General features: G+C 61.2%; 43 protein-coding genes and 1 pseudogene. 24 read left to right on the top strand and 20 right to left on the bottom strand.

Going from position 1 to position 43,729, the window contains the following annotated elements:
* The 3 genes from H7995_RS28335 to H7995_RS25125 all read left to right on the top strand — a co-directional run.
* Nucleotides 1-331: hypothetical protein (locus H7995_RS28335; RefSeq protein WP_206684743.1), on the top strand; the 331-nt coding region annotated here is incomplete at its 5' end.
* Nucleotides 332-339: 8 nt separating this feature from the next.
* Nucleotides 340-540, top strand: a complete 201-nt coding sequence (locus H7995_RS25130; RefSeq protein WP_166592724.1) for a hypothetical protein — start codon at nucleotides 340-342, stop codon at nucleotides 538-540.
* Nucleotides 541-907: 367 nt separating this feature from the next.
* Entirely contained in the window at nucleotides 908-2,383 is a 1,476-nt protein-coding gene (locus tag H7995_RS25125; protein ID WP_166592725.1) for an inorganic phosphate transporter, read from the top strand.
* A 206-nt stretch (nucleotides 2,384-2,589) separates the two neighbouring features.
* Here H7995_RS25125 and ccoM read toward each other — a convergent pair whose 3' ends face one another.
* The 3 genes from ccoM to H7995_RS25115 form a co-directional block, all read right to left on the bottom strand.
* Nucleotides 2,590-2,706: a cytochrome c oxidase subunit CcoM gene (gene ccoM / locus H7995_RS28670; protein WP_280516537.1), complete on the bottom strand. Its 117-nt coding sequence runs from the start codon at nucleotides 2,704-2,706 to the stop codon at nucleotides 2,590-2,592.
* Between the two features lie 144 nt (nucleotides 2,707-2,850).
* Nucleotides 2,851-3,012 carry a hypothetical protein gene (locus H7995_RS25120; protein ID WP_007906621.1) on the bottom strand — a complete coding sequence of 54 codons (162 nt, stop codon included), beginning with the start codon at nucleotides 3,010-3,012 and terminating at the stop codon, nucleotides 2,851-2,853.
* Between the two features lie 139 nt (nucleotides 3,013-3,151).
* On the bottom strand, nucleotides 3,152-3,493 hold the full coding sequence (locus tag H7995_RS25115; RefSeq protein WP_166592648.1) for an aspartate-semialdehyde dehydrogenase: 342 nt from the start codon (nucleotides 3,491-3,493) through the stop codon (nucleotides 3,152-3,154).
* A gap of 206 nt (nucleotides 3,494-3,699) precedes the next feature.
* Between H7995_RS25115 and rapA the strand changes: the two genes are divergently transcribed.
* Entirely contained in the window at nucleotides 3,700-6,546 is a 2,847-nt protein-coding gene (gene rapA / locus H7995_RS25110) for an RNA polymerase-associated protein RapA (protein WP_166592647.1), read from the top strand.
* Nucleotides 6,547-6,634: 88 nt separating this feature from the next.
* On the opposite strand, the gene H7995_RS25105 is transcribed toward rapA, so the two are convergent.
* Nucleotides 6,635-7,987: a spinster family MFS transporter gene (locus H7995_RS25105; RefSeq protein WP_166592646.1), complete on the bottom strand. Its 1,353-nt coding sequence runs from the start codon at nucleotides 7,985-7,987 to the stop codon at nucleotides 6,635-6,637.
* Nucleotides 7,988-8,276: 289 nt separating this feature from the next.
* Here H7995_RS25105 and H7995_RS25100 point away from each other — a divergent pair, with 289 nt between their 5' ends.
* Nucleotides 8,277-10,562, top strand: a complete 2,286-nt coding sequence (locus tag H7995_RS25100; protein ID WP_182343725.1) for a putative bifunctional diguanylate cyclase/phosphodiesterase — start codon at nucleotides 8,277-8,279, stop codon at nucleotides 10,560-10,562.
* On the opposite strand, the gene H7995_RS25095 is transcribed toward H7995_RS25100, so the two are convergent.
* On the bottom strand, nucleotides 10,453-11,346 hold the full coding sequence (locus H7995_RS25095) for an NAD(P)-dependent oxidoreductase (RefSeq protein ID WP_185819079.1): 894 nt from the start codon (nucleotides 11,344-11,346) through the stop codon (nucleotides 10,453-10,455). The two genes, H7995_RS25100 and H7995_RS25095, sit on opposite strands and share 110 nt — an antisense overlap.
* 281 nt (nucleotides 11,347-11,627) lie before the next feature.
* Nucleotides 11,628-11,933 carry a DUF2288 domain-containing protein gene (locus H7995_RS25090; RefSeq protein ID WP_166592643.1) on the bottom strand — a complete coding sequence of 102 codons (306 nt, stop codon included), beginning with the start codon at nucleotides 11,931-11,933 and terminating at the stop codon, nucleotides 11,628-11,630.
* Between the two features lie 346 nt (nucleotides 11,934-12,279).
* Here H7995_RS25090 and H7995_RS25085 point away from each other — a divergent pair, with 346 nt between their 5' ends.
* From H7995_RS25085 to H7995_RS25065, 5 genes are all read left to right on the top strand, one after another.
* Nucleotides 12,280-13,407 (top strand): branched-chain amino acid ABC transporter substrate-binding protein, encoded by a 1,128-nt coding sequence (locus tag H7995_RS25085; protein WP_182343723.1) that lies wholly within the window; start codon nucleotides 12,280-12,282, stop codon nucleotides 13,405-13,407.
* Nucleotides 13,408-13,638: 231 nt separating this feature from the next.
* Nucleotides 13,639-14,562: a high-affinity branched-chain amino acid ABC transporter permease LivH gene (livH, locus tag H7995_RS25080; protein WP_166592641.1), complete on the top strand. Its 924-nt coding sequence runs from the start codon at nucleotides 13,639-13,641 to the stop codon at nucleotides 14,560-14,562.
* Nucleotides 14,559-15,815 carry a high-affinity branched-chain amino acid ABC transporter permease LivM gene (locus tag H7995_RS25075; RefSeq protein ID WP_095166986.1) on the top strand — a complete coding sequence of 419 codons (1,257 nt, stop codon included), beginning with the start codon at nucleotides 14,559-14,561 and terminating at the stop codon, nucleotides 15,813-15,815. The genes livH and H7995_RS25075 overlap by 4 nt, the downstream gene beginning before the upstream one ends.
* Nucleotides 15,812-16,579 carry a high-affinity branched-chain amino acid ABC transporter ATP-binding protein LivG gene (gene livG, locus H7995_RS25070; RefSeq protein WP_095166984.1) on the top strand — a complete coding sequence of 256 codons (768 nt, stop codon included), beginning with the start codon at nucleotides 15,812-15,814 and terminating at the stop codon, nucleotides 16,577-16,579. The genes H7995_RS25075 and livG overlap by 4 nt, the downstream gene beginning before the upstream one ends.
* Nucleotides 16,580-17,281, top strand: coding sequence for an ABC transporter ATP-binding protein (locus H7995_RS25065; RefSeq protein WP_027621148.1), 702 nt, complete (start codon nucleotides 16,580-16,582; stop codon nucleotides 17,279-17,281). It abuts the gene before it with no gap.
* Between the two features lie 59 nt (nucleotides 17,282-17,340).
* Here the strand turns inward: H7995_RS25065 and H7995_RS25060 are convergent, their stop codons facing one another.
* Nucleotides 17,341-18,249, bottom strand: a complete 909-nt coding sequence (locus tag H7995_RS25060; protein WP_182343721.1) for a LysR family transcriptional regulator — start codon at nucleotides 18,247-18,249, stop codon at nucleotides 17,341-17,343.
* Nucleotides 18,250-18,353: 104 nt separating this feature from the next.
* On the opposite strand from H7995_RS25060, the gene H7995_RS25055 reads away from it, so the two are divergent.
* A complete protein-coding gene (locus H7995_RS25055; RefSeq protein ID WP_166592639.1) occupies nucleotides 18,354-18,953 on the top strand; it encodes a short chain dehydrogenase in 600 nt (199 codons plus the stop codon).
* A gap of 10 nt (nucleotides 18,954-18,963) precedes the next feature.
* On the opposite strand, the gene H7995_RS25050 is transcribed toward H7995_RS25055, so the two are convergent.
* On the bottom strand, nucleotides 18,964-19,311 hold the full coding sequence (locus H7995_RS25050) for a SecDF P1 head subdomain-containing protein (RefSeq protein WP_166592638.1): 348 nt from the start codon (nucleotides 19,309-19,311) through the stop codon (nucleotides 18,964-18,966).
* Nucleotides 19,312-19,493: 182 nt separating this feature from the next.
* Between H7995_RS25050 and H7995_RS25045 the strand changes: the two genes are divergently transcribed.
* On the top strand, nucleotides 19,494-20,168 hold the full coding sequence (locus H7995_RS25045; protein ID WP_166592637.1) for a hypothetical protein: 675 nt from the start codon (nucleotides 19,494-19,496) through the stop codon (nucleotides 20,166-20,168).
* 106 nt (nucleotides 20,169-20,274) lie between these two features.
* Nucleotides 20,275-21,888: an NAD(P)/FAD-dependent oxidoreductase gene (locus H7995_RS25040; protein WP_166592636.1), complete on the top strand. Its 1,614-nt coding sequence runs from the start codon at nucleotides 20,275-20,277 to the stop codon at nucleotides 21,886-21,888.
* A 61-nt stretch (nucleotides 21,889-21,949) separates the two neighbouring features.
* Here the strand turns inward: H7995_RS25040 and H7995_RS25035 are convergent, their stop codons facing one another.
* Nucleotides 21,950-23,044 (bottom strand): PLP-dependent cysteine synthase family protein, encoded by a 1,095-nt coding sequence (locus tag H7995_RS25035; protein ID WP_166592635.1) that lies wholly within the window; start codon nucleotides 23,042-23,044, stop codon nucleotides 21,950-21,952.
* A 251-nt stretch (nucleotides 23,045-23,295) separates the two neighbouring features.
* On the opposite strand from H7995_RS25035, the gene nhaA reads away from it, so the two are divergent.
* Complete coding sequence (gene nhaA / locus H7995_RS25030) at nucleotides 23,296-24,483, top strand: Na+/H+ antiporter NhaA (protein WP_166592634.1); 1,188 nt, start codon at nucleotides 23,296-23,298, stop codon at nucleotides 24,481-24,483.
* A 74-nt stretch (nucleotides 24,484-24,557) separates the two neighbouring features.
* On the opposite strand, the gene H7995_RS25025 is transcribed toward nhaA, so the two are convergent.
* Nucleotides 24,558-25,022 (bottom strand): outer membrane lipoprotein, encoded by a 465-nt coding sequence (locus H7995_RS25025; RefSeq protein ID WP_095166966.1) that lies wholly within the window; start codon nucleotides 25,020-25,022, stop codon nucleotides 24,558-24,560.
* A 167-nt stretch (nucleotides 25,023-25,189) separates the two neighbouring features.
* On the opposite strand from H7995_RS25025, the gene H7995_RS25020 reads away from it, so the two are divergent.
* Complete coding sequence (locus tag H7995_RS25020) at nucleotides 25,190-25,426, top strand: hypothetical protein (RefSeq protein ID WP_166592633.1); 237 nt, start codon at nucleotides 25,190-25,192, stop codon at nucleotides 25,424-25,426.
* 5 nt (nucleotides 25,427-25,431) lie between these two features.
* On the opposite strand, the gene pdxH is transcribed toward H7995_RS25020, so the two are convergent.
* The 5 genes from pdxH to dinG form a co-directional block, all read right to left on the bottom strand.
* Complete coding sequence (gene pdxH, locus H7995_RS25015) at nucleotides 25,432-26,079, bottom strand: pyridoxamine 5'-phosphate oxidase (protein WP_182343720.1); 648 nt, start codon at nucleotides 26,077-26,079, stop codon at nucleotides 25,432-25,434.
* Nucleotides 26,080-26,103: 24 nt separating this feature from the next.
* Nucleotides 26,104-27,246, bottom strand: coding sequence for an OmpA family protein (locus H7995_RS25010; protein WP_182343718.1), 1,143 nt, complete (start codon nucleotides 27,244-27,246; stop codon nucleotides 26,104-26,106).
* Nucleotides 27,247-27,385: 139 nt separating this feature from the next.
* Nucleotides 27,386-28,531 carry a serine hydrolase gene (locus H7995_RS25005; protein WP_185819078.1) on the bottom strand — a complete coding sequence of 382 codons (1,146 nt, stop codon included), beginning with the start codon at nucleotides 28,529-28,531 and terminating at the stop codon, nucleotides 27,386-27,388.
* Between the two features lie 114 nt (nucleotides 28,532-28,645).
* On the bottom strand, nucleotides 28,646-31,042 hold the full coding sequence (locus tag H7995_RS25000; protein ID WP_182343716.1) for a beta-galactosidase: 2,397 nt from the start codon (nucleotides 31,040-31,042) through the stop codon (nucleotides 28,646-28,648).
* A gap of 82 nt (nucleotides 31,043-31,124) precedes the next feature.
* Nucleotides 31,125-33,269, bottom strand: coding sequence for an ATP-dependent DNA helicase DinG (gene dinG, locus H7995_RS24995; RefSeq protein ID WP_166592628.1), 2,145 nt, complete (start codon nucleotides 33,267-33,269; stop codon nucleotides 31,125-31,127).
* 99 nt (nucleotides 33,270-33,368) lie between these two features.
* Here dinG and H7995_RS24990 point away from each other — a divergent pair, with 99 nt between their 5' ends.
* On the top strand, nucleotides 33,369-33,833 hold the full coding sequence (locus tag H7995_RS24990) for a CopD family protein (protein WP_185819077.1): 465 nt from the start codon (nucleotides 33,369-33,371) through the stop codon (nucleotides 33,831-33,833).
* A 133-nt stretch (nucleotides 33,834-33,966) separates the two neighbouring features.
* On the opposite strand, the gene H7995_RS24985 is transcribed toward H7995_RS24990, so the two are convergent.
* From H7995_RS24985 to H7995_RS24970, 4 genes are all read right to left on the bottom strand, one after another.
* Nucleotides 33,967-34,725 carry a collagen-like protein gene (locus H7995_RS24985; RefSeq protein WP_182343714.1) on the bottom strand — a complete coding sequence of 253 codons (759 nt, stop codon included), beginning with the start codon at nucleotides 34,723-34,725 and terminating at the stop codon, nucleotides 33,967-33,969.
* Nucleotides 34,718-34,996, bottom strand: coding sequence for a DUF1145 domain-containing protein (locus H7995_RS24980; RefSeq protein WP_166593119.1), 279 nt, complete (start codon nucleotides 34,994-34,996; stop codon nucleotides 34,718-34,720). Before H7995_RS24980 ends, H7995_RS24985 begins: the two co-directional genes overlap by 8 nt.
* Before the next feature lie 140 nt (nucleotides 34,997-35,136).
* A complete protein-coding gene (locus tag H7995_RS24975; protein ID WP_166593118.1) occupies nucleotides 35,137-35,853 on the bottom strand; it encodes a PA1041 family peptidoglycan-binding anchor lipoprotein in 717 nt (238 codons plus the stop codon).
* A gap of 90 nt (nucleotides 35,854-35,943) precedes the next feature.
* Nucleotides 35,944-36,633 (bottom strand): PA1041 family peptidoglycan-binding anchor lipoprotein, encoded by a 690-nt coding sequence (locus H7995_RS24970; RefSeq protein ID WP_166593117.1) that lies wholly within the window; start codon nucleotides 36,631-36,633, stop codon nucleotides 35,944-35,946.
* A 190-nt stretch (nucleotides 36,634-36,823) separates the two neighbouring features.
* Here H7995_RS24970 and H7995_RS24965 point away from each other — a divergent pair, with 190 nt between their 5' ends.
* From H7995_RS24965 to H7995_RS24950, 4 genes are read left to right on the top strand one after another with little or no spacing between them, the layout of a single operon-like run.
* On the top strand, nucleotides 36,824-37,321 hold the full coding sequence (locus H7995_RS24965; RefSeq protein WP_166593116.1) for a DUF6231 family protein: 498 nt from the start codon (nucleotides 36,824-36,826) through the stop codon (nucleotides 37,319-37,321).
* A gap of 4 nt (nucleotides 37,322-37,325) precedes the next feature.
* A complete protein-coding gene (locus tag H7995_RS24960) occupies nucleotides 37,326-37,799 on the top strand; it encodes a YchJ family protein (RefSeq protein WP_166593115.1) in 474 nt (157 codons plus the stop codon).
* A 38-nt stretch (nucleotides 37,800-37,837) separates the two neighbouring features.
* Entirely contained in the window at nucleotides 37,838-38,323 is a 486-nt protein-coding gene (locus H7995_RS24955) for an LEA/WHy family protein (RefSeq protein ID WP_185819076.1), read from the top strand.
* Between the two features lie 5 nt (nucleotides 38,324-38,328).
* Entirely contained in the window at nucleotides 38,329-38,538 is a 210-nt protein-coding gene (locus H7995_RS24950) for an SEC-C metal-binding domain-containing protein (RefSeq protein WP_064676164.1), read from the top strand.
* Between the two features lie 49 nt (nucleotides 38,539-38,587).
* Here the strand turns inward: H7995_RS24950 and H7995_RS24945 are convergent, their stop codons facing one another.
* On the bottom strand, nucleotides 38,588-39,154 hold the full coding sequence (locus tag H7995_RS24945; RefSeq protein ID WP_166593113.1) for a cysteine hydrolase family protein: 567 nt from the start codon (nucleotides 39,152-39,154) through the stop codon (nucleotides 38,588-38,590).
* Between the two features lie 185 nt (nucleotides 39,155-39,339).
* Between H7995_RS24945 and H7995_RS24940 the strand changes: the two genes are divergently transcribed.
* The 4 genes and pseudogenes from H7995_RS24940 to H7995_RS24925 form a co-directional block, all read left to right on the top strand.
* The gene (locus H7995_RS24940; protein ID WP_166593112.1) at nucleotides 39,340-41,790 is read left to right on the top strand and encodes a penicillin acylase family protein; all 2,451 of its coding nucleotides are present in this window, start codon (nucleotides 39,340-39,342) and stop codon (nucleotides 41,788-41,790) included.
* Between the two features lie 240 nt (nucleotides 41,791-42,030).
* Entirely contained in the window at nucleotides 42,031-42,813 is a 783-nt protein-coding gene (locus H7995_RS24935) for a transporter substrate-binding domain-containing protein (protein ID WP_166593111.1), read from the top strand.
* Nucleotides 42,814-42,871: 58 nt separating this feature from the next.
* Nucleotides 42,872-43,600: an ABC transporter permease gene (locus H7995_RS24930; RefSeq protein WP_182343708.1), complete on the top strand. Its 729-nt coding sequence runs from the start codon at nucleotides 42,872-42,874 to the stop codon at nucleotides 43,598-43,600.
* A pseudogene (locus tag H7995_RS24925) lies at nucleotides 43,597-43,729 on the top strand (amino acid ABC transporter permease); the annotation flags it as partial. The gene H7995_RS24930 and the pseudogene H7995_RS24925, both read left to right, overlap by 4 nt.

The following is a 43,729-nucleotide window of genomic DNA, read 5'->3' as shown; positions in this document are numbered from 1 at the left end:
CTCGATTGAACGCTATAATGGCCACAGTGATGCCCTCCGTATCTCCTCGACAACGGATCCAATCACCCAGGCAGCGCAAGGCTTTGGCCCCGCTGCCTGCTGGCAAGCGCTAGACACGCATCTCGAATGCCCGGCCCATGCGCTTGCAGGAAACAAGAAGACTGATGCTACATCAGTGATTCTTCTCTGGTGCTGTGGCCGCCTGCAACAACGGTGCTGTCAGCGCAGTGCGCTCATGACTCAAGCAGCCTGTGGCTACTTGCATGATGACGCCAGCGATCAACAGACCCCGTGTAGTGCGTTTCACCAGAGTTTATTTCAACTTAATTAGGTAACACTGTGACGAAAGACGAACTGCGCGCCGAACTTGAGCGCCAGGAACAACGTTACAAGGAAGTGTACGGTGGTGAAGTCACCACCTACGCCGCCCAACCCGAACCGGAACGCAAACCGTGGCGTAAGCGCGCCAGCGTTCAGGACCAGGCCTTCAGCCAAGAGCTGCAAAAGATGGAAAAAGACCTTAAGGCCGAAGAGCCCTAGGGCCAAGGCTTGAGTGATCCCCAGAACCTGCCCTTTGCCCGGGGGCAGGTTGCGCTGTGATAGCGCTTGCTGACGGCAGCTGCGCGCCACCGCTGCCTCCAGGACGAGGTCATTAGCTGTAAATCTGACCCCTATCTCAGAAATTTCATACAGCCCTACCCCTCGTTTGCCGAAGGGACGAAAAGCCCTGTTTCCGGCACCGCACCCAATAAAATCAATGGGTTAAAAAACCTACGCCCAGACTGCGGCTTAGGGTCTTGTTACAAACTAAATGAATGAAACATGTAGCCGATCGGCACCTGATGCATCGATTAACCATCTTTTCTGGCATAATCGCGCCCCCTTATGACCGGGTCAGAAAACCTTCATGATCGATTTATTCAGCGGACTAGATGCTTGGGTGCTTGTGAGCCTCTTGCTCGCCCTGGCCTTTGTCCTCGCCTTCGAGTTCATCAACGGCTTTCATGACACCGCTAACGCGGTAGCCACTGTTATCTACACCAAGGCGATGCCGCCCCACCTGGCGGTGTTCTTCTCCGGTGTATTCAACTTCCTTGGCGTGTTGCTGGGCGGTGTGGGTGTGGCATATGCCATTGTCCATTTGCTGCCAGTAGAACTGTTGATTAATGTGAACACCGGCCACGGGCTGGCAATGGTGTTCTCGCTGCTCGCGGCGGCCATCACCTGGAACCTGGGCACCTGGTACTTCGGTATCCCAGCCTCCAGCTCCCATACCCTGATCGGTTCGATCCTCGGTGTCGGCCTGGCGAACGCCCTGATCAACGATATTCCACTGGTTGACGGCGTTAACTGGCAGAAGGCTATCGACATCGGCGCCTCGCTGGTGCTCTCGCCGATGGCCGGCTTCGCGGTGGCCGCCCTAGTACTGCTTGGCCTCAAATGGTGGCGCCCGCTGTCCAAGATGCACAAGACCCCGGACCAGCGTCGCAAGATCGATGACAAGAAGCACCCGCCGTTCTGGAACCGTCTGGTCCTGGTGATCTCGGCGATGGCAGTGAGCTTCGTGCACGGCTCCAACGATGGCCAGAAAGGCATCGGCCTGATCATGCTGGTGTTGATCGGTATCGTCCCGGCACAGTTCGTCCTCGACCTGAACAGCACCACTTACCAGATCGAGCGGACTCGCGATGCGACCTTGCACCTGAGCCAGTTCTATCAGCGTAACGAAGCCACCCTGGGCGAGTTCCTGGCCCTGGGCAAAAGCGTGAAGGAAGACCTGCCGGAGAAATTCCGTTGCAACCCGCAACAGACCGAACCGACCATCAGCGCGCTGCTGGGCACCCTCAAGGGGGTAGCCGACTACCACTCGCTGCCGCATGAAAGCCGCATCGAAGTACGTCGCTACCTGCTCTGCCTGGACGACACCGCGAAGAAAGTCGGCAAGCTGCCTGGCCTGGACGCCCGTGAAAAGGCCGACCTCGACAAGCTGCGCAAAGACCTGACGGCCACCACTGAATACGCACCATTCTGGGTGATCCTGGCCGTTGCCCTGGCGCTCGGCCTGGGCACCATGGTGGGCTGGAAACGTGTGGTACTGACCATCGGTGAGAAGATCGGCAAACAAGGCATGACCTACGCACAGGGCATGTCGGCTCAGATCACCGCTGCGTGCATGATCGGCATGGCGAACATCTTCAGCCTGCCGGTATCGACCACCCACGTTCTGTCCTCGGGTGTCGCCGGTACCATGGTTGCCAATAAAAGCGGCCTGCAAGGCGGAACCGTGAGGACCATCCTGCTGGCCTGGGTCCTGACCCTGCCAGCCACAGTCGCCCTCTCCGCCGGCCTGTTCTGGCTGGCCTCCAAGGCCCTGGGTAACTGATTCACAGCGGCACAAAAAAAGGCGCGCCCTCCTGGAGGTCGCGCCTTTTTTAGTGGGAAAAATCCATCGAAGCTACGTAGGGGGCGGAACCATTAGCCGCAACAACCACAGCAACGGATATGCCCCCGCCCCAAAAAATCCAAGCCAAAAAAAAGGGCAACCGAAGTTGCCCAAAATGCCTTGCGTGCTCGTGCTCCCAGAAAGACCTAAGGCTTCTTGCGCTTATGCGAGTCTTTCCAGATAAAAAATCCAAACCCAGCGAAAAACAGAATCATGAGGCTGACAGTCAGCACTCCGGCGATCACCACATTGTCGAAAAACATGACTAGCCTCCCGTGCTTGCTTCGTTGCGATGGGTCTAAGTTAACCAATCAGGCACAGGAGAAAATTGACCGGGATCAATGTCGCCCACGACAGGGCGTAAAGGAGGGGAAATAACTGACCTGCATCAACAGATGCAGGGGGGTTCAACGCTTTTTCGGCTTGTTCTTCGGCTTTTTCTTCGCTTTACCCAGCGGCATGGCCTGCTCGAATGCCTGGCGCACTTCGTTCAGGCGCTTTTCATTGAGGTCATGCACACGCTTGGCGCGCTCGGTGTTGAGATCGATCAGCTTGTCGTCTTGGCTCATGGCGTGGCTTACGTCTTCCAGTTCAATACAGGCGCGGCACAGCGACCCACGTCACCCTGCCCGCTCAAGGTTGAGCAATAATGCGGCCTCTGGCCAACGAAGACCAGTCACCGGCGACACCACAAAGGCGGCTCGCCGTTCAAACCTCGATATCGACCCACAACCCCTGGCGCGGCTGATCGTCCATCACCGCCACCACGGGCACAGTGTTATCGGCATTCAACTCGTCGCCCGGCACCGCCAGGGGCGCTTGCGGATCGTCGTCAGCTTCGCGGCGGCGTTTATCGCGGGCCATCTGACGCCGCTGCTGTTCGCGCAGCCCCATCGCCGCTTCCTCGGGATCGCGCTGCTGCAGGTCGATCGTGCTGTCGCTGGAGCTGGGCTGCACCGGCGCCACCGGCATAATGTCCGGGCGCGGCCGGACCGGGTCCTGCTGGGAGGTAATCGGCACAGCGCTCAAGGGGAGCATGGGTGGCAGCATGATAAGGGTCTCCTGTCGGCAGGCTGTCGGCTGTTTGACCAGTGACTTGAGCCATCGGTCGTAAACTTGTGAGCCAGTTGACACTCCCAATCGCCAATCGGCTCGATGCGCTACCGTAAGACTAGTAGTTTTTATGAGAGTCCTTTGGCTCTGAAGGCAGCGATCCGTTAAGATAGTCGGCTTTTTCAAGGCGGGAGTCAGGCAGCATGGCGCAGCAGTATCAACCGGGGCAACGCTGGATTAGTGACAGCGAAGCAGAGCTAGGTTTAGGCACCGTTCTGGCACAGGACGGTCGCTTGCTGACCGTGCTCTACCCGGCCACTGGCGACACCCGCCAGTATGCGCTACGGAGTGCGCCCCTCACCCGCGTGAGGTTTTCGCCGGGCGACACCATTACGCACTTCGAAGGCTGGAAAATGACCGTGCGCGAAGTCGACGACGTCGACGGCCTGCTGGTCTACCACGGGCTCAACGCAGAGAACGAGTCGGTCACCCTGCCGGAAACCCAGCTGTCGAACTTCATCCAGTTCCGCCTGGCCAGCGACCGTTTGTTCGCCGGCCAGATCGACCCGCTGGCCTGGTTCTCGCTGCGTTACCACACGCTGGAGCACACCAGCCGTCAATTGCAGTCCTCGCTCTGGGGCCTGGGTGGCGTGCGCGCACAACCGATCGCTCACCAGTTGCACATTGCCCGTGAAGTGGCCGACCGAATCGCGCCGCGGGTTCTGCTGGCGGACGAAGTGGGCTTGGGTAAAACCATCGAAGCTGGCCTGGTGATCCATCGCCAACTGCTCTCCGGTCGTGCCAACCGCGTGCTGATCCTGGTGCCGGAAAACCTCCAGCATCAATGGCTGGTGGAAATGCGCCGGCGCTTCAACCTGCAGGTTGCGCTGTTCGACGAAGAGCGCTTTATCGAAAGCGATGCCAGTAACCCGTTCGAAGACACCCAGCTCGCGCTGGTAGCCCTGGAGTGGCTGGTCGACGACGAGAAAGCCCAGGACGCCCTGTTCGCTGCGGGCTGGGACCTGCTGGTGGTCGACGAAGCTCACCACCTGGTGTGGCACGAAGACCAGATCAGCCCCGAGTACTCGCTGGTCGAGCAACTCGCCGAGACCATTCCCGGCGTCCTGCTGCTGACCGCCACCCCGGAACAACTGGGCCAGGACAGCCACTTCGCCCGTCTGCGCCTGCTTGATCCGAACCGTTTCCATGACCTCAAGGCCTTCCGCGCCGAGAGCGAGAACTATCGCCCGGTAGCCGAAGCCGTTCAGGAACTGATGGACCAGGGCCGGTTGTCCCCTGCCGCCCACAAGACCATCCAGGGCTTCCTCGGCGACGAGGGCGAAGCCCTGCTGACCGCGGTCAACGATGGCGACATCGAAGCCAGCGCCCGCCTGGTCCGCGAATTGCTGGATCGCCACGGCACTGGCCGCGTGTTGTTCCGCAACACCCGCGCCGCCGTGCAGGGTTTCCCTGAGCGCAAGCTGCACCCATACCCGCTGCCGTGCCCGGACGAATACCTCGAACTGCCGCTGGGCGATCACGCCGAGCTGTACCCGGAAGTCAGCTTCCAGGCCCAGCCGGACGCCGACGAAGACCAGCGCTGGTGGAAGTTCGACCCACGCGTGGAATGGCTGATCGACCAGCTCAAGATGCTCAAGCGCACCAAGGTCCTGGTGATCTGTGCCCACGCCGAAACCGCGATGGACCTGGAAGACGCCCTGCGCGTGCGCTCCGGCATCCCGGCCACGGTGTTCCATGAAGGCATGAACATCCTTGAGCGTGACCGCGCAGCGGCCTACTTTGCTGATGAAGAGTTCGGCGCCCAGGTACTGATCTGCTCGGAAATCGGCAGTGAAGGTCGCAACTTCCAGTTCTCCCACCACCTGGTGCTGTTCGACCTGCCGTCCCACCCGGACCTGCTGGAACAGCGCATCGGCCGTCTGGACCGGATCGGCCAGAAGCATGTCATCGAGCTGCACGTGCCGTACCTGGAAACCAGCCCGCAAGAGCGCCTGTTCCAGTGGTACCACGAAGCGCTGAACGCGTTCCTCAACACCTGCCCGACCGGCAACGCCCTGCAGCACCAGTTCGGCCCACGCCTGCTGCCGTTGCTGGAAGAAGCCGATGACGGCGAGTGGCAAGCGCTGATCGACGAAGCCCGCGGCACCCGCGAAGCCCTGGAAGCCGAGCTGCACAGCGGTCGCGACCGCTTGTTGGAACTCAACTCCGGCGGGGCTGGCGAAGGCGATGCCCTGGTGGAAGCAATCCTTGAGCAGGACGATCAGTTCGCCCTGCCGATCTACATGGAAACCCTGTTCGACGCCTTCGGCATCGACAGCGAAGACCATTCGGAAAACGCCCTGATCCTCAAGCCGAGCGAAAAAATGCTCGACGCCAGCTTCCCGCTGGGCGACGACGAAGGCGTGACCATTACCTACGATCGCAACCAGGCGCTGTCCCGTGAGGACATGCAGTTCATCACCTGGGAGCACCCGATGGTCCAGGGTGGCATGGACCTGGTGCTGTCCGGCTCGATGGGCAACACCGCGGTCGCGCTGATCAAGAACAAGGCGCTCAAGCCCGGTACCGTGTTGCTGGAACTGCTCTACGTCAGCGAAGTGGTCGCCCCACGCTCGCTGCAACTGGGCCGCTACCTGCCGCCGGCAGCCCTGCGCTGCCTGCTGGACACCAACGGCAACGACCTGTCGAGCCGGGTGTCGTTCGAGACCCTCAACGACCAGCTCGAAAGCGTGCCCCGCGCCAGCGCCAACAAGTTCATCCAGGCCCAGCGTGATCAACTGACACCGCGCATCAACGCCGGCGAAGAGAAGATCACCCCGCGCCACGCTGAACGAGTAGCCGAAGCTCAACGCCGCCTGGCAGCCGACACCGATGAAGAACTGGCGCGCCTGACCGCCCTGCAAGCCGTCAACCCGACGGTACGTGACAGCGAACTGGTTGCCCTGCGCCACCAGCGCGAGCAAGGCCTGGCTATGCTCGACAAAGCCGCGCTGCGCCTGGAAGCGATCCGGGTGCTGGTGGCGGGTTAATCCCCCACCTGACACTGCAATAAAAAAGGCCCGCAGCGATGCGGGCCTTTTGCTTTTCTGCGGGAGCTGCTGCCCCCCATGATTGCTCTTAACCTGCCGACACCACACCCACCCCAGGCTCAACCACCGTCCCCATTCCCTCCTTCATGCGCTTGGCATCGCGGACAAAACAGCGCGCCGCCAGGAACAGGAACACCATGGTCAGCAACAGCGCGACCGGAATCAGGTACATGGCATCGTGCAGGCCGACGGCCTTGAACGCCTCGGTCATCTGCTCGGCACCCGCCGCCTGCATCGCCGTGTGTGCGAAGTGATCGGACAGCCCGCCGACCACCACCGGCCCCAGGCCGCCCCCCAACAGATACAGCCCGGCGAAGAACAGCGCCATGGCCGTCGCCCGCAGGCGAGGTTCCACCACGTCCTGGATCGCCGTGTACACGCAGGTGTAGAAGTTGTAGGCAAACAGCCAGCCCAGGCTGAACACCGCCACAAACACCCCGATTTCAATTCGCCCGGCATGCAACGCCCACGCTGTGCACAGGGTCGAGATAATCAGGCTGAAGCCCGCGAACAACAGCCGACCATTGGCCACCCGCTGGTGAATCTTGTCGGCCACCCAACCGCCCAGCGTCAAGCCAAACAACCCGGTCACCCCGACGATCACCCCGGTGGCCACTGCTGCATCCTGCAGTGGCAACAGGAAATAACGCTGCAGCATGGGCACCAGGAACGAGTTGCAGGCATAGGTGGCGAAGTTGAAGCACAGGCCGGCCATCACCAACCAGAGAAAGGTCGGAATCGCCAGGACCCGGCGAATCGGCCGGTCGACCCGCTCCTGGGATATCTGCACGGCTTCCGCCGCACCACGCTTGGGCTCTTTAATGAAGAACATGAAGACCGCCAGGATCAACCCTGGCACTGCCGCGATGAAAAAGGGTGCGCGCCAGCTATCGAAGGCCTTGACCATGGCGCCGATGGTGAAGAACGCCAGCAGCAGGCCCAGGGGCAGGCCGAGCATGAAGATGCCCATCGCCCGCGCCCGACGATGGGCAGGAAACAGATCACCGATCAACGAGTTGGCGGCCGGGGCATAACTGGCCTCACCGATGCCCACCCCCATGCGCACGATCAGGAAACTCCAGAAACTGCCCACCAGCCCGTTGACTGCCGTCAGCCCGCTCCACACTGCCAGCCCCCAGCCCATCAACTTGCTGCGCGAACCCGTGTCAGCCATCCGCCCCAGCGGCAGTCCGGCAATCGCATAAACGATGGTGAACGCCGTTCCGATGATCCCCAGCTGAAAGTCGCTCAAGTGCCACTCCATGCGGATCGGCTCGATGATGATCGCCGGAATGGTGCGGTCGAAGAAGTTGAACAAATTGGCCAGGAACAGCAGGAACAGAATGCGCCAGGCATTCGCCGCTTGGGTCGAGTTCTGCATGGGTCCGTCTCTTTTACTTATTGTTATGGGCGCGGTACTGCCAACCCGGAACCTGCAATCTAGTCAGGCTCCTGTGTGCTGTCTGTCATTATTCGTCAGGCTGATGTCGGCTTATCGAACGCCACGGACCCCGACTCTTAGATATATCCCTAAACGCTATATAGGTTATTCCAAAATAATAAGAGGCAATGCGCCACCACCGCTTTCACTCCGCTACTGGCTTCTATACTTCCACCATTCGCCAGTGTTCATGGCGCCTGCGAGACGTTTTTCACAGACGGGGCATGCGATGGCCTGGCTAGGATGGCATTTGAGCAGCGAACTGCCCGCAAGCGGCGGTCAGGTCATACTCAACTGTAGCCACGACCCGGTGCTGGTGCTGCTGGCCTACCTGGTCGCCTGCGCAGCCAGTTTTGCCACGCTGGACATAGCCGAGCGGGTCGGCTACGCCGAAGACCCACGTTCCCAAAGGCGTTGGCGCTGGGTCGGAGCCGGCTGCCTGGCCGGCGGGATCTGGGCCATGCATTTCATCGGCATGCTGGCGTTCCAGGCGCCGATTCCCCTCCACTACGACTTGTCGATTACCCTGCTTTCGCTGCTGATTGCCTTTGTCGCCGCCTTCCTGGCCATGGACACCCTGAGCCATGCCGAGCCGCGTCCCTGGCAGTACGTCAGCGCCTCGATCGGTGTCGGAATAGGTATCGCCACCATGCATTACGTGGGCATGGCCGCCATGAGCTCCAGCGCCCACACCTACTTCGCGCCAGGACCGTTCGCCGTATCGGTCATCATCGCCATTCTCGCCAGCGCCGTCGCCTTGCTGCTCTCCCACTGCCTGCGCACTGGCAGTGGGATGTTGCACCAACTGCTCAAGTACGCGACCAGCCTGCTGCTGGGGGGCGGGATTGTCAGCATGCACCTCACCGGCATGTGGGCGATGACGCTGGTGCTACCGGAGGGCGTGCCGGCCTCGCTCTCGGAGCCCAACAACCCGCTGCAACTGGGCGTGACCATCACCGTGATCACCTTGCTGGTGATCGGCAGCAGCGTCAGCGCAGCGCTGGCGGACCGCAAGCTGCAACACAAGGAGCGCGACCTGTGCCGGGTCAATGCCCTGCTCTGCCAACTGGACCAGGCCCGGCAGTCGTTGCAGCAGGTGGCGCATTACGACCCCCTGACCAACCTGATCAACCGTCGCGGCTTCAACCAGATCTTTGCCGAGAAGCTCGCAGAGAAAACCGCCCAGGGCGGCAAGCTGGCGATCATGTTCCTGGATATCGACCACTTCAAGCGCATCAACGATAGCCTTGGCCATGATGCCGGGGACAACCTGTTGAGGGTGATTGCCGGGCATATCAAAAGCTCGATCCGCAGCCATGACGACGTGGTCGCACGGTTTGGCGGCGATGAGTTCTGCGTGCTGGTCAATCTGCTGGACCGCGACGAGGCCCAGCAAGTGGCTGAGCGCATCATGCAGAAAATGAAAGCACCGATCGAGCTGGCCGGGCGGCGCATGGTCATGACCACCAGTATTGGCATCAGCGTGTTCCCCGAAGATGGCCAGCACTGCGAAGAACTGCTCAAGCATGCCGACCTGGCGCTGTACCAGGCCAAGGCCAATGGCCGTAACGGCCTGCACTTTTTCAACGAACAATTGAAAACCCAGGCAACGGTGGCCCTGCAACTCGAAGAAGAACTGCGCAACGCTCTGCGCGACAACAGCGGGTTGCTGCTGTATTACCAGCCGATCTACGACCTGCGGACCGGCCAGGTGACCAAGCTGGAGGCCCTGATCCGCTGGCAGCATCCGACCCACGGCGTGCTGGCACCAGACCGTTTCATCGCCATTGCCGAGGCCAACGGCCTGATTGCCGAACTCGACAATTGGGTGCTGCGCAAAGCCTGTGCAGACCTCGCAGAACTGTCCCAACAAGGCTGCGACTCACTGAAAATCGCGGTCAACTGCTCCCCGCTCAACCTGGCGCGCCCGGAGTTGGCCGACGAAATCGAACAGGCCTTGCGCTCGGCCGGGGTAGCGGCACAGCGACTGGAGTTGGAGGTCACTGAAAACGCGCTGATGGGCAACCTCACCAACACCCTGGTGCTGCTCAAGCAAATCCGTGCCCTTGGGGTGTCCCTGTCCATCGATGACTTTGGCACCGGCTACTCCTCCCTCGCCTACCTCAAGCGCCTGCCCTTGAACACACTGAAGATCGACCGTTCATTCATCCAGGACATCCCGGATTCAACGCAAGACATGGAAATCGTCCAGGCCATTATTGTCATGGCCCACACCCTGCAGTTGCAGGTGGTCACCGAGGGCGTCGAAACCTTCGAGCAGTACCGTTTCCTCGAACGTCTTGGCTGCGATTTCATCCAGGGTTACCTGATGAGCTGCCCGGTGCCGCTGGCTGAGCTGCGGCCGACGCTCAATGAGCTCAACCAGCGCCATCTCTCACACCCGGTCAGCCCTTTGTCGCTGGTGCGCGATACAGATGAATCAAGGTTGCCGGGTCCTTTTCCAGGAAGCCCTGGCCACCGTGCAAGCGCATCAATTGTGCGGCCAGGCCACTGATCGGCGTTGCCGAACCCTGTTCGCGAGAAAACTGCACCGCGCCGTCCAGGTCCTTGAGCAGGGTCCGCACGTGCCATTTCACCGGTTCAAAGCAGCTCGCAGCCATCTGCGGAGCCAGAATCTGCAGCGGCTTGGAGTCGGCAAAACCACCGCTCAAGGCGTCCGCCAGCCGGCTCGCGTCCACACCGGAACGCTCGGCCAGCGCCACCACTTCGGCAATCACCAGGGCGTTGCAGGCCACGATCATCTGATTGCAGGCCTTGGTCACCTGCCCGGCCCCCACCGCGCCCATGTGCGTGACTCGCTGGCCGAGGTTGAGCAGCACTGGGCGAACCCGCTCCAGATCAGTTGCCTCCCCTCCGACCATGATCGCCAGGCTCCCGGCCTCGGCACCGGGCACGCCACCGGACACCGGCGCATCGAGCCAGCCCATGGCGCAGTCGCTGGCCAGTTGCGCAGCCATGTGCCGGGTGGCAGTCGGTTCCAGGCTGGAAAAATCCACCAGCAACTGGCCGGCTCTGGCGCCACTGGCCACGCCTGCCGGACCAAACACCACCTCGCGCACCACCTCGGTATTGGCCAGGCACAACATCACCAGGTCAGCGTGATCACAGAGTTCAGCCGGGCTTGCCACCTGCCTAGCGCCCGCCTCGACCAGGGCCGCGCACTTTTCAGGATGACGATTCCACACCGTCAGCGGATAACCCGCGGCCAGCAGGCGGCGACACATCGGCAAGCCCATCAAGCCGATGCCGGCGAACGCAAGTGAAGGTAACGATGCCATTGATCTGCCTCTGCACGATTGAAAGTCTGCGAATAATCGCTGATTCACCGAGACTTGGGAAAGCCGCTCGCACCATCGGCCTGAGCGGTCGAACAAGGGTCCATCAGGTACATCCAGAAACAATTGAGCAGCCATTTGGCTGCTCAATAAACTGTTCCCATTACGCGAACGTCACCCTCGATCAGGCCTGGCTGTGGCCTTTCTCTACGGCAACGTGCCATCACGCTACTCCGCTACACACTTTACGTCGCGCAGCCTTCGCACCAAACGGGTGCGCCGTATTAAACAGACGCCCTTTCCTGGATCAGAATCCAGGGTGAAACCACCACGGCCCACAGCTCTGGATCACGCTCGAAAAGATCCAGCGCCCGCGTTTCAGACAGCTTCGCGAGTTCGTCGGCGGCCAGCCAGGCAGCCACTTTCTCGCCTTCGTCCTGCGCCACCGCCTCGGCAGCAGCGATCAAATCCAGACCAGGATCGACCCACAATAGGGCGCCCTTGGCAAAGAACGGTTCCAGTTCCTTCCAGGTAATAGATGCAGTTTCACCAAGCAGCTTGGCATAGAGGGTGCTAGGTTCTTGAGTCATGGGTCCTGTCCGCAAATGAAATCGACGCAATCATAACGTTGGTGCCTTGACAGAAAAACCCGGATTCAAATGCGTCATCGAACGAAAAGCACCGGAACGCCAGGCAATGCTGCTGATTCAGCTATAAGCCGGCCAAAGCCATGGCGCCATTCTGTCTTTTTCTTTCAATTAAGCGACACCACCAGGATTTGCCCCCAGCAGCCAGCTTTTCAAGCGAACAACCGGCGCTCTACACTGTACCGGTACAGTTGCCAGGGGCATTTCCGCAGAAGACTTAGGTCATCTACCGGTTCTGCGCCTCAGGCCGCCAGGACTATAAAAATTACAACAGTAAGAGTGGAGCACTATGAATAAGGCTACTAAGCAGATTTCCAAACTGTTTGCCGCTATGGTTCTGGCCGGGGTTGCCAGCCATTCGTTCGCAGCTGACACCATCAAGATCGGCATTGCCGGCCCTAAAACCGGCCCTGTAGCCCAATACGGCGACATGCAGTTCAGTGGCGCCAAAATGGCCATCGAACAAATCAACGCCAAAGGCGGCGTCAACGGCAAGAAACTCGAAGCGGTTGAATACGACGACGCCTGTGATCCGAAACAAGCCGTGGCCGTTGCCAACAAAGTCGTCATCGACGGCATCAAGTTCGTGGTCGGTCACCTGTGCTCCAGCTCCACTCAACCGGCTTCGGATATCTACGAAGACGAAGGCGTGATCATGATCACCCCGGCTGCCACCAGCCCGGACATCACCGCCCGTGGTTACAAAATGGTCTTCCGTACCATCGGCCTGGACAGCGCCCAGGGCCCTGCCGCCGGTAACTACATTGCCGACCACGTCAAACCGAAAATCGTTGCCGTACTGCACGACAAACAGCAATACGGTGAAGGCATCGCCACCGCCGTCAAGCAAACCCTCGAGAAGAAAGGCGTCAAGGTTGCCGTGTTCGAAGGCATCAACGCCGGCGACAAAGACTTCTCCTCGATGATCGCCAAGCTCAAGCAAGCCAACGTCGACTTCGTCTACTACGGCGGCTACCACCCAGAGCTGGGCCTGATCCTGCGTCAATCCCAGGAAAAAGGCCTGAAAGCCAAGTTCATGGGTCCGGAAGGCGTGGGTAACGATTCCATCTCGCAGATCGCCAAGGACGCTTCCGAAGGCCTGCTGGTCACCCTGCCGAAATCCTTCGACCAGGATCCGGCCAACGTTGCCCTGGCTGATGCCTTCAAGGCCAAGAAAGAAGACCCGAGCGGCCCGTTCGTGTTCCCGGCCTACTCGGCTGTTGAAGTCATCGCCGGCGGCATCACTGCAGCCAAGAGCGAAGACTCGGCCAAGGTGGCAGAAGCCATCCACGCCGGGACTTTCAAAACCCCGACTGGCGACCTGAGCTTCGACGCCAAGGGCGACCTGAAAGACTTCAAGTTCGTGGTTTACGAGTGGCACTTCGGCAAACCTAAAACCGAAGCTTCGCCTCAGTAAGGCCTTGCCTGACTGACTGCCAACAAAGCCCACGGCGTGCCGTGGGCTTTGTTTTACGAATGTATGGGCCGCGCCTGCGTGATCCGCAAGCCTCCCCACCTGAAAATCTCAAAACCGTCATCAGCGGTTCGCTGGCAAACCTCACGCCCGAAGTGGATGCAGATCCTCGGGGCTTGAGCGGGAAAATGACTCCACCAGTGAAATGCGTATCAGGTTTTTAGGAGCGTTGTAATGCCTGAGATCTATCACTTTTTCCAACAGCTGGTTAACGGTCTGACCGTTGGCAGCACGTATGCCCTGATCGCCATCGGCTATACGATGGTTTACGGCATCATTGGAATGATCAACTTCGCCCACGGCGAGGTCTACATGATCGGCTCCTACGTGGCGTTCATCGCCATTGCCGGACTGGCCATGATGGGACTCGATAGCGTCCCGTTGTTGATGACCGCAGCCTTCATCGCGAGCATCGTCGTAACCAGTGCCTATGGCTACAGCATCGAACGGATCGCCTACCGCCCATTGCGTGGCAGTAATCGCCTGATTCCGCTGATTTCCGCCATTGGCATGTCGATCTTCCTGCAGAACACGGTTCTGCTGTCGCAAGACTCCAAGGACAAATCCATTCCCAACCTGATCCCGGGCAACATCTCCTTCGGGCCAGGCGGGGCATCGGAAGTTCTGATTTCCTACATGCAAATCGTGGTGTTCGTGGTGACGCTCGTGGCCATGCTTGGCCTGACGATGTTCATCTCCCGTTCGCGCCTGGGTCGTGCCTGCCGCGCCTGCGCCGAAGACATCAAGATGGCCAACCTGCTGGGTATCAACACCAACAACATCATTGCCCTGACCTTCATCATCGGTGCTGCCCTGGCGGCGGTCGCGGCCGTTCTGCTGAGCATGCAATACGGTGTGATCAACCCGAACGCCGGCTTCCTGGTCGGGCTCAAGGCCTTCACCGCTGCGGTACTGGGCGGCATCGGCAGTATTCCGGGCGCCATGCTTGGCGGTCTGGTACTGGGTGTGGCTGAAGCATTCGGTGCTGACATCTTCGGCGACCAGTACAAGGACGTCGTGGCATTCGGCTTGTTGGTTCTGGTGCTGTTGTTCCGTCCGACCGGCATTCTGGGCCGTCCGGAGGTTGAGAAAGTATGACTAGGAATCTTAAATCGGCGCTGTTCAGCGCCTTGCTGGTGTGGGCCGTGGCCTACCCGGTATTGGGTCTGAAGCTGACCATCGTCGGCATCAACCTGGAAGTCCACAACACCAGCCCGGCCATCCTGGCGACCATCGCCCTGTGTTCGGTCCTGATGTTCTTGCGGGTCCTGTTCAGCCACCAAATCAGCGCGGCGTGGAAATCCTCGCCAAACATGCCGCTGATCCCGGCCAAGGCCAGCAACTTCCTGACCCTGCCCACCACTCAGCGCTGGATCATCCTGGCCCTGATCGTCGGCGCTCTGGTCTGGCCGTTCTTCGGCTCGCGTGGGGCGGTGGATATCGCCACCCTGATCCTGATCTACGTGATGCTCGGCCTGGGCCTGAACATCGTGGTCGGCCTGGCCGGCCTGCTCGACCTGGGTTACGTCGGCTTCTATGCCGTCGGCGCCTACAGTTATGCGCTGCTGTCGCATTACTACGGCCTGAGCTTCTGGATCTGCCTGCCTATCGCCGGGTTGATGGCGGCCACCTTCGGCTTCCTGCTCGGTTTCCCGGTACTGCGCTTGCGCGGTGACTACCTGGCGATCGTGACCCTGGGTTTTGGCGAGATCATCCGCCTGTTCCTGCGTAACCTGACCGACCTCACCGGGGGTCCGAACGGCATCAGCAACATCGAGAAGCCAACGTTCTTCGGCCTGACCTTCGAACGCAAGGCCGCCGAAGGGCTGCAGACGTTCCACGAGTACTTCGGCCTGCCGTACAACTCGATCAACAAGGTGATCTTCCTCTACCTGGTTGCCCTGTTGCTGGCCCTCGGTGCACTGTTCGTGATCAACCGCTTGCTGCGCATGCCGATCGGCCGTGCCTGGGAAGCCCTGCGTGAAGACGAAATCGCCTGCCGTGCCCTGGGTCTCAACCCCACGGTCATCAAGCTGTCGGCCTTTACCCTGGGTGCCAGCTTCGCCGGTTTCGCCGGGAGCTTCTTTGCTGCCCGTCAGGGCCTGGTCACACCGGAGTCCTTCACCTTCATCGAGTCGGCGATCATCCTCGCCATCGTCGTATTGGGTGGCATGGGCTCGCAACTGGGGGTGATTCTTGCCGCCGTGGTGATGATCCTGCTGCCGGAAATGATGCGTGAGTTCAGCGAGTACCGCATGTTGATGTTCGGCGCCTTGATGGTGCTGATGATGATCTGGCGTCCTCAAGGCCTGCTGCCCATGCAACGTCCTCACATGGAGCTGCGAAAATGAGCCGTGAGATCCTCAAAGTCGAAAATCTGAGCATGCGCTTCGGCGGCTTGCTGGCGGTCAACGGCGTGGCCCTGACCGTCAAGGAAAAACAGGTCGTGGCCCTCATCGGTCCCAACGGCGCTGGCAAGACCACCGTGTTCAACTGCCTCACCGGTTTCTACAAACCCAGTGGCGGCAGCATCCTGCTGGATGGCGAGCCGATCGAAGGCCTGCCCGGCCACAAGATCGCGCTCAAGGGCGTGGTACGGACCTTCCAGAACGTGCGGTTGTTCAAGGACATGACCGCGGTCGAGAACCTCTTGATCGCCCAGCACCGTCACCTGAACACCAACTTCCTGGCCGGCCTGTTCAAGACCCCGTCGTTCCGCAAAAGCGAGCGCGAGGCCATGGAGTTTGCCGAGTACTGGCTGGAAAAGGTCAACCTCAAGGAGTTCGCCAACCGTACCGCCGGCACCCTGGCCTACGGTCAGCAACGGCGCCTGGAAATCGCCCGATGCATGATGACCCGTCCGCGGATCCTCATGCTCGACGAACCGGCGGCCGGCCTGAACCCCAAGGAAACCGAAGACCTCAAGGCGCTGATCAGCGTCCTGCGTGAAGAGCACAACGTCACGGTGTTGCTGATCGAGCACGACATGAAGCTGGTCATGAGCATTTCCGACCACATCGTCGTGATCAACCAGGGCACACCGCTGGCCGATGGCACGCCGGAACAGATCCGTGACAATCCTGAAGTGATCAAAGCCTACCTGGGGGAAGCGTAAATGCTGCAATTCGAAAACGTTTCCACCTTCTACGGCAAGATCCAGGCCCTGCACAGCGTCAACGTGGAAATCCGCCAGGGCGAAATCGTCACCCTGATCGGCGCCAACGGTGCCGGCAAGTCGACCCTGCTGATGACCCTCTGCGGCTCGCCGCAGGCTCACAGTGGCAGCATCCGCTACATGGGTGAAGAACTGGTCGGCCAGACCTCGGCGCAGATCATGCGCAAGAGCATTGCCGTGGTGCCGGAAGGTCGTCGGGTGTTTTCCCGCCTGACAGTGGAAGAGAACCTCGCCATGGGTGGTTTCTTCACCGACAAGGGCGATTACCAGGAGCAAATGGACAAAGTCCTAGGGCTTTTCCCACGCCTCAAGGAGCGCTTTGCCCAGCGCGGCGGCACCATGTCGGGTGGCGAGCAGCAAATGCTCGCCATCGGCCGGGCGCTGATGAGCAAACCCAAGCTACTGCTGCTCGACGAGCCGTCGCTGGGTCTGGCCCCGATCATCATCCAGCAGATCTTCGACATCATCGAACAGCTGCGCAAGGATGGTGTGACGGTGTTCCTGGTGGAGCAGAACGCCAACCAGGCCTTGAAAATCGCCGACCGCGCCTACGTTCTGGAGAACGGCCGGGTGGTGATGCAAGGCACGGGTGAAGCCCTGCTGACCGACCCCAAGGTGCGCGAAGCGTATCTGGGCGGCTAAGCCCTGGCAGTCAAGAAAAACGGCCTTCGGGCCGTTTTTTTTGTGCGCCCGGAAACTGCTTACAGCCGGTCCAGCGCCTCCCCACTGCGTTTGAACCAGCCGATCAGGTAGTCGGCCAGGACCTGGGTGCGTCTGGGCAAGCCGCCTTGATACGGGTGCACCAGGTACATCGGCATGCTGCGGGTCTGGTAGTCACGCAGCAACCAGCGCAAACGGCCGTCAGCCAATTCCGCCTGCAACAGGTAAGACGGCAGGCGCGCAATGCCAGCGCCGGCCAATGCGGCTTTTTTCAACAGGTTGTAGTGGTTGCTGGCGAACGGCCCGGATACCCGGACCCGCAGCAATTCGTGCTGCTGGTGATACAGCCATTCTTCGCGGCCGCTGTAGTGGCTGTTGAGCAGGCAGCGGTGCTCGGCCAGCGCCTGGGGGGCCAGGGGTTCACCGAACTGTTCGAGATAGGCCGGGCTGGCGCAGGTCATTTCGTGCCAGGCCAGCAGCGGCCTGGCCACCAGTCGCTCGTCGTTGGCGACCTCGGAGCGGATCGCCAGGTCGAAGCCGTCACGAGACAGGTCGCGGTAGCTGTTATTGAGTTCCAGCTCGATCTGCACCTGGGGATACTGGCGGGAAAACTCCAGCAGCAAGCCATCAAAAAACGTCTCCCCCAACGAGACAGGTACGGTGATCCGCACTGGGCCGGCCATGTCGTCCTTCAGGCGTGCCAGCGCCTGGCGTGCGCGCTCAACCTGCACCACCAGTGCCTGGGCCTGGGGCAACAAGGCCGCACCCGCCGCGGTCAGACTCAGCCGGCGCGTGGTGCGCTGCAGCAACACCACGCCGAATCGAGCTTCCAACTGGCTGATGCGCTTGGACAGCTGGCCCTTGCTGCAGCCCAGGCGCTGCGCTGCCAACGTAAAGCTAGCGGCTTCAATCAGCACGGCGAACGCCGCCAGGTCATCCATTTCGCTCATGGATTGTTTCCATTAGAAAACCAAAGGTTGCCTATTAGCACGCTTATCCGAAGAAAAAACCACTCTAGACTGAAACCTCGTTCACCCCTTGAGGAAACAGTACGATGAAAATTCTATTGATTGGCGCCAGCGGCACCGTGGGTTCGGCAGTCGACAAGGAGCTGTCGGCGCGTCACGAGATCATTCGCATCGGCCGCACCCGTGGCGATTTCCAGGTCGACATCAGCGACAGCGCCTCGATTCGCGCGCTGTTCGGCAAAACCGGAAAGTTCGATGCACTGGTCTGCGCCGCTGGCAACGTGACCTTCGCGCCCCTGGCCGAGATGGACGCGCAGAGTTTTGCCCTGGGCCTGCAAGACAAACTGATGGGCCAGGTCAATCTGCTGCTGATCGGCCGTGAGTTTGCCAATGACGGCGCTTCGTTCACCTTCACCAGCGGCGTCCTCAGTCACGACCCGATCCGCAGCGGCGCATCGGCGGCATTGGTCAACGGTGCCCTGGACAGTTTCGTGCGGGCCGCCGCCATCGAACTGCCCCGTGGCATGCGCGTCAATTCGGTGAGCCCCACCGTGCTGGTGGAGGCCATGGGCAGCTACGCTCCCTACTTCCGCGGCTACAAACCGGTGGCCGGGGCCGATGTCGGGCTGGCCTATGCCAAGAGCGTGGAAGGCTTGCAGACCGGGCAGACGTTCCACGTCGGTTGACCGCGACGGGTCACTCCAGGAGGCTCGGTAGCAACTCCCGGGCAATGGCGCGCGACATTGTGACCCGAAACTGCGCCCCCAGTACTGACTGTACGGTGGCCGTGCTGATCGGCTGGCCATTGATCAACAGGGTCAACGGCTGTCCGATCGATTGCGTACTGACCTTGCGCATACGCTCCGTGGCCTCGGGGGAAAGTGTGACACTCAAGACTACGATCTCGGGGTTGGGGGAGTCGATGTCCTTCAACACCAGCTCCGTTTTGGTGAAGTCCAGGGCCGATGAGAAATCGATCTCGGCAGCCTGAGTGGATGTGCCGATCACCATTGCCAAAAACACCATCCAAACCTTGCAACGCATGAGCATCTTCCTGATCCAGTGAAAAAAACGGCTCCTAGAGTAGCCGATCCCGATCGGCGTCCACCCGCAGGAACCCCGTACACAATGTTGCAGGGGTGCGCTAGAGCGTGCCCGGGCAACACTGGCCTTGTGATCGACGGCGTGCCTGCGTAACGTGGCGGCACCTGTCTGGAGACCCAACGATGCGTGCTGCCCGTTCCCTGATGTTTGTCGCCCTGCTGCCGTTGTTTGCCGGTTGCCAATTGCTCGAGAGTTCGCCCCAGGCGCCCTCCACGGCCGGCCTGACCCGCATGCAAGGTGAGCTCGGCATGGCCAACGGCAAGCTGGTGTTCAAGCCCTGCCAGGGCAACACCCTGTATGCCGTGCATGACAGCGGCGGCACCAGCGTCATGCAAGAGGCCGCCACGCTGGCCGGGACCCAGCACCAGGTATTCGCCGATCTGCGTGGCCGGGTGCCCTCGGCAAAAGTCGCGGACGGCCAGGCGCAACTCGATGTCCAGCAACTGTATCGCCTGGAACGCTCCACGAGCGCCTGCAATAGCCCGGACTTCCAGAAACTGATTCTGCAAGCTGGCGGCAATACGCCCAACTGGAGCGTCAAGGTCAGTGGCAAGGGCATGGTGGTCGAGCGCGCCGGACAACCGGCCCTGGCCCTGCCCTATCTGGAGGAACAACTGGGTGACGGGCGCTTTCACCTCAGCAGTGAAGCCAACAACCAGCGCGTCGAACTGTGGATCGCCCCCCAGCGCTGCGTCGACCCTAGCCGCCCCAGCGTCCAGTTCATGAGCGCCGAGTTGCGGGTCAACGATCAGGTACAACGTGGTTGCGCCTATTTTGGCGGCGCACGCAGCGACTGATGCGACGAGCTGTTGTTTTAGCCTCACTGGAAATCCCGGTTGAGGCTTATAATCTGCGGTTTGCAACGCCTTGGCGCATTGGTGCGCCCGCGAACCGGATACCGACATGTTACGAATCACCGAACTCAAGCTGCCAATCGACCATCCCGAAGAAGACCTGCGCCCTGCCATCGTGCAGCGCCTGGGCATCGCCAGTGATGACCTGCTCGATTTCACCTTGTTCAAGCGCAGCTACGATGCGCGCAAAAAGTCCTCCGAACTGTGCTTCATCTACACCATTGACCTGAGCCTGCGGGACGAAGCCAAGGTGCTGCAGGCGTTCGCCGATGACCGTAACGTCAACCCTGCCCCGGATGTCAGCTACAAGGTCGTGGGCCAGGCCCCACAAGACCTGAGCGAACGCCCGGTGGTGGTCGGTTTTGGTCCCTGCGGGATTTTCGCCGGGCTGTTGCTGGCCCAGATGGGCTTCAAGCCGATCATCCTCGAGCGCGGCACCGAAGTCCGCCAGCGCACCAAGGACACCTGGGGCCTGTGGCGCAAAAGCGTGCTCAACCCCGAGTCCAACGTACAGTTCGGCGAAGGCGGTGCCGGCACGTTCTCCGACGGCAAGCTGTACAGCCAGATCAAGGACCCCAAGCACCACGGCCGCAAAGTCCTGCACGAGTTCGTCAAGGCCGGCGCGCCGGATGAAATCCTCTACGTCAGCAAGCCGCACATCGGCACGTTCCGCCTGACGGGCGTCGTGGAAAACATGCGTGAGCAGATTCGTGCCCTGGGTGGCGAAGTGCGTTTCCAGCAACGGGTCACCGACGTGCTGATCGAAGACGGCCAACTGACCGGCGTCGAACTGGCGAGCGGCGAGCAGATCCACTCCCGCCACGTAATCCTGGCCCTGGGCCACAGTGCCCGCGACACCTTCCGCATGCTCCACGGCCGCGGCGTGTACATGGAGGCCAAGCCGTTCTCCGTGGGTTTCCGCATCGAACACCCGCAATCGCTGATCGACAATGCGCGCCTGGGCAAGTACGCCGGTCACCCGAAACTCGGCGCCGCCGACTACAAACTGGTGCACCACGCCAAGAACGGTCGTTCGGTCTACAGCTTCTGCATGTGCCCTGGCGGTACGGTGGTGGCGGCGACCTCCGAGCCCAATCGCGTGGTCACCAACGGCATGAGCCAGTACTCGCGTAACGAGCGCAACGCCAACTCCGGGATTGTCGTAGGCATTACCCCGGAAGTGGACTACCCGGGTGGCCCGCTGGCCGGTATCGAGTTGCAGGAGCAACTGGAGTCCCACGCCTTTGTGCTCGGCGGCAGCAACTACGAGGCTCCGGCGCAACTGGTCGGCGACTTCATTGCCGGCAAGCCATCGACCGCGCTGGGCAGCGTCGAACCGTCCTACAAACCTGGGGTGGCCCTGGGTGACCTGGCGCTGGCATTGCCGGCCTTTGCCATCGAAGCCATCCGCGAAGCCCTGCCAGCGTTCGAGAAGCAGATTCGCGGCTACTCGCTGCATGACGCGGTGCTGACCGGGATCGAAACCCGTACCTCTTCACCGCTGCGCATCACTCGTAACGAGTCGATGCAGAGCCTGAACGTCAAGGGGCTGTTCCCGGCCGGTGAAGGCGCCGGTTACGCCGGTGGGATTCTCTCGGCGGGGGTCGACGGGATTCGCATCGCCGAGGCCGTGGCGCGGGATATCCTGGGCATCGACGCTTAAACACTCGGCGGGAGCGAGCCGGACGACGTTCCGTATGCTCGCTCCCGCCTTGGTTGTTATCTCAGATATTGGCGCGCAGCACCGAGGCAGGCAGTGCCTCACCGCGTTCGACGCTGGCCGCAACGGCCGCGATCAAGCCACTCAACTCGTAGCCCTGAGCCTTCAGCCAGTCCTGGTTGTAGTAGGTGGTTGCATAACGCTCGCCGCCGTCACACAGAATAGCCACGATCGATCCCCGCTCTCCCGCCGCGACCATCTGCTGGGCCGCCATCAACGCGCCGATCAGGTTGGTCCCGCTGGAACCGCCGACGTTGCGACCCAGGCGTTGTGCCAGGTAATGCATGGCCGCCAGCGACAAGGCGTCCGGCACCTTGACCATCGCATCGATCACCTTCGGCAGGAACGACGCCTCGACCCGCGGCCGACCGATGCCTTCGATACGCGAACCACACTCCAGTCGCAGGCTCGCATCGCCACTCTGGTAATAGTCAAAGAACACCGAACGCTCCGCATCGGCGCACAGCACCCGAGTGGTGTGCTGCCGGTAACGCACGTAGCGCCCCAGGGTCGCGGTGGTGCCACCGGTGCCGGGGCTGGAAATGAGCCAGCTGGGTTGCGGATAGCGCTCGAAACGCATCTGCTGAAAGATCGACTCGGCGATGTTGTTGTTGGCCCGCCAGTCGGTGGCGCGCTCGGCGTAGGTGAACTGATCGATGAAGTGCCCATCGTGCTCACGGGCCAGGCGCTCGGACTCGGCGTAGATCTGCGTCGGGTCCTGCACCAGGTGGCTCTTGCCGCCGTAGAACTCGATTTGCGCGATCTTCTCCCGGGAAGTGGTGGCCGGCATCACCGCGATGAACGGCAGTCCCAGCAAGCGGGCGAAGTAGGCCTCGGAAATTGCCGTCGAACCGCTGGACGCCTCGATCACCGGGGCACCCGGCTTGAGCCAGCCATTACACAGCGCGTAGAGAAACAGGGAGCGGGCCAACCGATGCTTGAGGCTGCCGGTGGGATGGCTGGACTCATCCTTGAAGTACAGCTCGATGCCCGGCAACCCTGCCAGCGGCAACGGAATCAGGTGGGTATCGGCACTGCGCTGGAAGTCGGCTTCGATGATACGGATGGCTTCGCGGGCCCATTGGCGGCTGTCGCTCATGGTGGGGGTCTCGTGGAATCGGTGGCGGCGGAGGGCAAACCTGAGGGTGACAACAGGCCAGACCCTAAGCTTAGGAAAAAACCTACATAACGCACAGGTACAGCTAGGGTTCAATACACCAGTCAACTGCTAGGCTCTGCGGAACGCAGGTTGTAACGGTATATAACAAAAAAGAATATAACTTTTGTTTTAACAACTAACCGCACAGGTTAGGGTGTGCCACCTTTTGAATCTATAGATGGAGAGCGACCTTGCCTCTGCGTAGCACTTTCACTCGTTTCTTTCAGTTGGAAGCTGCCAGCGGTCTGTTATTGATTGCCGCTGCAGTACTGGCCCTGATCATCAACAACTCACCGCTGTCTTGGCTCTACACCGGCTTGCTGGACACCCCCGTGGTGGCCCAGATCGGTGCCTTGAAAATCGCCAAGCCCTTGTTGCTGTGGATCAACGACGGCCTGATGGCCCTGTTTTTCCTGCTGATCGGCCTTGAGGTCAAGCGTGAAGTCCTGGATGGTCACCTGTCCAAGCCTTCGCAGATCGTCCTGCCGGGTGCCGCCGCCGTCGGTGGCATGCTGGTGCCAGCGCTGATCTACTGGTTCCTCAACCGCGACAACCCACCCGCACTCAATGGCTGGGCGATTCCGACCGCCACCGACATTGCCTTCGCCCTGGGCGTACTGGCCTTGCTGGGCAAGCGTGTACCGGTGTCGCTGAAGCTGTTCCTGATGACCCTGGCCATCATCGATGACCTGGGCGCGATCATCATCATTGCGATCTTCTACTCCGGCGCGCTCTCGACCCTGTCGTTGATGCTGGCGGGCGCTTGTATTGCGGCGCTGGTGGCGATGAATCGCCTGGGGGTGGTCAAGCTGGGCCCGTACATGATCATCGGCCTGATCCTCTGGGTCTGCGTGCTCAAGAGCGGTGTCCACGCCACGCTGGCCGGGGTGACACTGGCGTTCTGCATCCCGCTGCGCACCAAAAATGCCGAGCCCTCGCCGTCACTGAGCCTGGAACATGCGCTGCATCCCTGGGTCGCCTACGGCATCCTGCCGCTGTTCGCGTTCGCCAACGCCGGCCTGTCGCTGAGCGGCGTGACCCTCGAGAGTTTCACCCACGACGTGCCTATGGGCATTGCCGTCGGCCTGCTGCTCGGAAAAACCCTGGGCGTGTTCGGCCTGACCTGGCTGGCCGTGAAAATCGGCATCGCTGCCCTGCCCCAGGGTGCCAATTGGGGCCAGGTGCTGGGCGTGGCGATTCTCTGCGGGATCGGCTTCACCATGAGCCTGTTCGTCGGTTCCCTGGCATTTGAGGCGGGCAGCAGCGAATACGCCGGCATGGACCGCATGGGCATCCTCACAGGCTCGCTGTTCTCCGCCCTGATCGGTTATGCCGTGATGGTGGTAGCGAGCCGCAAGAACCCGGTACACGCGGCCTGATCAGCCGATTAAATGCGAGAAAAACAAAACCCCGATCAGTTGCCTGATCGGGGTTTTGTTTTAACTGTTGGAACTTAGTGCGATACGCGGCTGGTGCCGTCCACGGTGGAGATGCGTACGCGCTCACCCACACGGAACACTTCGTTTTCCTGAACCTGCTGCACATAGGCACGCATGCTGCCGTCGTCTTCACGCACGGTGATTTCCACGCCCTGGGTACGGGTCAGGCCTTCTTCAGTGGCCGAACCGATCAAGCCACCTGCCACCGCACCGATGACTGCAGCCACGATACTGCCTTTGCCGCCACCAATGGCGCTACCACCGACACCACCCACCGCCGCGCCAGCCAGGCCGCCGATCGGGGTCTTGGTGCCTTCGATTTTCACCGGACGCAGGGACTCGATGGTGCCCATGCGCACGGTCTGCACACGACGCGCTTCGTCACGGGAGTAGGAGTCACCGGTCAGGCTGGACTGGCAGCCTGTGAGTAACATCGCCATCGTGGAAAAGGTAGCAACCAGCAGAACAGACTTACGCATAACATCAACTCCAAAGGACAGGTATTCATTAAACTCCGCAGCTTGACGCCTGTCACGGCGCCGCCCGGATAAAATTGGTTTCATTCAGGCGCAGTACAGCGGCGTCTGCGAGCTCAACACACAGTAGCGGCCATTTCGAAAAATTGCGCCATCGCCCAAGGATTTCCATGGATTACTTCATCATTGTCGTCACCACCGTCGCCGGCCTGTACTTCCACTGGTGGCTGTACGTGCGAATCAAGCGCTGGATGGACCGTGACCTGGCGCTGTCACTGGCGGGTAATGACGAACAGAAAAAGCAGTTCATGCTGCAGCAACTGGAACGTGCCCGGCAGCAACGCATCAAACGCCGGGACCTGGCGCAGTGGCTGGAGGCGGCCGCAGCCACCTATCCTGCCCGGTAGACTGCTCAGGGCGCCAGACGTTCACGGCTCCAACTACCGTCTTGCAGACGGTAGTTCAAGCGGTCGTGAAGACGACTGGCACGTCCCTGCCAGAACTCGATGCGCTCGGGCAGCAGGCGATAGCCGCCCCAATGCTCCGGACAATCGGGCTGGCTATCGCTGAAGCGCTGCTCGGTAGCCTTGAGCAGCCCTTCAAGCTCGGCACGATCGGCAATCACCTGACTCTGTGGGGAAGCCCACGCCCCCAGGCGACTGCCCAATGGCCGCACCTGGTAATAAGCATCGGATTCTTGCGGCGTGACCTTGACCACCCGCCCCTCGATGCGCACCTGGCGCTCCAGGGTCGGCCAGAAGAAGGTCATGGCGGCACAGGGGTTGGCCGCCAACTGCTGGCCCTTGGCACTCTCATAGTTGGTGAAGAAGGTAAAACCTTGCTCATCCAGGCCCTTGAGCAACAGGATCCGGCAATGCGGGCGACCCTGCTCATCAACAGTGGCCAAGGTCATGGCATTGGCTTCGACCGGAGGTTGTTCGGTTTTCACCGCCTCGGCAAACCACTGGTGAAACAGGGCGAAAGGTTCGGCCGGGGCCTGGGCCTCGGTCAAACCATCGCGGGTGTAGTCGCGGCGCATATCAGCCAGAGCCTGGGTCACGGCGTTTTCCTTGTGCGGGGTCGATCAGTTTGCAGCAGCTTTGACCGGTACCGGTTTTTTCGCCGGGGTCGGGGTCTTGGCTGGCTGTTTTTTCGCTGGTGCGGCTTTTTTGGCCGTGGTGGCCTTTTTCGCCGGTGCGGCTTTTTTCGCTGGCGTGGCTTTCTTATCGGCCAGGGCAACGCTGGCAGGCTTGGCATCCTGGATCGCAACCATCTCGGCCGCCGGTGGGGTCGGCGAGCTGTACTTGCTCAGCAGGGCCAGCATGGTGGTGCGTTGGGTCAGCACGATCTCGACACGACGGTTCAAGGCACGCCCCTGGACACTGTCGTTCGCTGCACGCGGCATCAGGTCACCCATGCCACGCAACATCAGGCGATCACGCTTCATGCCACCGAGGCTGAAGATCGAGGCTACCGAAGTCGCACGCTCCTTGCTCAGGGTCTGGGTTGCCGGGGCAGCGCCAGAGGAGTCGCCGTGGCCAAGCACCAGTACCGAAGTCTTGGTGTCGGATTCCACCAGCTTGGCAATCCGAGTGAACGGGCCGAGGGTCGAAGGCAACAGCATGGCCGGGCGTTTCGGGTTAAATGCCTCATCCACCGGCACGATGACCACCAGGATGTTCTCGCGACGCTCGACCTGCAGGCGCTTGTCCTGAATGGCACTGCGCAGGCGCGGCTCGTAGTCGTCCAGCCAGGCCTGGGTGATTTTCGGATCAGGCATCGGGACATCCTTGATGTCCGCCTTGGTCACTGCCTTGGGCTGGTTGCTGAACGGCCACCACCATTTGCTCTCGGAGTCGGCCTTGGCCGCTGCGGCGGCAGCGCTGGTCGTCGCGATCGGCGCCACAGGTGCGGCGGCTTTGCTATCGGCTACGGCGGCTTTGGGGGCGCTCTCCTTGGAGGAGAACGGCCACCAGCTGCTGCCGCTGTCCTGTGCCTTGGCCACAGGCGCCGGGGTTGCCGGGGCGGCGGCGGTCTTGTCGGCAGGAGCTGCCGGCGCCTTGGCGTCGGCCTTGACGTCCGGCTTGGCGGTGCCTTTGTCCGCAACCTTGTCGGAACCGGAACCGAATGACCACCAAGGGCCACCGTCTGCGTCACTTTGTGGGGTTTGTGCACAACCGGTGATGCTGAGACACAGGGCCAAGGCTAAGAATTTGTTCGGTGACATGGGATATCCACAAAATGAGATAAAAAGCTGTGGGTCTGCGACCCGTATAAACAGACGCTGTGCAACATGAAAAGCCACAGGGTTCCATTCCATGACTTTGTGGCATCTTTTATCAGAAAAATGCCTGGCAACCACCCTTTTACAGGCAATCGCCGAGAACCCGCACCAGCTTCTGCGCACGCGGGTCCATCAACACGTAGGGACCCAGGGTATTGGTGACAAAACCGAAGGCCACATCGTGTTCGGGATCAGCAAACCCGACGGATCCCCCCGCCCCAGGATGACCAAAAGCCCGAGGGCCGAGGCCGAAGGTGGCGTTGGGTACGTCCGGCTGATCCAGCATACAACCCAGGCCAAAACGCGTCCGGGTCAGTAGAGTCTTGTCCTCGCCCAGGCTGTGCTCGCGCGTCAGCTCCTGGAGCATGTCACTTTCCAGCAGGCTGCCATCCAGCAGGCCGCTGTAGAAGCCGGCGAGGCTACGGGCATTGCCGTGGCCATTGGCCGCCGGCTGCTGCATCCGTCGCCACTCTGGCTTGTTGGTGCTGGTCATGATCGAGGGCGGGTTGGTGAACGCCCGAGTGCTCATGGCTGTCGGCTCGCGCAAAGTGACCTGTAGCAGGCGCTGGGCGGCCGCATCACCAACGTTGCCTTTGCCCCGTGCGATATGCGCCACGCGGTGGAACTCTTCATCGGCCAGGCCAACATGGAAATCCAGCCCCAGGGGACGTGCCACCCGCGCGACGATCGATTCACCCGGACCACGGCCATCGGCCCGGCGCAACAGTTCACCCACCAGCCAGCCATAGGTGATTGCCGCATACCCATGGCCTTCGCCCGGGGTCCACCAAGGCGCTTCTACCGCCAGGGCATCCACCATGGTCTGCCAGTCGTAGAGCGCTTCGGGTGCCAGCAACTCACGCAGTGCCGGCAGGCCTGCCTGATGACACAATAACTGACGCAAGGTCACCGTTTCCTTGCCGGCAGCGGCGAACTCGGGCCAGTAGCGGGCCACCGGAGCATCAAGTTGCAGCTTGCCCTCGGCAACCAGCTGCAGGGCGGTCACGGCGGTAAAGGTCTTGGTGCAGGAAAACAGGTTGGCGATGGTATCGCTGTGCCATGCCTCAGCGCCATCCTTGTCGGCCGTGCCCGCCCACAGGTCGAGGACGGTCTCGCCACCGATCTGGATGCACAAGGCCGCGCCGCGTTCCTGGGAGTTATCGAACAGTGCCGCGAAGGCTTCGCGGACTGCTTCGAATTGAAGCTCGTAATGACCCTGAATCTGCACCCACCACTCCCCGGAGAAACATCTCGAATCGATAGCGCATTGTTCCAGCCCTTGAGGGTTTTGGGAACCCGCTAGGGCTGGGCGGTCACGGGTTTAAACGTGCCGTTTCAACGATTAGTGACCGTTGGCCGAATGTCCACCCGTGTGGCTGCCCTGCCCCACGCCCTGCGGCGCGTGGCCGGGTTTTTCGCCCTCGGCTTTTTGACTGGTTTTGCCGGCTTTCTCGGCGGCGAGCCGGGCTTGTTCGCCCGCCTTGGCGAACTGATCGACGACTTGCAGGTTGGCCTTGCGCACGCTGTCGACAAAACCCTGGAACGGGATATCGGTGATCCCCACCAGGCCAAAATGTCCGTTCTCGCCATCCAGCAGGCGACCGGTTACCGGTTGATCGAGGTACTGGAACCAGTGCACCCCGACAATCGACGGCTCGCTGAGCGCCTGTTTGACGAAATTGGCGTAGGCCGGGCCCCGGTCCTCCTCCTTCGCCAACTCCGTTACCCCACCCCAGAAGGGGCCGCGATCCCGCGAACCGAAGTTGAACTCAGTGATCAGCACCGGTTTGTCCAGCGCCTGCAACTGGCTGAAGTCATAGCCATCCTGGGGCTTGAGCGTGTAGAGGTTGAAGCTCAGCACATCGCAGTACTGCGCGCAGGACGCCACGGCTTCGGGTGTGCTGACGGCAAACCGGCCGCCGAGCAGCAGGTGGTTCGGCGCATGCCATTTCAACGAATCGGAAATGGTCTTGAAGTAGGTATCGGCGAAGACTTTCTGGAAGTATTTGAAGTCGGCTTCGATTTCCGGATGCTCCGGATTGGGTACCGGCGGCACGAACCCCGGGTCTTCCATCAACTCCCAGGCCGGCAGGTCGATGCCCCAGGCCTTCGACAGGCCTGCCTGATTGCGGTACTTGTCACGCAACTGCTTGAGGAAGGCGCGTTTGGCCGGTACGTCGGTGGTCATTTTCAACGTGCCATACGCCAGGGCATAACGCGCCTTGGGGTCGTCACCGGGACCGGCCCAGGCCAGCTCGTTATCCGCAAAGTAGCCGATCAACCAGGGATCATCCCGGTGGTCGCGGGCGGCAATGGCCACTGCACGCTCGGTGGCCATGGCAAAACGCGGGTCGAACGGGTCGGGCATTCCGCCCCACCAGTCGTTGCCCGTGCTGATGCTGGTGTAATCGCCAACGATCGACAATGGCAAGGTGTAGGGCATCCGCTCGCTGTGGCCCAAGGCCGGCTCGCTCCAGTTACCCAGGGTGTTGAAGCCCCAGGCCTGCAGGCGATCGAGGGTGTGGCCGGCCCAGCGTTTTTCATCAAAGGCATAGGGCGCACATGGCGCGACGGGCGCTTCGGCACCGGTTTCGGCCTCCGTCGCCGGGGCGGTGGCGGTGGCGGTGGCGACACAGGGCTGACCGTAGGTGCGTTGCAGGTTGGCGCCGTAAAAGTCATACCAGCGACCGCTATTGAAGGCGCGCCCGCGATCGACACCATTGCCGCCACGGTTGTCGCCTTCACCGTAATGGACAGCCAGGGGCTGGTCGTTACCCGGCAATACTTCGAACATGCCTTCGCGACCGGCGACATACGTCTGGCTGGCGTCTGCGGTGACCGTATTGACCCCCAGGGAGTAGAACGGGTGACCTAGCGGCGTCACCAGGTACCAGCGCCCGTCGCGCTTCTCGGTGCGAAAAAAGCCGCTGGCCTTGAACGCCGCGGCCGTGTTCAAGCCGCCGTAGGCGTCCAGGGCCGAGCGTTGGCGCTGGGCCAGCCAGCCGCTCAATTGTTGCTGTTCCTTGACGGCGGCCGCCTTGAGCTGCTCGTCAGTGGCAATCTTTTCCGGCCATTTCGCCCGGCTCGACTGCCCATAGGCATCCACCAGAGAACCGTAGACTGCCTGGGTGACCGCCGCGCCGTCCTGCACGCCAAAGCGCTCGACCAGGATGCTCTGGGCCACTTTCGGCTGATCCATCGACAGCGTGACCGACACCACCTGGGCAGGGTCTAGCTCACCCTCGCTGCTGGCCAGCAGGATTCGCTGGCCATCGACGGTCATCGGCATCGGCGGGCCGGCCTTCATGCCCTGGCTCAGGGGCGAGCTAGGCTTGAGCGGCACCAACAGGGTCTGCGCCGGGCCGGCAGGCAAGTCGACGCGGCTGACCAGGGTTTTCCCGTCGTTGCTCTGGATCTTTACGTACAGCGTCACAGCCCAGTTCATCGCGCTCTGCAGGCGCAGGCTCATGACCCCGGATTGCGACCAGTCCCAGGCCCCGGTTTGCGGGGTCAGACGCAGGCTCGGTTGCGCCGTCGGGTTGAACGTCACACGCCGCAGCACTTCGCCCTCGGCCGTCTGCTCCGCATTGGATTGCGGCAAGCTGGCATCCTGTGTCGTCACCTGGACCACATCGGCAGGCCGGACAAAGTTGAACAGCGTCTGCTGCCCGGTGGGTGCCGCCAGCAGGGGCGCAGCGAACATCAGGGCAAAAACAGCGGGTAACGAGCGGCGAATCATATGAACCAGGTTCTCCCTAGGGCCAGTGTGAAATCGGTGATAGGAGATAGACAACGAAGTGGGCGTTTTCGCCCACCCTGTCTCAAGATATTTCGCGACGGAACGGTGGCAAGGCGTTGAGGATCGCCTTTCCGTAACGCTGCGTGACCAGGCGCCGGTCAAGCAAGGTGATGGTGCCGCGGTCTTCTTCGGTGCGCAGCAGGCGACCGCAAGCCTGAACCAGCTTGAGCGAGGCGTCCGGCACCGAGATTTCCATGAACGGGTTGCCGCCTCGCGCTTCGATCCACTCGGCCAGCGCGGCTTCCACCGGGTCATCGGGCACCGAGAACGGGATCTTGGCGATCACCACGTGCTCGCAATAGGCACCCGGCAAATCGACACCTTCGGCAAAACTGGCCAGGCCGAACAGCACGCTGGAATCCCCCCCATCGACCCGCGCCTTGTGCTTGTTCAGGGTTTCCTGTTTCGACAGGTTGCCTTGAATGAACACTTGCTTGCGCCAGTCGCGGTCGAGGCCATCGAACACGTCCTGCATCTGTTTGCGCGAGGAAAACAGCACCAGGGTGCCACGCGAGCCTTCCACCAGTTCCGGCAGGTCGCGGATGATCGCCGCCGTGTGCGCCGCGGCGTCACGCGGGTCGGCGCGCAGGTCGGGGACCCGCAGCACACCCGCGTCGGCATGATGGAACGGGCTGGGCACGACCGCCGTCACGGCTTTTTTCGGCAGGCCGGCACGCATGCGGAAGCGATCGAAAGTGCCGAGGGCAGTCAGGGTGGCCGAGGTCACCAAGGCACCGTAGGCGATATTCCACAGGTTACGCCGCAGCATCTCCGCAGCCAGGATCGGGCTGGCATTGACCTCGATATCGAACAGCGAACCGCTTTCGGCCAGGGTCAGCCAGCGCGCCATGGGCGGGTTGTCTTCCGGGTCTTCGGCGGTAAAGGCGGTCCACAACTCCCAGTTGCCCTGGGAGCGCGACAGCAGGCTGCCAAACAGCGGATACCACTCTTCGGCCTGGTTGCTGGCGATACCAATGTTGACCTCGCCGTCCATGCCTTCCTTGAGCAACTCAGTAAGCCGGGTGAAGACATCGGTCAGGCGGGCAAAGCCCTTCTTCAGCTCGACGCCCATCTCGCGCATGTGCTCGGGAATCACTCCACCGACAAAGCGATGACGCGGGCGCTCACGGCCTTCTACATCTTCGCCGGGCTTGAAGTCGGCCACCTGCTCGCAGGCACTGAACATGAACTGCTGCTGGGTCTTGATCTCGCGCGCCAGTTCCGGCACTTGCTCGATCAGCTTGCCCAGGTCGCCGGGCAGCGGGTGCTGGGCGAGCAACTTGGTGAGGTTCTTGGCGGTGGTCTCCAGCCAGTCGGCGGTGGAGCGCAGGCGCGTGTAATGGGCGAAGTGGCCGATGGCCTTGTCCGGCAGGTGGTGACCTTCGTCGAACACATAGATGGTGTCACGCGGGTCCGGCAGCACGGCACCGCCCCCCAGGGCCAGGTCGGCGAGGACCATGTCATGGTTGGTGACGATCACATCGACCTTGCCCATGCCTTCGCGGGCCTTGTAAAAGGCGCACTGGCCAAAATTGGGGCAATGGCGGTTGGTGCACTGGCTGTGGTCGGTGGTCAGGCGCGCCCAGTCAGCGTCTTCCAGGGCGGTGGACCAACTGTCGCGGTCGCCGTCCCACTTATTGCCGGCGAGCTTCTCGATCATGCTGGTGAACAGTTTCTGACTGGCCTCATCGACCTCGATCTTGAAGCCTTCTTCCTCGAACAGCTGGGCCGTGGCGGTTTGCGCATGGCCTTCTTGCAGCAGCATGTCGAGCTTGGACAGGCACATATAGCGACCCCGGCCCTTGGCCAGGGCAAAGCTGAAATTCAGCCCGCTGTTGCGCATCAGGTCCGGCAGGTCCTTGTAGACGATCTGCTCTTGCAGGGCGACGGTGGCAGTGGCAATCACCAGCCGTTTGCCGGCGGCCTTGGCCGTGGGAATCGCCGCCAGGCTGTAGGCCACGGTCTTACCGGTACCGGTGCCGGCTTCCACCGCGACAATCGCGGGGTCGCCACTGCGCCGGCCTTCGTCGTCGGTGTCGATGTCACCCAGGACTTTGGCGATTTCGGCGATCATCAGGCGCTGGCCGTAGCGGGGCTTAAGGCTTTTGGCTTCGAGAAAACGCGAATAAGCGCCCTGGATCGTGGTTTTGAGTTCAGTGCTGATCATGGATTGTCGGGCGCAAAAAACGCTGGATAAATTTTCAGTGGTTCGGATCGGCCGCTATCATACCCCGCTAATTAATCCCGCGCAGAACGGAGTACCTCAATGACACTTTTCGCCTTCATTTATAGCCTGCATACACTGGCGGCCCTGGTCTGGGTCGGCGGCATGTTTTTCGCCTGGATGGTCCTGCGCCCCGCCGCCGTAAAGGCCCTCGAGGGCCCGGCCCGCCTTAAACTGTGGCTGGAAGTGTTCCCACGCTTTTTTCTCTGGGTCTGGATGGCGGTGCTGATCCTGCCGACCAGCGGCGTCGGCCTGATCCACCTGCGCTTCAACGGCTTCGAGACCGCGCCACGCTACGTGCAGATCATGATGGGCCTGTACCTGGTGATGACCGCACTGTTCATTCGCATTCAAGCACTGCAACTGCCCGAGCTACGCAAGGCCGTCCTGGCCGAAGACTGGCCGACCGGCGCCGCCACCCTGGGTGGGATACGCCGCCTGGTGGGTATCAATTTGATGGTGGGATTGGTGCTGGTCGCCATTGCGGCGGCGCGCCCGACATTCTAAAGACACGGAACCTGCCGTTGATCTGGAGCGAGCCGCAGATTGCCATCGCGAGCGGGCTCGCTCCTAGAGGGCGATTCGCACAGCGGTAAAAACAGGCCGGCCGCAAGGCCGCCTCGCCTTTACCACTCACGCCCTACAAACGCTGCAAACTGACAGCCCCAGCCGCCCCCTCTGCCCCCGGCTGCCCCGCCATCCCGGGCCGCCCACTCTTGCCACCATCGGCACGGTAAACAAGGCACCCCTTGGCCTTCCCTCCCGCACCAGGCTTGCCACCCGCCCCCGGCACTCCTCCGGCGCCCCCCTCAACCTGCACCTTGATCTGCTGCTGCGGATAATCACGCGGCAATTCCAGACGCACCAAAGCCCCTGGCGCCCCTGCACGACCATCCCCCCCGTTATCCCCATCGGCACCACGTCCGGCCTGACCCCAGGTGCAACCGGGCTCCTGACCATTGGCCCCATCGAGCCCCACATAGCCCGGCGCACCAGCGCCACCACGGGCATCCACCGACAACTCGGGAGCATTCAACGAAGCAATGCGCAAATTCAGGTTACGCCCGCCGCGAGCGGCCTTGAGGTAAGTACCCGGCGCACCACGGGACGTAATCTGGCTGCCACTGGCAAGCTGGGCATGCCCGACATTCAACTGCAGGACCTGCTCACTGGGAACAATCGCAATCCGCGCCTCGCGCCCCAGGTGCAACTGGCCGACGTCCAACTCAGTGACGTTCGAAGGAATCAGCAAGGTGCCATAGTCCGCCACGTCCAGACGCTCCAACTGCAAGGTGCTGGTGGTATTGGGCAGGCGCATCAGCGAATGACTTTCCACACTGACCACCTGCGCCGTGGCCAGTGGGCTGACCAGCGCGGCAAGCAAACAGAGCTTACGCATGGCGGGCCTCCCCAGCGGTAGGGGCAGACAGGGTCCGCAGGTGAAAAATGCCAAACAGGAGGATTTGCAGGCGATCACGCCACGGGTGAGGACGGCCCTTGAGGTTGCGGTGCACCAGCAACACTTCCAACAGGTGGGTCAGCAGCAACAGGCTGGCCGCCAGATTAACCAGCAAATCAATCGGATTGATCAGCGGTTCCACCAGGTTGACCAGCGCCACCAGCCAGAACATCAGGGTCAAAACTTTACCCAGCCCCCAAAACACTTTCATACGCTCCCCCGTGGTTCATTATTCTTTGCGCGCACAGTAACGACTTCCACGAGGGATGCGCCAGCGGTCAGTGAAAATTCTTGCGCACGAGGCTGTTTAGCTGCCGGATCGACGAGGATCGCCCATCCGGCAGCCGCCGATCAGCGGCCGATCACCAGTTCCACGCGACGGTTTTTCGCCCGCCCTTCTTCGCTGGCGTTGTCGGCAACAGGCTGGCTTTCGCCCATGCCCTGACTGGTGAGTTTGTCCGGTGCCAGCCCCTGCTCCAGCAGGAAGGCGGCGACACTGCTGGCGCGGCGTTCGGAGAGCGCCTGGTTGTAGGCGTCTGTGCCCTGGCTGTCGGTATGCCCGACCACCTTGATACTCAGTACGTCGGCGTTTTTCAGTTTATCCATCAACCCCACCAGTTGTTCCTGGGCCGCCGGCGTCAATTGCGCGGAGTCGAAGGCGAACAACACCTCCCCCTGGTCACTCAGGGTGATCACTTCACTTTGCGGTTCGACCGGCTTGACGGTGGCCGGGTACTGGGGAATCGGACAACCCCTGTTGTCGACCGGGGTATTGGCCGGGGTATCCGGGCAATGATCACGACGATCAAAGACCCCATCCTCGTCCTCATCGCCATCCTGCGCGTAACAGATCAAGCCTCCCGTCAACAAACCGAGTGCCGCACCACCTGCCGCCCAACCACCACTTTCTATCGCGCCCAGGCCTCCGCCCACCAGGCCGCCGATAAGGCTGCAAATGGGCCAGGTACGTTGATTGAGGGGGGCAGTGCCGTCGCTGTGGGTGGCGCAACCTGTCAACAGGCTGCCAAACAGTAGTACCGGTATCACGGTCCGCGCACGAAGACTCATGGTGATTGCTCCTGTATTACCGGCCCATACCGGTCACACAGGAGTAAAGACCCGCATCCGCGACTGCACAAGCCGCGGATGCGAGAGGGGCTAGCGGTTGATTTTGATTTCGGTACGACGGTTCATGGCCCGCCCGTCAGCGGTTTTGTTGTCGGCCACTGGCTGGCTTTCACCGGCACCTTGTACCGACACGAAGCTGGCACGTGGCACGCCTTCTTCGATCAGGTACTCGACCACCGAATGCGCACGTTTATCCGAGAGTTTCTCGTTATAGGCATCGCTGCCAACGCTGTCGGTATGCCCGGTGACGCTCAGTTGCGCAGTCGTTGCTTCCTGTTTCAGTCGGGAAGCAATGGTTTCCAGCTTGGTTTTGTCGGCTTCGGTCAACTTGGCCGAGTCGAACTGGAAGTGCACATCACGAATGACGATGGTTTCTTCTTTGACCACCACCACTTCTTCAACCACCGGCACCGGTGGTGGGCAGCCATTGGCATCGACCTGCACGCCTTTTGGTGTGCCCGGGCACTTGTCGAGACTGTCCAGAACACCGTCGCCATCTTCATCGCCGTCGCCATGCACCCAGCAATAGGCGGCTGCCAAGCCACCTACGAACAGCGCGCCACCGCCGGCCCATGCCGAACTTTTCGTCGCGCCGAGACCCGCACCGACCACGCCGCCCACCGCCGCACAGGTCGGCCAGTCGGTTTTCTGCAAACCTGCGCAACCAGTCAACACACTGGTTAGCAGAACCAAGGGTAATGCTGTCCGAACTATGCTCATCGAGTTTTCTCCTGAGGGATCGGCATACGACCGATTCAAGCAGTAAAGACCCGAGTTTTAATATCCGCCAGCAATAGGCCAGCCTTGCTGCATCGCGTATTTACGGGCGCTCGTAGCATCCCGTGCAAACCCGCTCTAGGCCCGAGCCTTCGGGCAGGCTAGTCTTGGCAGTTCTGATTGAGGATCCTCGATGACCGCCGCTATTTCTTTGCGTACTCCCCAGCAGGCGCTCGCCGCCCTGCTCGATCGTTATGCACCAAAACGGTTGCTGCTGATCGGTGCCAGCGACTTTCCGGCGCTGCAGGCGTTCAAGCTGGCGCACCCCGACACCGTCGTTGCCCAGATCGCCCCCGGCCCACTGCCAGCAGAACTGGCAGCGCAACGATTCGACCTGGCCCTGGCCCTCGACTGCCTGGAGCATTTGCCCAAGCGCGACGGCCTGAACCTGCTCGGCGGGATCCGCAACCTCAACGCCAGTCGCATCGCGGTCCTCGCCGACCTGAGTGCCTGCGGCTGGCAGGACACCGACTTCTTCTCCCTGGCCCTGCAAGCCAGTGAACGTTTCCAGCGCGACGAACAAGTATTGACCCTGTTCACCTATGATCTGCTTGACTACAAACAAGTACCTGACTGGCTCAACTCACGGTTCTGGGCCAATCCAGAGAATTTCGGAAAATACTGGTGGTAACACAATGAGTACATCCATCTGCCCTTGCGGCAGCGGCACGCCACTCGATGCCTGCTGCGGGCACTACCATGCCGGGCACCCCGCGCCCTGCGCCGAAGCCTTGATGCGCTCGCGCTACAGCGCCTACGTGCTGGGCCTGATCGACTACCTGGTGGCGACCACCCTGCCCGCCCAGCAAGCCGGCCTGGACCGCCAGTCGATCAGCGCCTGGAGCGCCCAGAGCACCTGGCTCGGCCTGGAGGTGGAAAGCTCGGAAGTGTTCGGCGGCCAACCTGAACACGCCTTCGTCACCTTTACTGCGCGCTGGCATGACAGCGACGGCGAACATAGCCACCGTGAACGTTCTTCTTTCGTACAGAACGCCGGGCACTGGTACTTCATTGACCCAACCGTACCGCTCAAGGCCGGGCGCAATGACGCCTGCCCCTGCGCCAGCGGGCAGAAGTTCAAGAAGTGCTGTGCCGGGTATTTCGCCTAAAGGACTGAACCTGTACTGCGGGTAAAGGGAGCCAGACCATGCTCAACCAGCGCCGCGCCCTGCACTGCATCAGCCTGCTGTTGCTGCTGAGTCTCAGTGGTTGCGTGTTCTGGTTCAGCGACGATGAGCTTGAGCCTCAGGTCCACCTGCTCAAGGTCGAGGTGATCCGGGCCCGGCTGCTCGACCAGAAGTTCATGCTGTACTTTCGGGTCGACAACCCCAATGACTCCAGCCTGACGGTCCGCGGCCTGGAATACCGCATTCACTTGAGCCAGTTCCTGCTGAGCGAGGGCGAGAGTGATCAGTGGTTCAGTGTCGACCCCAAGAGCAGTGGGTATTTTCAGGTACCGATCCGCACGAACCTGTGGCAACACCTGCGCGAAGTGGTCAAGTTGTTGAAGAAACCCGAGCAGCCCATCCCCTACCGCCTGGAGGGCGTCCTGCAAACCGGATTATTCTTCGGCAAAGACGTGCACCTGTCGCGTTATGGCGAGATAATTCCCGGCGATTTTATTCCGGAGTAAACCTGATGACCCAGCAACCCCACGTCCATGGCCCTGACTGCAACCACGATCATGACCATCACGAGCACCATGATCACGACCATGGTCATGTGCACGGCCCAAACTGCGGCCACGCTCACCAGGAGCCGGTGCGTAACGCCTTGAAAGACGTTGGCCGCAACGACCCTTGCCCATGCGGCAACGGCAAGAAATTCAAGAAGTGCCACGGCGCTTGATGCACTAGCCCCAAGGCGTGTGGGAGCCAGCCGAACGGCGCTCCCACCATTACCCGGCGCGGCCCGCCATCAGGACGTCGCGGGTAGTCACCACCGTTGCGTACTCGCCCTGCAAATTACCCAGCGCCATGGCGTGCACCTGCTGCGCGCAATGCCATTGGCCAAAATAATCCTGCTTGTCGAAGGTGTAGCAGGCGTCCTCCACGACCCAGGTCTCATACCCCAGATTGCCGGCCGTACGCGCCGTGGCCTCCACCGAGTTGTGCGTTGCCACGCCAACGATAATCAACTGGCCGACTCCCCCTCGTTGTAAATCCGCGGCCAGCCCGGTTGCGCAGAACGCATCCGGCACCTGTTTCTGGATCACCGGTTCACCGGCCAAGGGCATGAACCGCTGCTGAAACTCCACACCTAACTGTTGCGGCCAGAACACCGATTCCGGCGAGCGAGATAGATGTTGCACGTGAATCACGGGCCACGATCTGGCGCGCCAGTGCTCGAGCAACTCGGCAATGCGCTCCTCGGCCTGAGGGTTGTTGCGCGGTCCGAGCCGGGGTTCATGGATTCCTTTTTGCTGATCGATCAGGATCAACGTGGCATTTACCTGCAATTGCATGGCGCTATATCCCTCTGCCAATAACCAAGTACCCGCTTCCAATACCGTGATTTACGGTAGGCAAACAGGCCCGTGGTCGAAAATTCCGTAATTTATCCGACAAACCCTCAAATAAGCTCGGCCCCTGCTTGCGCGGCCCTCGGTCGCTCACTAACGTAGCGCCTTTCTTGGTACGGAGCTTTGCCATGGCCTCGCCAGCCTTTACTTCTTTTCTTCCCCGGTTCGGCGTTGCCGCAGCAGTCACCAGTGTGCTCAGCCTTGGCGGATGCCAGACCTGGAATGCCCAGGACACGCTACCGCCGACCTCCGGTGTGCAACCGCTCAAAGGGCTGGCGCAAAACGTCTCCGTGCGACGCAATGCCATGGGTATGCCGCTGATCGAAAGCAGCACCTTCCACGATGCCTTGTTCACCCTCGGCTATGTGCACGCCACTGATCGCATTTACCAGATGGTCAGCATGCGCTTGCTGGCCCAGGGCCGCCTGGCACAAATGTCGGGGCCACAGATGCTCGACGCCGACCGTTACATGCGCGCCGTGAACCTGAAGAAAAGCGCCGACGAACTCTATAAAGCCTCCTCGCCTCGCCTCAAGCGCTTCTTTGAAGTCTATGCCCGCGGGGTCAACGCTTACCTGTTCCGCTATCGCGACAAGCTGCCGGCGGACCTGGCTGCTACCGGTTACCAACCGGAATACTGGAAGCCGGAAGACTCGGCGCTGATTTTCTGCCTGCTGAACTTCAGCCAGTCGGCCAACCTGCCGCAGGAAATTTCCGCACTGGTCATGGCGCAAACCGTCACCCAGGACAAGCTGGCGTGGCTGTCGCCGTCGTACCCAGACGAAAAACTGCCGCTGGCGGAAGCCGACAAGCTTCAGGGCATCAAGCTCAACGGCACCCTCCCGGGCCTTGCCGAGGTGGCGAATGCTGGCGAGCAACTGGGCGCGTTGAACATGCTCGGCGGCACGGCATCGAACAACTGGGCGATCGCCCCACAACGCAGCCGCAGCGGTAAAAGCCTGCTGGCCAGCGACAGCCAGTTGCCGATCGGCGTGCCGTCGCTGTGGAGCTTCGTGCAGATTCGCGCACCGAAATACCAGGCGGCGGGCGTTTCCATCGCCGGCTTGCCGCTGGTCCTGGCCGGCTTCAACGGCCAAGTGGCCTGGAGCATGACGGCGGTGTTGGGTGACAACCAGGACCTGTTCCTGGAAAAACTCAAGCGCCAGGGCAACGGCCTGAGCTACGAGGTCGGGGGTAAGTGGCAGCCAGTGATGGTGCGTAACGAAACCTACTTCATCAAAGGCCAGCGACCGATTCGCGAAGCCGTGTACGAAACCCGCCACGGCGCCTTGCTCAACAGCGCCCAGGGTACTGCGCTGGGCAACGGCTTCGGCCTGGCCTTGCAGCAACCGAACTTGACCGACGACAAGAGCCTGGATGCGTTTTTCGACCTGACCCGCGCGCAGAATGTGGAAAAAGCCTCGGATGCCAGCCGGGAAATCCGCGCGATTGCCCTGAACATGGTATTTGCCGACGCCCGCAACATCGGCTGGCAGGTTACCGGTCGCTTCCCCAACCGTCGCGAAGGCGAAGGCTTGCTGCCATCCCCCGGCTGGGAAGGCCGCTACGACTGGGACGGCTACGCCGACCCGATGCTCCATCCGTATGATCAGGACCCGGCGCAAGGCTGGCTCGGCACCGCCAACCAACGGGTAATTCCTCACGGTTACGGGATGCAGTTGTCCAATTCGTGGGCCGCCCCCGAGCGTGGCGAACGCATCGCCGAACTGGCAGGGAGCGGCAAGCAGGACACTCGCAGCACGATTGCCATGCAATACGACCAGACCAGCCTGTTCGCCAGCAAATTGAAGAAGATGTTCGAGGCGCCCGGCATGTCCGCGCCGCTCAAACAAGCCATCGCCGCCCTGCCCGCCGCCGAGGCGGGCAAGGCACGCGAGGCTTACAGCCGCCTGATGGCCTTCGACGGCAAGCTCAGTGCGACCTCGACTGACGCGGCGATCTACGCGTTGTTCCTGCAGGCCAGCATGCAGCAGATCTTCCTCGACGAATTGGGGCCGCAGAACAGCCCGGCCTGGAAAGCGTTTGTCGCCAGCGGCAAGTTGTCCTACTCGGCCCAGGCTGACCATTTGCTCGGCCGCGAAGACAGCCCGTTCTGGGATGACGCCCGCACCCCGCAGAAGGAAGACAAGCCGGCGATCCTTGCCCGCAGCCTGGCCGCCGCGATTTCTGCTGGCGAAAGCCAGATGGGCGGCGACCGCAAAGCCTGGCAATGGGGAAAACTGCATCACTACGAATGGAAGGACGTGCGTGGCCAGACCGTGCGCGCGCCGATGTCCGCCGGTGGCGATCACACCACCCTGAACATGGCGGCCTACACCTGGGGCCAGGACTTCAACGTCACCCTGGCACCGGCGATGCGCTTTATCGTCGACTTCGGGCAGACCGAACCGTTGCTGGCGCAGAACGGCAGCGGCCAGTCCGGCAACCCGGCTAGCCCCAACTACCTGAACGGTATCGAGCCGTGGCTCAAGGGCCAGTACCAGAGCCTGCCGATGCAGCCGCAGAACTTCGACAAGGTGTACGGCAAGACGCGCCTGACCCTGGTACCCGGCAAATAAAACCGCCGAAACCGGTGCTTGGGGTGCACCGGTTCCACCAGCCCAGGCGCCATGCTGGTGCACTCAATCATTCGCGCCCGTTTTTGGGCGCGAATGGGTCGCAGACTTTTGTTGAATCATCTTTTAAAACGCTTGTTCGGGACTCTGGTTCGGAAATTGCTACTTTCATAAGGTCTTACGCTTTCCAGTAACAATAATTCTGCGCCACAAGCGCTCATATTGGTTCTTAGGGATTGAATAATGAAAAAAGCATTGCTGACCCTTTCTGCACTGGCGTTGTGCATGGCCGCGGGTTCCGCGCTGGCCAAAGAATACAAAGAGTTGCGTTTTGGTGTTGACCCCTCCTACGCGCCGTTCGAATCCAAAGCAGCAGACGGCAGCCTGGTGGGCTTCGATATCGATCTGGGCAATGCGATCTGCGCCGAATTGAAGGTCAAGTGCAAATGGGTCGAAAGCGATTTCGACGGCATGATCCCGGGCCTCAAGGCCAATAAATTCGACGGTGTCATCTCTTCGATGACCGTTACCGAAGCCCGCGAGAAGGTCATCGACTTCTCCAGCGAACTGTTCTCCGGCCCCACCTCTTTCGTGTTCAAGAAGGGTTCCGGGCTGACCGCCGATACCGCATCGCTCAAGGACAAGGCCGTCGGCTACGAGCAGGGCACCATCCAGGAAGCCTATGCCAAGGCCGTGCTGGACAAGGCTGGAGTCAAGACCAAGGCCTACGCCAACCAGGACCAGGTCTACGCCGACCTGATTTCCGGGCGTCTGGACGCGTCGATCCAGGACATGCTGCAAGCCGAACTGGGCTTTTTGAAGTCGCCACAAGGCGCCGGCTATGAAGTCAGTCAGCCCGTCGACAGCCCACTGTTGCCAGCCAAGACAGCTATCGGTATCTCTAAAGGTAACAAAGAGCTGAAGGCCCTTCTCGATAAAGGTATCAAAGCGTTACACGATGATGGCACCTACGCCACCATTCAAAAGAAACACTTTGGTGATCTGAATCTGTACAGCGGCAAATAATGCCCGGCGCCCATCCTCGTGATGGGCGCCTTTTTTTCGCTATCAGGTTGCTGACTTCATGTTTGAACAACTCCTACAAAACCTGGGGCTCTCGGCCTTCAGCTTGAAAGGCTTCGGCCCCCTGCTGATGCAAGGCACCTGGATGACCATCCAATTATCGGTACTGTCGCTGCTGGTGGCCGTGTTACTCGGCCTCCTGGGCGCCAGCGCCAAACTCTCAGCCTCCAGGCTGCTGCGCATTCCGGCGCAGTGCTACACCACCTTGATTCGTGGGGTGCCGGACCTGGTGCTGATGCTGCTGATTTTCTACAGCCTGCAAACCTGGCTGACGTCCCTGACCGACCTGCTGGAATGGGAATACATCGAGATCAACCCGTTCAGCGCCGGGGTCATCACCCTGGGCTTTATCTACGGCGCCTATTTCACCGAGACCTTCCGTGGCGCGATCCTCGCCGTGCCCCGTGGCCAGGTTGAAGCCGCCACCGCTTACGGCCTCAAGCGCGGCCAGCGCTTTCGCTACGTGGTCTTCCCGCAGATGATGCGGTTCGCCTTGCCGGGAATCGGCAACAACTGGATGGTGATGCTCAAGGCTACCGCCCTGGTCTCGATCATCGGCCTCGCCGACCTGGTCAAGGCCGCCCAGGACGCCGGCAAAAGTACCTACCAGCTGTTTTACTTCCTGGTGCTGGCGGCACTGATCTACCTGGTGATCACCAGCGCATCGAACGTCGTCCTGCGCTGGCTGGAGCGGCGTTATGCCGCCGGTGCCCGGGAGGCCGTACGATGATCGAACTTCTGCAAGAGTACTGGCGCCCGTTCCTGTACAGCGACGGCTACCACATCACCGGCCTGGCGATGACGATGTGGCTGCTCAGTGCCTCGATCTGCATCGGCTTCCTGGTGTCGATCCCGCTGT

It is taken from the genome of Pseudomonas kielensis (assembly GCF_014236655.1).
GTDB classification, from domain to species: Bacteria; Pseudomonadota; Gammaproteobacteria; order Pseudomonadales; family Pseudomonadaceae; genus Aquipseudomonas; species Aquipseudomonas kielensis.
The sequence above is the reverse complement of the archived record's forward strand: the minus strand, read 5'-3'. Positions and strand labels throughout refer to the sequence as shown.

Bases quoted from the DNA above. Each gene is read 5' to 3' on its own strand.
- H7995_RS25020 (WP_166592633.1), top strand. From the start codon at position 25,190: ATGGATTACTTCATCATTGTCGTCACCACCGTCGCCGGCCTGTACTTC.
- H7995_RS25065 (WP_027621148.1), top strand. From the start codon at position 16,580: ATGCTGCAATTCGAAAACGTTTCCACCTTCTACGGCAAGATCCAGGCC.
- H7995_RS24955 (WP_185819076.1), top strand. From the start codon at position 37,838: ATGCTCAACCAGCGCCGCGCCCTGCACTGCATCAGCCTGCTGTTGCTG.
- H7995_RS25075 (WP_095166986.1), top strand. From the start codon at position 14,559: ATGACTAGGAATCTTAAATCGGCGCTGTTCAGCGCCTTGCTGGTGTGG.
- H7995_RS24985 (WP_182343714.1), bottom strand. From the start codon at position 34,725: ATGCGTAAGCTCTGTTTGCTTGCCGCGCTGGTCAGCCCACTGGCCACG.
- H7995_RS25095 (WP_185819079.1), bottom strand. From the start codon at position 11,346: ATGGCATCGTTACCTTCACTTGCGTTCGCCGGCATCGGCTTGATGGGC.
- H7995_RS24970 (WP_166593117.1), bottom strand. From the start codon at position 36,633: ATGAGCATAGTTCGGACAGCATTACCCTTGGTTCTGCTAACCAGTGTG.
- H7995_RS24940 (WP_166593112.1), top strand. From the start codon at position 39,340: ATGGCCTCGCCAGCCTTTACTTCTTTTCTTCCCCGGTTCGGCGTTGCC.
- H7995_RS24950 (WP_064676164.1), top strand. From the start codon at position 38,329: ATGACCCAGCAACCCCACGTCCATGGCCCTGACTGCAACCACGATCAT.
- H7995_RS24965 (WP_166593116.1), top strand. From the start codon at position 36,824: ATGACCGCCGCTATTTCTTTGCGTACTCCCCAGCAGGCGCTCGCCGCC.
- rapA (WP_166592647.1), top strand. From the start codon at position 3,700: ATGGCGCAGCAGTATCAACCGGGGCAACGCTGGATTAGTGACAGCGAA.
- H7995_RS25100 (WP_182343725.1), top strand. From the start codon at position 8,277: ATGGCCTGGCTAGGATGGCATTTGAGCAGCGAACTGCCCGCAAGCGGC.
- H7995_RS24960 (WP_166593115.1), top strand. From the start codon at position 37,326: ATGAGTACATCCATCTGCCCTTGCGGCAGCGGCACGCCACTCGATGCC.
- livG (WP_095166984.1), top strand. From the start codon at position 15,812: ATGAGCCGTGAGATCCTCAAAGTCGAAAATCTGAGCATGCGCTTCGGC.
- H7995_RS25060 (WP_182343721.1), bottom strand. From the start codon at position 18,249: ATGAGCGAAATGGATGACCTGGCGGCGTTCGCCGTGCTGATTGAAGCC.
- H7995_RS25125 (WP_166592725.1), top strand. From the start codon at position 908: ATGATCGATTTATTCAGCGGACTAGATGCTTGGGTGCTTGTGAGCCTC.
- H7995_RS25115 (WP_166592648.1), bottom strand. From the start codon at position 3,493: ATGCTGCCACCCATGCTCCCCTTGAGCGCTGTGCCGATTACCTCCCAG.
- H7995_RS25105 (WP_166592646.1), bottom strand. From the start codon at position 7,987: ATGCAGAACTCGACCCAAGCGGCGAATGCCTGGCGCATTCTGTTCCTG.
- H7995_RS25050 (WP_166592638.1), bottom strand. From the start codon at position 19,311: ATGCGTTGCAAGGTTTGGATGGTGTTTTTGGCAATGGTGATCGGCACA.
- H7995_RS25010 (WP_182343718.1), bottom strand. From the start codon at position 27,246: ATGTCACCGAACAAATTCTTAGCCTTGGCCCTGTGTCTCAGCATCACC.
- H7995_RS25000 (WP_182343716.1), bottom strand. From the start codon at position 31,042: ATGATTCGCCGCTCGTTACCCGCTGTTTTTGCCCTGATGTTCGCTGCG.
- ccoM (WP_280516537.1), bottom strand. From the start codon at position 2,706: ATGTTTTTCGACAATGTGGTGATCGCCGGAGTGCTGACTGTCAGCCTC.
- dinG (WP_166592628.1), bottom strand. From the start codon at position 33,269: ATGATCAGCACTGAACTCAAAACCACGATCCAGGGCGCTTATTCGCGT.
- livH (WP_166592641.1), top strand. From the start codon at position 13,639: ATGCCTGAGATCTATCACTTTTTCCAACAGCTGGTTAACGGTCTGACC.
- H7995_RS24990 (WP_185819077.1), top strand. From the start codon at position 33,369: ATGACACTTTTCGCCTTCATTTATAGCCTGCATACACTGGCGGCCCTG.
- H7995_RS24935 (WP_166593111.1), top strand. From the start codon at position 42,031: ATGAAAAAAGCATTGCTGACCCTTTCTGCACTGGCGTTGTGCATGGCC.
- H7995_RS25090 (WP_166592643.1), bottom strand. From the start codon at position 11,933: ATGACTCAAGAACCTAGCACCCTCTATGCCAAGCTGCTTGGTGAAACT.
- H7995_RS25025 (WP_095166966.1), bottom strand. From the start codon at position 25,022: ATGCGTAAGTCTGTTCTGCTGGTTGCTACCTTTTCCACGATGGCGATG.
- H7995_RS25055 (WP_166592639.1), top strand. From the start codon at position 18,354: ATGAAAATTCTATTGATTGGCGCCAGCGGCACCGTGGGTTCGGCAGTC.
- H7995_RS24980 (WP_166593119.1), bottom strand. From the start codon at position 34,996: ATGAAAGTGTTTTGGGGGCTGGGTAAAGTTTTGACCCTGATGTTCTGG.
- H7995_RS25045 (WP_166592637.1), top strand. From the start codon at position 19,494: ATGCGTGCTGCCCGTTCCCTGATGTTTGTCGCCCTGCTGCCGTTGTTT.
- H7995_RS25120 (WP_007906621.1), bottom strand. From the start codon at position 3,012: ATGAGCCAAGACGACAAGCTGATCGATCTCAACACCGAGCGCGCCAAG.
- H7995_RS24930 (WP_182343708.1), top strand. From the start codon at position 42,872: ATGTTTGAACAACTCCTACAAAACCTGGGGCTCTCGGCCTTCAGCTTG.
- H7995_RS25085 (WP_182343723.1), top strand. From the start codon at position 12,280: ATGAATAAGGCTACTAAGCAGATTTCCAAACTGTTTGCCGCTATGGTT.
- H7995_RS24945 (WP_166593113.1), bottom strand. From the start codon at position 39,154: ATGCAATTGCAGGTAAATGCCACGTTGATCCTGATCGATCAGCAAAAA.
- H7995_RS25040 (WP_166592636.1), top strand. From the start codon at position 20,275: ATGTTACGAATCACCGAACTCAAGCTGCCAATCGACCATCCCGAAGAA.
- H7995_RS24975 (WP_166593118.1), bottom strand. From the start codon at position 35,853: ATGAGTCTTCGTGCGCGGACCGTGATACCGGTACTACTGTTTGGCAGC.
- H7995_RS25035 (WP_166592635.1), bottom strand. From the start codon at position 23,044: ATGAGCGACAGCCGCCAATGGGCCCGCGAAGCCATCCGTATCATCGAA.